Annotated in this window: 59 protein-coding genes, 1 other RNA gene, 1 riboswitch and 2 other annotated features (1 of these 63 running past the window's edge); of the genes, 47 read left to right on the top strand and 13 right to left on the bottom strand. The window is 42.6% G+C overall.

Annotation, left to right across the window (positions count from 1 at the left end):
- Window positions 1–233: 233 nt before the first annotated feature.
- Genes ACP69X_RS13240 through pheA form a run of 4 tightly spaced genes read left to right on the top strand, consistent with a single transcriptional unit; the run spans window position 234 to window position 3,531 of the window.
- Complete coding sequence (locus tag ACP69X_RS13240) at window positions 234–827, top strand: sporulation initiation phosphotransferase B (protein ID WP_024423157.1); 594 nt, start codon at window positions 234–236, stop codon at window positions 825–827.
- A 21-nt stretch (window positions 828–848) separates the two neighbouring features.
- The gene (gene obgE / locus ACP69X_RS13235) at window positions 849–2,135 is read left to right on the top strand and encodes a GTPase ObgE (protein ID WP_039180364.1); all 1,287 of its coding nucleotides are present in this window, start codon (window positions 849–851) and stop codon (window positions 2,133–2,135) included.
- Between the two features lie 55 nt (window positions 2,136–2,190).
- Entirely contained in the window at window positions 2,191–2,634 is a 444-nt protein-coding gene (locus tag ACP69X_RS13230) for an ACT domain-containing protein (RefSeq protein WP_008342790.1), read from the top strand.
- An 18-nt stretch (window positions 2,635–2,652) separates the two neighbouring features.
- Window positions 2,653–3,531, top strand: coding sequence for a prephenate dehydratase (gene pheA / locus ACP69X_RS13225; RefSeq protein ID WP_024423155.1), 879 nt, complete (start codon window positions 2,653–2,655; stop codon window positions 3,529–3,531).
- Between the two features lie 24 nt (window positions 3,532–3,555).
- Here pheA and ACP69X_RS13220 read toward each other — a convergent pair whose 3' ends face one another.
- Window positions 3,556–4,098 carry a transcription repressor NadR gene (locus tag ACP69X_RS13220; protein WP_039180361.1) on the bottom strand — a complete coding sequence of 181 codons (543 nt, stop codon included), beginning with the start codon at window positions 4,096–4,098 and terminating at the stop codon, window positions 3,556–3,558.
- A gap of 3 nt (window positions 4,099–4,101) precedes the next feature.
- Window positions 4,102–5,244, bottom strand: coding sequence for an IscS subfamily cysteine desulfurase (locus ACP69X_RS13215; RefSeq protein ID WP_426052737.1), 1,143 nt, complete (start codon window positions 5,242–5,244; stop codon window positions 4,102–4,104).
- A 94-nt stretch (window positions 5,245–5,338) separates the two neighbouring features.
- Between ACP69X_RS13215 and nadB the strand changes: the two genes are divergently transcribed.
- The 5 genes from nadB to ACP69X_RS13190 all read left to right on the top strand — a co-directional run bounded on the left by nadB (window position 5,339) and on the right by ACP69X_RS13190 (window position 10,977).
- The gene (gene nadB, locus ACP69X_RS13210; protein WP_269103222.1) at window positions 5,339–6,913 is read left to right on the top strand and encodes an L-aspartate oxidase; all 1,575 of its coding nucleotides are present in this window, start codon (window positions 5,339–5,341) and stop codon (window positions 6,911–6,913) included.
- A complete protein-coding gene (nadC, locus tag ACP69X_RS13205) occupies window positions 6,895–7,758 on the top strand; it encodes a carboxylating nicotinate-nucleotide diphosphorylase (protein ID WP_041086443.1) in 864 nt (287 codons plus the stop codon). The genes nadB and nadC overlap by 19 nt, the downstream gene beginning before the upstream one ends.
- Window positions 7,745–8,854, top strand: a complete 1,110-nt coding sequence (nadA, locus tag ACP69X_RS13200) for a quinolinate synthase NadA (RefSeq protein WP_426052736.1) — start codon at window positions 7,745–7,747, stop codon at window positions 8,852–8,854. Before nadC ends, nadA begins: the two co-directional genes overlap by 14 nt.
- 130 nt (window positions 8,855–8,984) lie before the next feature.
- Complete coding sequence (gene safA / locus ACP69X_RS13195; RefSeq protein ID WP_073979794.1) at window positions 8,985–10,229, top strand: SafA/ExsA family spore coat assembly protein; 1,245 nt, start codon at window positions 8,985–8,987, stop codon at window positions 10,227–10,229.
- Between the two features lie 133 nt (window positions 10,230–10,362).
- Window positions 10,363–10,977 carry a YhcN/YlaJ family sporulation lipoprotein gene (locus tag ACP69X_RS13190; RefSeq protein ID WP_075611711.1) on the top strand — a complete coding sequence of 205 codons (615 nt, stop codon included), beginning with the start codon at window positions 10,363–10,365 and terminating at the stop codon, window positions 10,975–10,977.
- Between the two features lie 45 nt (window positions 10,978–11,022).
- On the opposite strand, the gene ACP69X_RS13185 is transcribed toward ACP69X_RS13190, so the two are convergent.
- Window positions 11,023–11,655, bottom strand: a complete 633-nt coding sequence (locus ACP69X_RS13185) for a LysE family transporter (protein WP_024423148.1) — start codon at window positions 11,653–11,655, stop codon at window positions 11,023–11,025.
- A 235-nt stretch (window positions 11,656–11,890) separates the two neighbouring features.
- Window positions 11,891–11,999, top strand: a riboswitch (TPP riboswitch).
- Window positions 12,000–12,125: 126 nt separating this feature from the next.
- Here ACP69X_RS13185 and thiC point away from each other — a divergent pair.
- Entirely contained in the window at window positions 12,126–13,886 is a 1,761-nt protein-coding gene (gene thiC / locus ACP69X_RS13180) for a phosphomethylpyrimidine synthase ThiC (RefSeq protein ID WP_041086435.1), read from the top strand.
- Between the two features lie 35 nt (window positions 13,887–13,921).
- On the opposite strand, the gene ACP69X_RS13175 is transcribed toward thiC, so the two are convergent.
- A complete protein-coding gene (locus tag ACP69X_RS13175; protein ID WP_167364625.1) occupies window positions 13,922–14,068 on the bottom strand; it encodes a hypothetical protein in 147 nt (48 codons plus the stop codon).
- A gap of 191 nt (window positions 14,069–14,259) precedes the next feature.
- Between ACP69X_RS13175 and ACP69X_RS13170 the strand changes: the two genes are divergently transcribed.
- Window positions 14,260–14,442, top strand: coding sequence for a hypothetical protein (locus tag ACP69X_RS13170; RefSeq protein ID WP_008342761.1), 183 nt, complete (start codon window positions 14,260–14,262; stop codon window positions 14,440–14,442).
- A gap of 34 nt (window positions 14,443–14,476) precedes the next feature.
- Here ACP69X_RS13170 and ACP69X_RS13165 read toward each other — a convergent pair whose 3' ends face one another.
- Entirely contained in the window at window positions 14,477–15,121 is a 645-nt protein-coding gene (locus ACP69X_RS13165; RefSeq protein ID WP_041086432.1) for a serine/threonine protein kinase, read from the bottom strand.
- A 238-nt stretch (window positions 15,122–15,359) separates the two neighbouring features.
- Between ACP69X_RS13165 and ACP69X_RS13160 the strand changes: the two genes are divergently transcribed.
- From ACP69X_RS13160 to yajC, 7 genes are all read left to right on the top strand, one after another.
- On the top strand, window positions 15,360–15,860 hold the full coding sequence (locus ACP69X_RS13160; RefSeq protein ID WP_073979823.1) for an intercompartmental signaling factor BofC: 501 nt from the start codon (window positions 15,360–15,362) through the stop codon (window positions 15,858–15,860).
- A 148-nt stretch (window positions 15,861–16,008) separates the two neighbouring features.
- The gene (ruvA, locus tag ACP69X_RS13155; RefSeq protein ID WP_024423144.1) at window positions 16,009–16,614 is read left to right on the top strand and encodes a Holliday junction branch migration protein RuvA; all 606 of its coding nucleotides are present in this window, start codon (window positions 16,009–16,011) and stop codon (window positions 16,612–16,614) included.
- Between the two features lie 11 nt (window positions 16,615–16,625).
- Window positions 16,626–17,630, top strand: a complete 1,005-nt coding sequence (ruvB, locus tag ACP69X_RS13150; protein WP_041086430.1) for a Holliday junction branch migration DNA helicase RuvB — start codon at window positions 16,626–16,628, stop codon at window positions 17,628–17,630.
- Complete coding sequence (locus ACP69X_RS13145) at window positions 17,623–17,823, top strand: DUF2905 domain-containing protein (protein WP_012010741.1); 201 nt, start codon at window positions 17,623–17,625, stop codon at window positions 17,821–17,823. The genes ruvB and ACP69X_RS13145 overlap by 8 nt, the downstream gene beginning before the upstream one ends.
- Before the next feature lie 34 nt (window positions 17,824–17,857).
- Window positions 17,858–18,886 carry a tRNA preQ1(34) S-adenosylmethionine ribosyltransferase-isomerase QueA gene (gene queA, locus ACP69X_RS13140; protein ID WP_041086427.1) on the top strand — a complete coding sequence of 343 codons (1,029 nt, stop codon included), beginning with the start codon at window positions 17,858–17,860 and terminating at the stop codon, window positions 18,884–18,886.
- Window positions 18,887–18,917: 31 nt separating this feature from the next.
- Window positions 18,918–20,063 (top strand): tRNA guanosine(34) transglycosylase Tgt, encoded by a 1,146-nt coding sequence (tgt, locus tag ACP69X_RS13135; RefSeq protein ID WP_034321314.1) that lies wholly within the window; start codon window positions 18,918–18,920, stop codon window positions 20,061–20,063.
- Window positions 20,064–20,110: 47 nt separating this feature from the next.
- Window positions 20,111–20,377 (top strand): preprotein translocase subunit YajC, encoded by a 267-nt coding sequence (gene yajC / locus ACP69X_RS13130; protein WP_008360993.1) that lies wholly within the window; start codon window positions 20,111–20,113, stop codon window positions 20,375–20,377.
- A 49-nt stretch (window positions 20,378–20,426) separates the two neighbouring features.
- On the opposite strand, the gene ACP69X_RS13125 is transcribed toward yajC, so the two are convergent.
- Complete coding sequence (locus ACP69X_RS13125; RefSeq protein ID WP_039180321.1) at window positions 20,427–20,804, bottom strand: TIGR04086 family membrane protein; 378 nt, start codon at window positions 20,802–20,804, stop codon at window positions 20,427–20,429.
- Window positions 20,805–20,955: 151 nt separating this feature from the next.
- Between ACP69X_RS13125 and ACP69X_RS13120 the strand changes: the two genes are divergently transcribed.
- The gene (locus tag ACP69X_RS13120) at window positions 20,956–21,618 is read left to right on the top strand and encodes a DUF421 domain-containing protein (protein ID WP_041086423.1); all 663 of its coding nucleotides are present in this window, start codon (window positions 20,956–20,958) and stop codon (window positions 21,616–21,618) included.
- A 1-nt stretch (window position 21,619) separates the two neighbouring features.
- Here ACP69X_RS13120 and spoVB read toward each other — a convergent pair whose 3' ends face one another.
- Window positions 21,620–23,170, bottom strand: a complete 1,551-nt coding sequence (gene spoVB, locus ACP69X_RS13115) for a stage V sporulation protein B (RefSeq protein WP_047203350.1) — start codon at window positions 23,168–23,170, stop codon at window positions 21,620–21,622.
- A gap of 116 nt (window positions 23,171–23,286) precedes the next feature.
- Here spoVB and ACP69X_RS13110 point away from each other — a divergent pair, with 116 nt between their 5' ends.
- From ACP69X_RS13110 to dtd, 8 genes are all read left to right on the top strand, one after another.
- The gene (locus ACP69X_RS13110) at window positions 23,287–23,583 is read left to right on the top strand and encodes a post-transcriptional regulator (protein ID WP_003216788.1); all 297 of its coding nucleotides are present in this window, start codon (window positions 23,287–23,289) and stop codon (window positions 23,581–23,583) included.
- Window positions 23,584–23,624: 41 nt separating this feature from the next.
- Window positions 23,625–25,853, top strand: a complete 2,229-nt coding sequence (gene secDF, locus ACP69X_RS13105) for a protein translocase subunit SecDF (protein WP_041086419.1) — start codon at window positions 23,625–23,627, stop codon at window positions 25,851–25,853.
- A 186-nt stretch (window positions 25,854–26,039) separates the two neighbouring features.
- Window positions 26,040–26,528, top strand: coding sequence for a cation:proton antiporter regulatory subunit (locus tag ACP69X_RS13100; protein ID WP_073979791.1), 489 nt, complete (start codon window positions 26,040–26,042; stop codon window positions 26,526–26,528).
- Window positions 26,529–26,629: 101 nt separating this feature from the next.
- Entirely contained in the window at window positions 26,630–26,980 is a 351-nt protein-coding gene (locus ACP69X_RS13095; protein ID WP_041086415.1) for a LapA family protein, read from the top strand.
- An 81-nt stretch (window positions 26,981–27,061) separates the two neighbouring features.
- A complete protein-coding gene (gene recJ / locus ACP69X_RS13090; protein WP_075611709.1) occupies window positions 27,062–29,386 on the top strand; it encodes a single-stranded-DNA-specific exonuclease RecJ in 2,325 nt (774 codons plus the stop codon).
- A 23-nt stretch (window positions 29,387–29,409) separates the two neighbouring features.
- Window positions 29,410–29,922, top strand: coding sequence for an adenine phosphoribosyltransferase (locus ACP69X_RS13085; RefSeq protein WP_426052735.1), 513 nt, complete (start codon window positions 29,410–29,412; stop codon window positions 29,920–29,922).
- A gap of 142 nt (window positions 29,923–30,064) precedes the next feature.
- A complete protein-coding gene (locus tag ACP69X_RS13080; RefSeq protein WP_024427858.1) occupies window positions 30,065–32,275 on the top strand; it encodes a RelA/SpoT family protein in 2,211 nt (736 codons plus the stop codon).
- Between the two features lie 18 nt (window positions 32,276–32,293).
- Window positions 32,294–32,737, top strand: coding sequence for a D-aminoacyl-tRNA deacylase (dtd, locus tag ACP69X_RS13075; RefSeq protein ID WP_024427859.1), 444 nt, complete (start codon window positions 32,294–32,296; stop codon window positions 32,735–32,737).
- A gap of 97 nt (window positions 32,738–32,834) precedes the next feature.
- On the opposite strand, the gene ACP69X_RS13070 is transcribed toward dtd, so the two are convergent.
- Window positions 32,835–34,391, bottom strand: coding sequence for an SH3 domain-containing protein (locus ACP69X_RS13070; RefSeq protein WP_426052763.1), 1,557 nt, complete (start codon window positions 34,389–34,391; stop codon window positions 32,835–32,837).
- A gap of 161 nt (window positions 34,392–34,552) precedes the next feature.
- On the opposite strand from ACP69X_RS13070, the gene ACP69X_RS13065 reads away from it, so the two are divergent.
- From ACP69X_RS13065 to ACP69X_RS13045, 5 genes are all read left to right on the top strand, one after another.
- Entirely contained in the window at window positions 34,553–34,723 is a 171-nt protein-coding gene (locus ACP69X_RS13065; RefSeq protein ID WP_003216250.1) for a YrzK family protein, read from the top strand.
- Between the two features lie 58 nt (window positions 34,724–34,781).
- Window positions 34,782–35,020: a binding site (T-box leader), on the top strand.
- Between the two features lie 73 nt (window positions 35,021–35,093).
- Window positions 35,094–36,368: a histidine--tRNA ligase gene (gene hisS, locus ACP69X_RS13060; RefSeq protein ID WP_426052734.1), complete on the top strand. Its 1,275-nt coding sequence runs from the start codon at window positions 35,094–35,096 to the stop codon at window positions 36,366–36,368.
- An 18-nt stretch (window positions 36,369–36,386) separates the two neighbouring features.
- On the top strand, window positions 36,387–38,165 hold the full coding sequence (gene aspS, locus ACP69X_RS13055; RefSeq protein ID WP_305960343.1) for an aspartate--tRNA ligase: 1,779 nt from the start codon (window positions 36,387–36,389) through the stop codon (window positions 38,163–38,165).
- Window positions 38,166–38,242: 77 nt separating this feature from the next.
- Window positions 38,243–38,423: non-coding RNA, 6S RNA (gene ssrS, locus ACP69X_RS13050), on the top strand.
- A 92-nt stretch (window positions 38,424–38,515) separates the two neighbouring features.
- A complete protein-coding gene (locus ACP69X_RS13045) occupies window positions 38,516–39,280 on the top strand; it encodes a tRNA threonylcarbamoyladenosine dehydratase (protein ID WP_024423127.1) in 765 nt (254 codons plus the stop codon).
- Between the two features lie 33 nt (window positions 39,281–39,313).
- Here the strand turns inward: ACP69X_RS13045 and ACP69X_RS13040 are convergent, their stop codons facing one another.
- Window positions 39,314–40,579 (bottom strand): replication-associated recombination protein A, encoded by a 1,266-nt coding sequence (locus ACP69X_RS13040; RefSeq protein WP_426052733.1) that lies wholly within the window; start codon window positions 40,577–40,579, stop codon window positions 39,314–39,316.
- Between the two features lie 208 nt (window positions 40,580–40,787).
- Here ACP69X_RS13040 and cymR point away from each other — a divergent pair, with 208 nt between their 5' ends.
- The 8 genes from cymR to ACP69X_RS13000 all read left to right on the top strand — a co-directional run bounded on the left by cymR (window position 40,788) and on the right by ACP69X_RS13000 (window position 47,648).
- Window positions 40,788–41,207, top strand: a complete 420-nt coding sequence (gene cymR, locus ACP69X_RS13035) for a cysteine metabolism transcriptional regulator CymR (protein ID WP_426052732.1) — start codon at window positions 40,788–40,790, stop codon at window positions 41,205–41,207.
- An 18-nt stretch (window positions 41,208–41,225) separates the two neighbouring features.
- Entirely contained in the window at window positions 41,226–42,368 is a 1,143-nt protein-coding gene (locus ACP69X_RS13030; RefSeq protein ID WP_426052731.1) for a cysteine desulfurase family protein, read from the top strand.
- Between the two features lie 94 nt (window positions 42,369–42,462).
- Window positions 42,463–43,581, top strand: coding sequence for a tRNA 2-thiouridine(34) synthase MnmA (mnmA, locus tag ACP69X_RS13025; RefSeq protein ID WP_039180282.1), 1,119 nt, complete (start codon window positions 42,463–42,465; stop codon window positions 43,579–43,581).
- 59 nt (window positions 43,582–43,640) lie between these two features.
- Window positions 43,641–44,294: a tetratricopeptide repeat protein gene (locus ACP69X_RS13020; protein WP_025092425.1), complete on the top strand. Its 654-nt coding sequence runs from the start codon at window positions 43,641–43,643 to the stop codon at window positions 44,292–44,294.
- 19 nt (window positions 44,295–44,313) lie between these two features.
- On the top strand, window positions 44,314–46,698 hold the full coding sequence (recD2, locus tag ACP69X_RS13015) for an SF1B family DNA helicase RecD2 (RefSeq protein WP_426052730.1): 2,385 nt from the start codon (window positions 44,314–44,316) through the stop codon (window positions 46,696–46,698).
- A 74-nt stretch (window positions 46,699–46,772) separates the two neighbouring features.
- Window positions 46,773–47,291, top strand: a complete 519-nt coding sequence (locus ACP69X_RS13010) for a PRC-barrel domain-containing protein (RefSeq protein ID WP_426052729.1) — start codon at window positions 46,773–46,775, stop codon at window positions 47,289–47,291.
- Between the two features lie 13 nt (window positions 47,292–47,304).
- A complete protein-coding gene (locus ACP69X_RS13005; RefSeq protein ID WP_003216308.1) occupies window positions 47,305–47,496 on the top strand; it encodes a hypothetical protein in 192 nt (63 codons plus the stop codon).
- Between the two features lie 20 nt (window positions 47,497–47,516).
- Window positions 47,517–47,648: a YrzQ family protein gene (locus ACP69X_RS13000; RefSeq protein WP_003216198.1), complete on the top strand. Its 132-nt coding sequence runs from the start codon at window positions 47,517–47,519 to the stop codon at window positions 47,646–47,648.
- Between the two features lie 81 nt (window positions 47,649–47,729).
- Here the strand turns inward: ACP69X_RS13000 and ACP69X_RS12995 are convergent, their stop codons facing one another.
- From ACP69X_RS12995 to ACP69X_RS12980, 4 genes are all read right to left on the bottom strand, one after another.
- Entirely contained in the window at window positions 47,730–48,380 is a 651-nt protein-coding gene (locus ACP69X_RS12995) for an amino acid ABC transporter permease (RefSeq protein ID WP_073979786.1), read from the bottom strand.
- Window positions 48,381–48,398: 18 nt separating this feature from the next.
- Window positions 48,399–49,052 (bottom strand): amino acid ABC transporter permease, encoded by a 654-nt coding sequence (locus ACP69X_RS12990; protein WP_039180271.1) that lies wholly within the window; start codon window positions 49,050–49,052, stop codon window positions 48,399–48,401.
- 79 nt (window positions 49,053–49,131) lie between these two features.
- Complete coding sequence (locus tag ACP69X_RS12985) at window positions 49,132–49,941, bottom strand: transporter substrate-binding domain-containing protein (RefSeq protein WP_404461552.1); 810 nt, start codon at window positions 49,939–49,941, stop codon at window positions 49,132–49,134.
- 13 nt (window positions 49,942–49,954) lie between these two features.
- On the bottom strand, window positions 49,955–50,683 hold the full coding sequence (locus ACP69X_RS12980) for an amino acid ABC transporter ATP-binding protein (protein WP_041086396.1): 729 nt from the start codon (window positions 50,681–50,683) through the stop codon (window positions 49,955–49,957).
- 230 nt (window positions 50,684–50,913) lie between these two features.
- Between ACP69X_RS12980 and ACP69X_RS12975 the strand changes: the two genes are divergently transcribed.
- The 7 genes from ACP69X_RS12975 to ACP69X_RS12945 all read left to right on the top strand — a co-directional run.
- On the top strand, window positions 50,914–51,978 hold the full coding sequence (locus ACP69X_RS12975) for an AI-2E family transporter (RefSeq protein ID WP_426052728.1): 1,065 nt from the start codon (window positions 50,914–50,916) through the stop codon (window positions 51,976–51,978).
- A gap of 44 nt (window positions 51,979–52,022) precedes the next feature.
- Window positions 52,023–52,230: a binding site (T-box leader), on the top strand.
- An 80-nt stretch (window positions 52,231–52,310) separates the two neighbouring features.
- Entirely contained in the window at window positions 52,311–54,947 is a 2,637-nt protein-coding gene (gene alaS, locus ACP69X_RS12970) for an alanine--tRNA ligase (protein WP_426052727.1), read from the top strand.
- A gap of 89 nt (window positions 54,948–55,036) precedes the next feature.
- Window positions 55,037–55,303, top strand: a complete 267-nt coding sequence (locus ACP69X_RS12965) for an IreB family regulatory phosphoprotein (RefSeq protein ID WP_008358522.1) — start codon at window positions 55,037–55,039, stop codon at window positions 55,301–55,303.
- A 3-nt stretch (window positions 55,304–55,306) separates the two neighbouring features.
- A complete protein-coding gene (gene ruvX, locus ACP69X_RS12960; protein ID WP_041086389.1) occupies window positions 55,307–55,723 on the top strand; it encodes a Holliday junction resolvase RuvX in 417 nt (138 codons plus the stop codon).
- Window positions 55,724–55,738: 15 nt separating this feature from the next.
- Window positions 55,739–56,020 carry a DUF1292 domain-containing protein gene (locus ACP69X_RS12955; protein ID WP_024423112.1) on the top strand — a complete coding sequence of 94 codons (282 nt, stop codon included), beginning with the start codon at window positions 55,739–55,741 and terminating at the stop codon, window positions 56,018–56,020.
- A 154-nt stretch (window positions 56,021–56,174) separates the two neighbouring features.
- The gene (locus ACP69X_RS12950) at window positions 56,175–56,741 is read left to right on the top strand and encodes a biotin transporter BioY (protein WP_041086387.1); all 567 of its coding nucleotides are present in this window, start codon (window positions 56,175–56,177) and stop codon (window positions 56,739–56,741) included.
- Window positions 56,741–57,671 carry the 5' portion of an acyl-CoA synthetase gene (locus tag ACP69X_RS12945; protein WP_426052762.1) on the top strand. 533 nt of this gene lie beyond the right edge of the window, so the window shows 931 of its 1,464 coding nt (coding positions 1–931); the start codon lies at window positions 56,741–56,743; its stop codon lies beyond the right edge, outside the window. Before ACP69X_RS12950 ends, ACP69X_RS12945 begins: the two co-directional genes overlap by 1 nt.

Here is a 57,671-nt window from a genome sequence, read left to right as displayed (position 1 = left end):
TGGAGTTTTTTTCACTTTTTACAAGCAGTACCGAAGATGATAAAAGAAGATGCACTCCATAAATATCAAAGAACGTTTGCTGACTTTGCCTCATTTTCTCCTATACGATCAGAAAAAACAACCTTTCCTCACATAACTAGTGTTTTTCTATGCTGTCTTCTCTGTTATAATTCAGGGAGACATATTGATGATAAGACTCCTAAAAGAGAGACCAAACGATTGGGAGTGCGATAATGGAAGAGATACCAAGTAAAGAAAATGAAAAATTAACTCACGTTGCATTAACAAATGAATTGATCTATCTGCTCAGTCGTTCAAGACACGACTGGATGAATAAATTACAGCTGATCAAAGGCAACTTGACATTAGAAAAATATGACCGCGTGTTTGAAATTATAGAAGAAATGGTCATTGAAGCACAGCATGAATCCAAACTCTCAAATTTAAAAATTCCCCAATTGGCCTATTACTTTCTAACATTTAATTGGGAGTCGCATTTTATCACCTTAGAATATGAAGTGCTTGGTGAAACCCGAGACTTATCAGCATATGAATCGCAGCTGCTAACGGTATCACAGGAGTTGTTTTCGATATTCGATCAATCAGTTTGCCAAAAAACTGAAAATCATTTAACGGTCACGTTCCAAACAGATCATGAAGAAAATGATGTGATCTTATATTTTGATTTCAAAGGAAAATTAACAAGTTTGGATGCGTTAAATGCGTTTCATGACGCAAACTATCCATGTATGAGTATAACGCAATTTCATGTGACGCCTCATGAGTCCATGATTGAGCTTTGTTTGAGGCAAGAACGAGATATGTGATGCAGAGAAACGGAGGAAGTTATGTTTGTAGATCAGGTTAAAGTGTATGTTAAAGGCGGTGACGGCGGAAACGGTATGGTGGCGTTCCGTCGTGAAAAATATGTACCAAAGGGCGGCCCAGCAGGCGGCGACGGCGGAAATGGTGCAGATGTTGTATTTGAAGTAGACGAAGGACTTAGAACGTTAATGGACTTTCGTTATAAGCGCCATTTCAAGGCTGACCGCGGCGAGCATGGAATGAGTAAAAACCAGCATGGCCGAAATGCGGAAGAAATGATTGTCAAAGTTCCGCCGGGTACGGTTGTGACAGATGCAGAGACGGAACAAGTACTAGCTGACTTGACAGAGCATGGGCAGCGGGCTGTGATTGCCAAAGGCGGACGTGGCGGACGTGGAAATTCACGCTTCGCAACACCAGCAAACCCTGCGCCACAGCTTTCTGAAAACGGTGAGCCAGGTAAAGAACGTGACGTCATCTTAGAATTAAAAGTACTTGCAGATGTTGGACTTGTTGGTTTCCCAAGTGTCGGGAAGTCAACGCTGCTTTCAATTGTCTCTTCTGCGAAACCAAAAATTGCGGATTATCATTTTACAACGCTTGTGCCGAACCTCGGAGTTGTTGAAACAGACGATAACCGAAGCTTTGTTATGGCGGATCTGCCAGGACTGATTGAAGGGGCGCACGAAGGCGTTGGCTTAGGTCATCAATTTTTACGTCATATTGAGCGTACACGTGTCATTGTCCATGTCATTGATATGTCTGGACTTGAAGGGCGTGACCCATACGAAGACTATGTGACGATTAATGAAGAGCTTGAGCAGTACAATATGAGATTGACAGAGCGTCCGCAAATCATTGTTGCGAACAAAATGGACATGCCAGATGCAGCTGACAATCTAGCGGCATTTAAAGAAAAATTAACGGATGACTATAAAGTGTTCCCGATTAGTGCGATCACAAGAGAAGGGCTTCGTGAGCTCTTATTTGAAATCGCCAATCAGCTTGAAACAACACCGGAATTCCCGCTCTATAATGAAGAGGAGCTGTCGGATAACCGCGTGATGTACAGATTTGATGAGGGCGATGCACCATTTGAGATCTCTAGAGATCCTGATGGCACATTTGTCTTAACGGGTAAAGCACTTGAGCGTCTCTTTAAGATGACAGACTTCTCAAGAGATGAATCCGTTAAACGATTCTCTAGACAGCTGCGCGGTATGGGTGTCGATGATGCCTTGCGTGAGCGCGGTGCAAAAGATGGCGACATCATTCGTCTGCTTGAATTTGAATTCGAATTTATCGATTGATCAAAAGGAGGGTCCAGTCCATGGGCTCTCCCGTTTTTAAAAGGGGAGAAAACAGGTGAAAGAAGAAACGTTCTATTTAGTAAGAGAGGATGTACTTCCAGATGCGATGCGAAAAACGCTTGAAGTCAAAAAGCTTCTCGATCGCAAAAAAGCGGATTCAGTTGCCGATGCTGTTCAAAAAGCGGATTTAAGCCGCAGTGCTTTTTATAAATACCGAGATGCTGTTTTTCCGTTTTATACAATGGTGAAAGAGCAAATCATCACATTGTTTTTCCACCTTGAAGATCGGTCTGGGGCTCTGTCAAGGCTGCTTCAAATTGTTGCTGACTCTGGCTGTAATGTGCTATCCATTCACCAAACGATTCCGCTGCAAGGAAGAGCGAATGTCACCCTATCGATTAGTACGGCAGGTATGGCAGATGATATTAACACCGTCATGAATCAATTAAGAAAGCTTGAATTTGTCGAAAAAGTTGAAATTCTAGGTTCTGGGGCGTAAAAGGAGAGATCATAGCAGATGAAGCAATTAACTGTAGGTTATTTTGGACCAGAGGCAACATTTACTCATTTGGCCGTATGCTCTTGTTTTCCAAAAGATGCAGTGCAGCGTGCCTATGCAACGATTCCGCAATGTATGGATGCTGTGTCAAAGGGCGAAGTCGATTTGGCGGTCGTTCCACTTGAAAATGCACTCGAAGGATCTGTGAACTTAACGATTGATTATTTAATTCATGAAGAAGCGTTGTCCATTGTGGGGGAGATGACAGCACCGATACGGCAGCATTTGCTTGTCCACCCATCAAGAGCGGAGAGCTGGGAGACGTTAGATGTCATTCAATCACATCCTCACGCGATTGCCCAGTGTCATCAATTTCTGAAAAAACAGTACCCTCATATTCCTCACCGGCCAGTGGAATCAACAGGCTATGCAGCAAAATACATCAGTGAGCATCCAGATGAAGCTGTCGGGGCTATTGCCAATGAAATTGCCGCAAAAACGTATGGTTTGACGATTGCGAAAAAAGACATTCATGATTATCCGCACAACCATACACGCTTTGTGATTTTACATAAAGATCCTAACGCATCGTTCCCAATGAATTCTGGTTTCTCATCAAAGCCAAAAACGACCATTGTGGTCAGTCTGCCAAAAGATGACCAATCTGGCGCATTGCACCGCGTGCTGTCTGCTTTTTCTTGGCGGAATCTTAACTTGTCAAAAATTGAATCTCGTCCGACAAAAACAGGCCTTGGACATTATTTATTTATTATTGACATTGAAAAAGAAATGGATGATGTCCTAGTCCCAGGTGCGATTCAAGAATTAGAAGCGATTGGCTGTGAGGTCAAGCTGCTTGGCAGCTATCAAACATATGAATTAACGAATGAAAAATAGTGTCCCAACCAGGACACTATTTTTTTAGTCTTTTATTAAAAACCCAGCATCATCCAGCGCTTGAATGGCTTGGTCAAGCTGCTTTTGGCTGTAAGAAGAGAGAGTATGCAAATGCACGCCGTCTGTTAGTTCTGACAAGTAGGACGCGCCGGTGTTAGAAATATGATGGACAAAATCAGCGACTTGTTTCCGTGTGCTGACGCGAATGGAGGCCGTTAGTTCACCATAAACAGGGTGCTCAATGATCACATCTTTCACCGTCACTCCAAAGTCTACAATCAAGGTCAGTTCCTCTTCTGTGCGAGCAGGATCATGCTTGCAGGCGATGATTTGTTCAATTTCTCTTTCTGGCGCATGCTGCGCTGCCATATACACATAGCCTTGGCTTGTGGCAATAATGGGTTCATTTTTTGCTTTTAATAATGAAATATCTTGTACAATGACTTGTCGAGAGACAGCCGCTTTTTTAGCTAAAAAGCTTCCAGTAAGCGGTGTGTCTGTTTCTTTCAGCCACTCTAAAATGGCGGTTCTTCTTTCTTCGCCAATGAGTTTCCTCTCTTGCTCCACGTCCTAAGCTCCCTTCTTCTCCTTTTGCAAATGCTCAAATGTATGCAAAAGCTGATCGATGTCATCTTTTGATGACTGCCATCCAAATGATAGTCGAATAAATTGAAGGGCATCACGATCTGATACACGCAATGCCTTCACAGCAGGGGAAGGATGGTGATAACCAGAAGCACATGCGCTTCCAGTTGATAGACAAATCCCATGCCGGTTACATGCTAACATTACATATTGTCCTTCAAACCCTTCAAAAAAACAACCAATAATATGAGGCAGCATGCGGCGATTGTCATTATCCTGAAGTGTACGAACAGGCAGCTGTCTTATTTTTAACTGCTGAAGAAAATAATCACGCAGCTGCTTATCTAATTTATGCTGTTCATCCAGCCTAAGCATTGCTTGTTCACTTGCAGCAGCAAAAGCACCGATACACGGTACATTCACTGTCCCTGGACGTAAGCCATTTTCCTGAACTGCTCCTGTATATAAAGGTTTCCAAGGAACATGAGCGCCCATATAAACGGCACCAGCACCTTTAGGAGCATACACTTTATGACTTGAGATGGACACGGCATCGACTCCAAGTTCTTTGATGGACACACGTATCTTTCCAAATGTTTGCGCAGCATCTGTATGAAAAAGAATGTTCCTTTCTTTTAAAAGAGGTGCTAACTCAGCGAGCGGCTGGATAATCCCTGTTTCTGAATTAGCATGCTGAATAGATACGAGTCCTGTTTCAGGCAATAATGCTTTTTTGAGAATGTCCTCTGTTATGATTCCATCCTGATTCGGTTCAATGATGGTGACTTTTACGCCAAGACGCTCTAAGCTGCTAACTGCATGATGAACAGAAGGGTGCTCGACTGATGTTGTGATGACATGCTGTTTATGTGCTGGTAGTCCATTGATGATCGATTGAATCGCAAGGAGATTGGATTCAGTTCCACCGCTTGTAAAGTAGATCCCATCTGGTTCACCCTCGATCATGGCAGCGAGTGATTGTCTGCTGTAAGTCAATATGTCATTTGCTTTTCCCCCAGCATCATGAAGACTGCTTGCATTTCCGTAGAAATTTTTACTCAGCTGCTCAAAAACATGCAGTGCTTCTTCTGAAACAGGTGTAGAAGCTGCGTAATCTAAATAAACCAACCTATCCATCTCCCGTGTGAAAATTTTTTCTTGTATTTATTTTAGTGTTGTGTAATGATATGTGTCAAGACAGGTGTAAATGACAGGAGGGGCAATGGTGTCATCAATCAAAAAAGTTATTGTGGTGGGATCAGGCATTGCAGCGCTTTCCTTTGCAAGAAATATCTCGAAAAACTGCCAGGTCATCATGATGACAAAAAAACAATTTTCATCTAGTAATTCCATGCTGGCACAAGGTGGAATTGCTGCTGCCTTTTCAGCACATGATTCAGCTGAGCAGCATGTGCAAGATACACTAGATGCTGGCTGTGACCACAATGATGAAAGAACCGTACAAGAAATCGTGAGACTTGGAAAACATCTTGTGCAGCAGCTCGTAGCAGATGGCTGTCCATTTGATCAAGATGAAGCGGGAGAGCCGCAATTAGGCAAAGAGGGGGCACACACCACTCATCGCATCTTGCATGCAGGAGGAGATCAAACAGGGAAAACCCTTGTACAGTATCTGATAAGTCAGCTCGGCTCACATATTCATTTATATGAATATCATCATGTCATTGATCTATTGGTTCATGAAGGGACATGCAAGGGTGTTGTATGGAAAGACGAGACAGGACACGTACAAACAATGACCGCAGATGCCGTTGTTTTATCAACAGGCGGCTGCGGCTCCCTATATGAGACAAACACAAATGATCCTTCTGTCACAGGAGACGGACTGATGATGGCCTATCGAGCAGGTGCGCAATTAGTGGATCTAGAATTTGTTCAATTCCATCCAACTCTTTTGACAATCGATGGAAAAGCAGTTGGTCTCATTTCAGAGGCAGTACGGGGAGAGGGAGCTTATTTAGAAGATGAAACAGGCAGGCGGATCATGAAAGGTATTCACCCACAAGCTGATTTAGCACCTAGAGATGTGGTCGCTAGAGCTATTTTTCATGAGCAGCAATTAGGCCATCAATTGTATCTTAACATCCATGATATTCCGCATTTTTCAGCCCGTTTTCCAGCGATAGATGCGATGTGTCAGCGTGCAGGTGTCAATATGGCGAGCGGCAGGCTGCCAATTTCCCCGGGTATGCACTTTTTAATGGGCGGTATCAGCGTCAATGAATATGGAGAAACGACTGTTCCAGCGCTATTTGCCATTGGAGAAGCGGCCTGTACTGGCTTACACGGTGCGAATCGATTGGCGAGTAATTCTCTTCTGGAAGGTCTCGTATTAGGCAGCAAAGCGGCACAAAGAATTGAACAGCTGCCTAAACAGAAAGAAACAAGTCCACCTTTTTCTATTCAAGAAATATGGATGGTTCCAATGATTTCAAAGGATCAGCTGAGACAATGGATGACTACATTTGCAGCCATTGTGAGAGATGAAAAGGGCTTGCAGGCTTTGCTTCATACGTTACAGCATGTCACTTTTCAGCAAATTAATGTGAAGGATATCACAAATGAACAGATCGAATTAAGCAATCAATGGGCATTAGCGGTTTGCCTTGCTAAATCTGCATTACTCCGTACAGAAAGCAGAGGCGGCCATTATCGAATGGATTATCCAGAGCGAAGCGATGCGTTGTGGCAGGGCAGGCAGATTGTTCATGAAAAAGGTCATATTCATATCATGAAAAATGAAAGGATCGGTGCCAAATGGAACGTTTACAGTTAAAACAAATGCTCACTCATTTTTTTACAGAGGATATTGGCTTTGGAGATGTATCAGCTGATGCCATCTTTGGAGACAAGAAAGGAACAGCTCTTATCATTGCGAAACAATCTGGTGTATTGGCAGGATCACAACTGATTGATATAGGGTACCGCCTGTTGAATGAACAGATTCAAACTGAGCTGTTTTTTCAAGAAGGTGATTGGATTCATTCAGGCGCTGTACTGGCGAAAATAAAGGGCCCAGTCAACGACTTATTAAAAGGAGAACGGGTCATTTTAAATCTATTGCAGCGAATGACAGGTATCGCCACCTTAACACATGAGGCGGTGCAGCGATTAGGTGACCCGTCTATTACGATTTGTGATACGAGAAAAACGACACCCGGCTTGCGTATGTTAGAGAAATACGCAGTGAAGACAGGCGGTGGAAAGAATCATCGCTTTGGCTTATCAGATGGGGTGATGATTAAAGATAATCATATTGCCGCATGCGGCTCTATTCGTGAAGCAGTAGAGAAAGCAAGAGCATATGCTGGTCATATGGTGAAAATTGAAGTGGAAATTGAATCAGAAACGCAGCTAATGGAAGCCATTGATGCAAAAGCGGATGTCATCATGTTTGATAACTGCTCTCCGGACGAAGTAAAACGTTTTAAACAAATGACGCCAGAGTCCATTCTGACAGAGGCTTCAGGAGGCATCACGCTAGAGACATTGCCAAGCTACAGGGGGACAGGAGTCGACCTGATTTCACTTGGTTTTCTAACGCATTCTGCTCCAGCATTTGATTTTAGTATGAATATGGAATTCAGTCATAAAGGGGGAACAACTCATGTCCATGCTTAATGTATTAGCCAATCAACATGCAGCCATGATGCCGGATGAATATAAACACCGCTCTGATGATGAAATGAAGCAGCGAGTGTTAGAAATTAAGCGGGCTTTTGGATCAAAGCTTTTTATACCGGGCCATCATTATCAAAAGGATGAGGTCATCGAATTTGCAGATGCAACAGGAGATTCATTGCAGCTGGCACAAATAGCGGCCGACAATCACGAGGCTGAATACATTGTGTTCTGCGGTGTTCACTTTATGGCAGAAACGGCAGATATGCTGTCAAACAAGAATCAAAGCGTCGTATTGCCAGATATGAGAGCAGGCTGTTCCATGGCAGATATGGCAAACATGAAACAAACAGACAGAGCATGGGAGCAGCTCACTGATCTGTTTGGAGATACAATACTTCCGCTTACGTATGTCAATTCAACAGCAGATATTAAAGCATTTGTCGGCAAGCATGGCGGGGCGACTGTTACTTCATCAAATGCTAAAAAAGTACTCGAGTGGGCGATGACGCAAAAAGAGCGGATTCTGTTTCTCCCTGATCAGCACCTAGGGCGTAATACGGCTTTTGATTTAGGTATTCCGCTAGAAGAAATGGCTGTCTGGGATCAGATAGAAGAAAAGCTTATCACCGATCAGCCGCTTTCCCGGATCAAGATGATTTTATGGAAAGGCCATTGCTCCGTACATGAGAAGTTTACCGTTCGGAATATAGAAGAAATGAGAAAAAAGGATCGTGACATTCAAATTCTTGTCCATCCTGAATGCACGCATGAGGTCGTAAGGGCTTCTGACCTAGCAGGTTCAACGAAATTTATTATTGATACGATCAAACAGGCGCCAGCAGGCAGCAAGTGGGCGATTGGAACAGAGATGAATTTAGTCAAACGGATCATAGCGCAGCACCCAGATAAACAAATTGAATCCCTTAACCCAGATATGTGTCCATGCTTGACGATGAACCGGATTGATCTGCCTCATTTGCTATGGTCACTGGAAAGCATTGAAAAGGGTCAGCCGGTCGGGTTGATACATGTCAATGAAGACATCACGAAAGACGCTTTGCTTGCACTCGAGAAAATGCTCGCCATTAAATAATGATCAGCCCCTCCTATCAGAAAACAAGTTTTTATCATATCGGCTTGTAAATAGGCATAAATTTATGTTGAAACATATTGTACTTCTGACATAACTGTTACGTTCACGTTTTGCATAGGAGGGGAAAACGTTGAAAATTCATATTGTGCAAAAAGGAGACTCCCTTTGGAAAATTTCAAAGAAATACGGAGTCGACTTTCAAGAATTGAAAAAACTAAATTCTCAGCTCAGTAATCCTGATTTGATCATGCCGGGTATGAAGATTAAAATTCCATCTAGTGGTGTCCCTGTGAAAACAGATCATCACAAAGCAAAAGAAATGCCAAAAACGAAAGAACATCCGTATGTGAAAGAAAAGCCAAAAGATGTCGTGCAAGTGCAAGATACAAAGCCGAAGGAAAAGCCAAATGAACCGGTACCTTATGTACCGCCAGTGCCAAAGATCGAGCAGCCAGTTTTTCCGCAAGTCGATGTGAACTATTATCAGACCAATCTCTACCAGCCATTCACGCCTCCTCCCAAAAAAGATCATTATGAGAAAAAAGATCACGTTCATGACAAAAAAGATCACAAAGATCATTTTCATCATGAGAATAAAGACCATAAAGATAACAAGGGTCATTTCCATCATGAAAATAAGGAACATAAAGATCACAAGGACCATTTTCATCATGAAAATAAAGGTCATCTAAAAGATGAAGTGGCAAAGGGATATGACCCGTTTATTCATATTCCGCATCAAAAAGAGGAGGGAAAAGACATGGAGCATGGCAATTACCCAAACCTTCCTAACTTCCCGCAAATGCCAAATGTGGGAGGGGCAGCGGTAGGAGGTGTGGCTGAAAATAACGAGCATCATCACCAGCACCATCATCATGAACCATATGATCCTTATTTTGGTTATGGTCATTACATGCCGGCGATGTATCCATATCCGCAGCAAATGGTGCCGGCATCGCCAATTTTACCGGGATCAGGCCTATGTTATCCTATCCAGCCATATTATCACCATCATATGATGCCATATCCATACCCGGCTCATCCATATTATCCTGCGTATCAAGCGCCTGCTTACTACGGGGAAAATCATGAGCACCATGCAAACGACGGACATCACTGGCATCACCATATGCATTCAAACGCCAATGCAAATGCCAACGTAAATCAAGGCTTTTATCCAAACGTCTCAAATGCAGCATACGGCAAGGAAGACTGCGGATGTGATGATGGCATGAAGCATCATCAGCCTTGGCCAGGACATTATCCGAATCCTGTTCCTTATGGCCAAATGGGAGCTTATCCAGCTCAGCCTTATATGCAGCCATATCCAGGTCAATCCGTATTTGCAAGGCCGGAGGAGGAAGAAGAAGATTAATGACAGAAGGAACGATCTCAATCGTTCCTTTTTTTGTTTATAACTGACAGTTTGATTTTTTTCCTAACTGTACATGCTAAAACAGAGCCTGTTTCGCGCTCATGAGATTGAATTTGTACAGGGGGTTTTTCGTTTGCAAAAATGGCAAAAAACAATCGCATTAGTGCTTCTTCCTATTGGTTTAACGGCATGTGGTGCAAATAATAACGCAGGTGTCGATACACGTCATAATCAATCAGGCCAGCCGGTTGGTTATCATTCGAATCAACGAGCGGACGACAACAACCAGGATCATCAAGGACCAGTTTCTGAACTCATGGAGGGAATGAACGGGAGAAATACAACGAATGTTGATTACCGTACACGTCCTCAAGCTGATGATCGAATGCCTCTTGCAGGTGGAGATGGACGCTACAGTCATGGAGATATGAACTATCATAACCAAATGTCGTTCTCAGGCTACGATAAACAAGAGAATATCCAGCGTTCAAGAAAAATTGCCAACCGCGTCAATAAAATGAATCACGTGGCAGACTCTCAAGTCATGGTGACGGATGAGAATGTGTATATTGCCATTAAATCAGATGGTCGCCTGACATCAGAAGGCGTATCACAAGTAGAAGAAGCAGCGACTCGTTATGCGGATGGAAGAGCAGTCCAAGTCATGAAAGATGAAGGTGCATTCACACGCTTTAGAGATATGAGAAGAACGCAATTTGAAACAGGACAAACAGGCATGACCCGATAGTTTGACACAAAAAGGCTAAAGTTCATCACGAACTTTAGCCTTTTCTTAAAAATAAACCTTGATGCCTATATAAAATTCGTAAAAGAAATAACAGCCAAACCCTAATAATAAAATACCAGCAATAATGGATGTCCACTTGATCATCGTCCGATTCATCACTTTTCTTGTTAAGGATACAAGGGTGAGTAGACCAATGTCATGAAGGAGAATCCCTGCCAAAATACCGCCGGCAGCCAGCATAAATTCAGATGAATCTGTTTTTGTATAAGCATCCGCAAGTACAGCCCCAAAAACAGAAACCCAGAACACAAGATTTCCAGGAGATACTGCCACAAGCAAGCCGTTTCGATACGTTTTCGCGAATGATTTATTGACCTTTTCTCCTGCTAGATGGATATCTTGATCCGCATTTTTAATGGAATCGTATGCGAGAATCATTAAAAATACAGCTCCGATCAGCCAGAGCGGAATTTGAACAAACGGCAAAGATAAAAACTGAGCAAATCCAGCATATAAAGCCAAGATGAGTAATAAGTCTATGGTCATACCGCCTGCTCCGACAGTTAAACCATGAAAAAATCCGTTTTTCAGTCCCTGTTTTGTCATTTCAACCGTGATTGCTCCAACAGGCAGAGCAATTGAGAATCCTACGACGATAAATGTGAGAAATGTTTGCAATCGACTAGAACTTCCTTTGAATAAATTGTATAAAAATTCTCCGTTTAGATTAATTATACATAATAGGAGGAAAGGATCAATGATTATTTCAGATTTGATTGAAATGAGAGAGACAGATGATGTATAGAAGACTGTATATCAACATGATCCATAACGCTTGTAGGGGAAAGGAACTATTTTCCTGAATCTTCTTTTCTTCATGATGTCTCTATGCTACACTGATGTGGAAATCAATAAAAGTGACTAGGGGTGCCCGTAAATGGGCTGAGAGAGAAGCATAAGCTTCTTAACCCTTTGGACCTGATCTGGCTCGTACCAGCGTGGGGAAGTTAAAGATGATGCATGTATCATATCAATGATATGCATGTTTATTTCTGACGACGAAACCAGGTTCTTTAAATAGAGCCTGGTTTTTTGCTGGTGCTGATTCCATCCTGTCCGGTGACAAGAAGAAAAGGAGAGAACAGCAAATGAAAGAAAAGAAAAGTGTCCCATCCAACCAATCATTGTTATCCAGCTTTGACGGCAGCCATAAGGTATATGAGAAAGGATCAAGACCCGATATCTTAGTGCCAAAAAGAGAGATCACGCTCTCACATACTGTGACAGAGGCAGGCGACATAAAAAATGAACCAGTCCGTGTATACGATACGAGTGGACCGTACACTGATGAGAACGTTCATATTGACGTCACAAAGGGGTTAAAGCGTCTTAGGGCAGCATGGATTGAAGAAAGAGGAGATACAGAAAGCTATGAAGGGCGTCATGTAAGACCGGAGGATAATGGATACCGTTCAAGGGAGAAGGAGTCCATCCATTCTGTCCAAACTGATTTTCATCATAAGCCGCTCCGAGCGAAACAAGGTGCATGTGTGACGCAAATGCATTATGCCAAAAAAGGCATCATTACGCCTGAAATGGAGTTTATCGCAATAAGAGAAGAGCTAAGCCCTGAGTTCGTTAGAGAGGAAGTGGCGAGCGGAAGAGCCGTCATTCCTTCGAATATTAACCATCCAGAAAGTGAACCAATGATTATCGGAAGGAATTTTCATGTCAAAATTAATGCGAATATTGGCAATTCGGCTGTCACGTCATCCATTGATGAAGAGGTTGAAAAAATGACATGGGCGATCAGATGGGGAGCAGATACAATGATGGATCTGTCTACTGGAAAGGATATTCATACAACGAGAGAATGGATCATTCGGAATTGCCCAGTCCCTGTGGGAACCGTTCCTATCTATCAGGCCCTTGAAAAAGTGAATGGAGTCGCAGAAGATTTGACGTGGGATGTGTACAGGGACACATTAATTGAACAAGCGGAGCAAGGTGTAGACTATTTCACGATTCATGCTGGCGTACTGTTAAGATATATTCCGCTCACGGTCGATCGGGTGACTGGAATTGTTTCAAGAGGCGGTGCAATTATGGCAAGATGGTGTCTTGCTCATCATCAAGAGAATTTCCTCTACACTCACTTCGAAGACATTTGTGAAATTATGAAAAAATATGATATCGCCTTTTCACTTGGAGATGGACTTAGACCAGGATCGATTGCTGATGCCAATGATGAGGCGCAGTTTGCAGAGCTGGAAACGTTAGGTGAGTTAACAGAGATTGCTTGGAAACACGATGTGCAGGTGATGATTGAAGGGCCCGGACATGTCCCAATGGATAAAATCAAAGAGAATGTGGACAAGCAAATGGACATTTGCAAGGAAGCACCATTTTATACGTTAGGGCCTCTTACAACAGATATCGCGCCGGGGTATGATCACATTACATCCGCGATCGGTGCGGCCATGATCGGCTGGTACGGAACAGCAATGCTGTGCTATGTAACGCCGAAAGAGCATTTAGGTCTGCCGAACAAAGAAGATGTGAGAGAAGGTGTGATCGCCTATAAAATTGCGGCACATGCCGCTGATCTAGCAAAAGGACATCCTGCGGCTCAAAAGCGCGATGATGCTTTATCGAAAGCGAGGTTTGAATTTAGATGGCGGGACCAATTCAACCTGTCACTTGATCCAGAAAGAGCCTTGGCGTTCCATGATGAAACATTGCCTGCCGAAGGCGCTAAAACCGCTCACTTTTGCTCGATGTGCGGACCGAAGTTTTGCAGTATGAAAATTTCTCATGATATCCGCAATCAATCTGAAGAAGTGAAAAGAGAGATGGAAAAGAAGGCGAAGGAGTTTGTCAGCCAAGGAAGTCAAATTTATCAGCCATAAAAAAAGAACCTCGCACGATGCTGTGCGGGGTTTTATCAAACCGCTGAAAAGGCTTTTCTCAAAAGGTGAAAAAATGCCTTTGCTGCATATGCCATCATGTCCACACTCGGAATGAGAGCATCTGTTAAATGAAAAAAGACTGTTTTTCTTTCTGGAGATGTTCGTTTCTTTTTCTGCTTCATCAAGGGCAGCCTCCTTTTTCACTAATATACTTCTTTGCAGATATGAGAGATAGATATGTTGTGTGAATTTAAACAAAATTTAAACTTCTTGGGTTTGAATGGAAAGAAGGAGGGGAAACGAGTTGAATAGAGAATGAATGAAAAGAGCTGATCTATTTGACCAGCGAACAAGAAGAGTGGAAGGTGATCTTATGATGAAAGTATTTAAGGTAACATTTCATATGAACAATGGGGAAGTGCTTGATTTCGAGCTCAAACGTCCAGCTACCTATGATGTGTATAAAAAAATTGAAGAAGCCAATCATTGGTTTAAGCTGAATAATGAAATCATTAACCTATTAAACGTCAATAGTATCCATGTAGAAACAGAATAACAGCAAAAAGCCGCTCAAAAGAGAGCGGCTTTCGTTATGCAGAAAAATCATTTCGATTATTAAGCTGCCCGCGGGACAGCCAGTTCTTTTTATACAAATAAGCAATCACTTCAAGCCACAGACGCGGTGCTTTTTTAGGGAAAAAAGGTTTTTGGTAATAAGCATAAGCGGCTTTTAAATCATCCCATTGATGACATGCTTTCGTTTGCGTGAATCTGGCAACGTCAATGACTCTGATCCGTCCTTCTTTTGTTAAGATCAGATTGCGCAGATGGATATCAGAAGGATTCAATCCTTTCTCGCGCGCTTCCTCCAGCGCATCATCGACTTGATTGATCATTTGTTTTTTAATAGGAATTCCTTTTGTAAGGCATTCATAGAATGTGTATCCTTTAATATATTCCATTAAAATATACTGATCCCCAGACTCATAAATCTCAGGGTAGTAAGACGAACCAGAAAGTTTTTCGTAAATGGCAGCCTCTTTGCGGGCAATATGCTGATAAGAAGGGAAAAAGACTTTTAGTGCCATTTTCTTGCCGTCTTTTTTGTATAAGAAGACATAGGCACTTCTTCCTTTGCCGCACAGTTCAAGCTCTGCTGGTTTATAGGCAAGCTTATGAAAATGTTTCTCTTCATGATACTGAATCGATTCGGCTAATCTTTTGACATCTGACATTGACTTCACCTTCTTTGGTTTCAGTTTATGCGGCTGAAAAACGAATGATGAAAAAACGTGTCACTCGATAAAGCAATGGATTGTATAAAACATAACATTTACGAATGAAGGATACAACGAAAGACTCTTACCATACATTTGAATCATCGATTTGGTTAATGTTTAGAAAAATGGGTCAAACTACATATGTCATGCATCGATCTCATGTTCTAAAGAGGTGTAAATAGTGAAAGTGAAGATGAAATGTTTCGTTACAGGACTTATCATGACAAGTGTGCTTTTTTTCGCTGCGGATATGGAAGGGAAAGAACACTTGCAAAAGCAGTCAAACTCTATCACCGTCCAGCTTGAAAAAGTCTATCTAGACGGCGATGTGAGTATTGAAAGACACCGGGCATCATTAGAAGACAAAGACACATTCTGGGCGCAGTATAAAGGCTGGACGCTGGTAGAACAAAAAGAGGATTTTGCCCTTTTTAGAAAGCAAATTGATGATATCTCTCCATTAAGTAAAGCAAATGGATATATCGGATTATCAGAGGACGGTGTGATTTCTACGTTTCATGGAAGGCCTGACGGCTGGGCGGAGCCTATTCATCTCTTTTTTCAAATTGATACGTCCCGTTTAGAAAGTCATGTGGAAAAGCAGCTTGAGCAAGGCATTCCTTTTCGAACAAAGGATGAATTTGAGCATGTGCTTGAAGTCATGAAGCCTTACCGAAATGAAATATCGTTTTAAAGCGTGTAACAGCTTGCTGGTGTGAAGACCGCAAGCTGTTTTTCGTGGTTTCATGATAAAAATATACTGAGCGAACGTATGTTAACTTTTATTGCGGTTTTCTCTTCGATTTATGTTACAATGAAGAACAGTCAAAGAGGTGAAAACGGTGATAGAGTTTGTAAAAGGGACCATTGATTATGTGTGCCCGCAATATGTTGTCATTGAAAACGGCGGAGTGGGATATCAAGTCTATACCCCAAACCCGTTTATCTATCGAGTAAACAAACAAGAAACGATTTATACGTATCATTACATAAAGGAAGACGCATTTTCGTTATACGGTTTTCAAACACGAGAAGAAAAAGCGCTGTTCACAAAACTGTTAAATGTCACAGGAATAGGGCCAAAGGGCGCACTCGCCATTCTTGCTTCCGGTGATCCAGGCGCTGTCATTTCAGCGATAGAACGTGAAGATGAAGCGTTCCTGATTAAATTCCCTGGTGTGGGCAAAAAAACAGCACGTCAAATCATTTTGGATCTAAAAGGAAAACTTGCAGATGTGGTACCAGAAATGATTGGCAACTTATTTAATCACGAGGACCACATTCAGGTTGAAACGCAGCAAACTGCATTAGATGAAGCGCTTGAAGCCTTGAGTGTCCTTGGATACGGTGATCGTGAAATTAAAAAGGTTCTTCCATTATTAAAAGAAGAAAAGAATCTCACAACCGATCAATATGTGAAAAAAGCTTTACAAAAAATGTTGAAATAGGGTGATGTCTCATGGATGAACGGCTCGTCTCAACTGAAGCAGACAACCATGAATCAGCCATTGAGCAAAGTCTGCGGCCACAGACACTTAGCCAATATATCGGTCAGCAAAAAGTAAAGGATAATCTCAGCGTATTTATTGAAGCTGCCCGCATGAGGCAGGAAACGCTTGATCACGTCCTTTTATATGGACCTCCTGGACTTGGGAAAACAACACTTGCGTCGATCATTGCCAATGAAATGAATGTTCAGCTGCGTACAACGTCAGGACCAGCCATTGAGCGTCCTGGTGATTTGGCGGCCATCTTAACATCTCTTGAGCCAGGCGATGTATTGTTTATTGATGAAATTCACCGCTTGCAGCGCTCAATAGAGGAAGTGCTGTACCCAGCAATGGAGGATTTTTGTTTAGATATTGTCATTGGTAAAGGAGATACAGCACGCTCTGTACGGCTTGATTTACCGCCATTTACGCTTGTAGGTGCAACGACCCGTGTCGGGCTGTTAACAGCGCCGCTTCGTGATAGGTTTGGGGTACATGCAAGATTGGAATACTATGAGCAAAGAGATTTGGCTCACATTGTGGCAAGAACAGCCGAGCTGTTTGAGATTGGGATCGATATTCGCTCTGCCGAAGAGATTGCGAGACGTTCCCGGGGAACACCGAGGGTTGCCAATCGTTTGCTCAGAAGAGTAAGAGATTTTGCGCAAGTGCTTGGGAATCATGCTATTACGCAGGACATTGCAAAAGATGCCCTTGAGCGTCTTCAAGTCGACAGGCTTGGCCTCGATCATATAGACCATAAGCTGCTTTTAAGTATGATTGAAAAATTTAGAGGCGGTCCTGTTGGGCTTGATACGATCTCAGCGACAATTGGAGAAGAATCACATACGATTGAAGATGTGTACGAACCGTACTTGCTGCAAATTGGTTTCCTGCAAAGAACACCAAGAGGGCGGGTCGTCACAAGAGAAGCGTATGAACATTTTCAAATGGAGGTTCCGATTCGTGACTGAATTCCCTAAAATATTAATGATTTTAGGTGGTGTCCTTTTTGCCGCAGGATTAGTGTTTCAATTGGTTGGTAAGCTTCCAGGTGATATTTTTGTGAAAAAAGGAAATGTAACGTTCTTTTTTCCTGTCATTACATGCATTGTCATTAGCATCGTACTAACCATATTACTGAATATCTTTGGACGGATGAAATAACGTTAACTAGTTAACTACAGAATAGGTGAAGGAAATGAAGCTAGAACTATTTGATTTTGATTTACCAGAAAGATTGATTGCCCAAGTGCCGCTTGAAAAAAGAGATGCATCAAGACTGATGGTCTTAAACAAACAAACGGGTGCGATTACACATGATACATTCTCACAAATCATCGATTATTTTCAAAAAGGTGATTGTCTCGTTCTAAACAATACTCGCGTTTTGCCTGCACGATTGTTTGGGATGAAAGAGGATACAGGTGCCAAAGTTGAGCTGCTTCTCTTGAAACAAGAAGAAGGAGACAACTGGGAAACACTTGTAAAACCAGCGAAACGGGTGAAAAAAGGGACGGTTATCACTTTTGGTGATGGACGGCTCAAAGCGGTATGTACAGAGGAAATGGAACATGGCGGAAGAAAAGTCGAGTTTCAATATACAGGCATTTTTTATGAAGTGCTTGAATCCCTTGGTGAAATGCCGCTACCTCCATATATTAAAGAGCAGCTTGACGACCGTGAACGCTATCAAACCGTTTATTCAAAAGAGGTTGGCTCCGCTGCTGCCCCAACTGCCGGTCTCCATTTTACAACCGAGCTGCTGGATGCGCTGAAAGCGAAAGGTGTACACATTGCTTTCATTACGCTGCACGTGGGGCTTGGCACGTTTCGTCCGGTAAGTGCAGAACGTATTGAAGAACACGAAATGCACGCAGAGTTTTATGAAATGAATGAAGAAACAGCTGATGAGCTTAATCACGTTCGCAAAGAAGGCGGACGGATTATTTCAGTCGGCACAACGTCAACAAGAACGCTTGAAACCATTGCAAGTGCACACGATGGTGAGTTCAAAGCCTCAAGCGGCTGGACGTCGATCTTTATTTACCCTGGCTACACATTCAAGGCAATTGATGGCATGATCACAAATTTCCATCTGCCAAAATCCTCGTTAATTATGCTTGTCAGCGCATTAGCTGGACGAGAGCACGTACTAAAAGCGTACAATGAGGCTGTGAAAGAGGAATACCGATTCTTCAGCTTTGGCGATGCCATGCTGATTCAATAACATCATACAACAAAGACAGGAGGGCTCATTTTTGTCGCAATTACCGATACGTTATGAGTTCATTAAATCATGCAAACAAACAGGTGCTCGTCTTGGCCGCGTTCATACACCGCACGGCTCCTTTGAAACACCTGTATTTATGCCAGTAGGTACACTGGCTACGGTCAAAACAATGGCGCCTGAAGAATTAAAGGCAATGGATGCAGGCATCATCTTAAGTAATACGTACCACCTATGGCTTCGTCCAGGTCACGATATTGTAAAAGAAGCAGGCGGTCTGCACAAATTTATGAACTGGGATCGAGCCATTCTAACAGATTCAGGCGGATTCCAAGTTTTCTCATTGAGTGAATTTAGAAAAATTGAAGAAGAAGGCGTTCACTTCCGTAATCATTTAAACGGAGACAAGCTGTTCCTATCTCCTGAAAAAGCCATGGAGATCCAAAATGCACTCGGCTCTGATATTATGATGGCATTTGATGAATGCCCGCCGTATCCTGCAGAGTACGATTACATGAAACGTTCTGTGGAGCGGACAAGCAGATGGGCAGAGCGCTGTCTAACAGCGCACCAGCGTCCAGAGGATCAGGGGCTGTTTGGGATTGTCCAAGGGGGAGAATACGAAGAGCTTCGAAAACAAAGTGCAAAAGACCTTGTTTCACTTGATTTCCCAGGCTACGCCATCGGAGGCTTATCTGTAGGGGAACCAAAAGATGTGATGAATCGTGTACTTGAGTTCACTACACCATTTTTACCGGCAGACAAACCAAGGTACTTAATGGGTGTCGGCTCACCAGATTCCTTAATTGACGGCGCCATTCGCGGTGTAGATATGTTTGACTGCGTACTGCCGACGCGAATTGCAAGAAACGGCACCTTAATGACAAGTGAAGGCCGTCTTGTTGTGAAAAATGCAAAATATGAGCGTGACTTTAGACCAATCGATGAGAACTGTGACTGCTATACATGTAAAAACTATACACGCGCCTATATTAGACATCTCATCCGAACAAATGAAACGTTCGGAATTCGATTAACAACTTATCATAATCTTCATTTTCTGTTAAAATTAATGGAGCAAGTGAGAGAAGCTATCCGTGAGGATCGTTTAGGTGATTTTAAAGAAGAGTTTTTTGAGCGTTATGGCTTTAACAAACCGAATGCGAAAAACTTTTAACGCATAAACGAAAGGCTTTACAATGCTTTAGAAAGGGGTGAAATAGAATGGATGGTGGTATGGGTTCAATCATTATGATTGTTGTCATGTTTGCTGTGCTTTACTTCTTGTTAATCCGTCCACAGCAAAAGCAACAGAAAGCTGTGCGTCAGATGCAGCAATCTTTATCAAAAGGCGATAAAATCGTCACAATCGGTGGTTTACACGGTGAAATCGACTCAATTGATGAATCAAAAGTGGTCATCAAAACAAGCGAAAACAACCGTTTAACTTTCGATCGCCGTGCTATTAGAGAATTAGCTGACAAAGGCTAATCCTCCAATACATAGCCATAAAAAAAGAGCGATATGATCCGCTCTTTTTTTATTTGCCTCGAAGATTGACGCCAATCATTCCCCCCAGCATACAAATGCCTAAAAATGCCCCATGATAGATGAACTGCTCTGGTGAAAACGTTTTTCCAAACCCCAAATATTGAAATAAAAATACAGTGAGAGAAAAAATGATAGATGTGATCGCACCAATTAGCCAGCCGCGCTCCTTTGCTTTCCCTCCAGAAATGATGCCTCCTAATAACAGGGCAACAAAGGACAAAATCATAATCATCCATTTAAATGATGATTCCTGCATACTTGTGAATGTAAGCATGAGCGACACAAGTAAACTTGTGACAACCATCACGACAAAAATGGCAATTAATCCCGATAAAATGCCTTTTCCAATATGTTTTGTTTCTTGCATGTGATTTGTCTCCTCTCCAATTGACCGAAGCTTGTCTTTTACTAAAATGTATTCACAGTGGAGAAAAAATAGACATGTTTCAGACGTTTCTTTTCTACATAAATAAAGTGTTTTGACACAAGCTATGTTGGAGAAGGAGGGTTTACATCACATGCAGGAAATCTTGATCATTTCCATGAGAACCATCATTTTATATTTTCTTATTTGGTTTATCTTTCGCTTAATGGGCAAAAGGGAAATTGGCGAATTGAGTATTTTAGATCTAGTCATTTTTATGATGATTGCAGAAATTGCGGTTCTCGCCATAGAAGAAGTAGAGGATCACATGTTACATACGGTATGGCCAATCCTGCTGTTAACCTTCATTCAAATCACACTTGCCTACCTCTCATTGAAATTCCAAGGTGTCCGGCGTTTTCTTGACGGCAAACCGGCTTTGCTCATCATCAATGGGAAAATAGACGAGGGTGCAATGAGAAAACAGCGATACAATTTTGATGACCTGCTCATTCAATTAAGAGAAAATAACATCGACAGCATTCAGGATGTCTCTTACGCCATTTTAGAGCCGTCTGGAAAGCTCGCCGTTGTCGAAAAAGAAAACAAGCGCAAACATGCAGCGCTTGAGCTTCCACTTATTGCGGACGGTGTAGTGCAGCATGATCACCTTAAGCAAATCAATCAAAATGAACAGTGGCTGAAAGATGAGCTTGTTAAAAGAGGTTATCATGATATCGATCAAATCTCTTACTGCAGCTTTAATCAAAAAACATTTTATATAGATTTGAAAGATGAAGTGATCAAAGAGAGATGAGCTAAAACAGCTTCCCAATGAACGGGATGCGGCGCAGCTCTTCTCGTTTCACTAGTCCTAGGCAGATTAATAGAATGACATACAGCATGCACGTAACAAAGATGAGTGTTACAAGTTCAATAGGAGCAGAAAAGAGTCCGTTTACTTGAGACTTCAGCCAAAGGCTGACAGCCCCTGTACCGATAATCACAAGGACACATAGACCATATTCCTTTAATGGTAAATGAATAGGCAGCACCTTTCCAACAGTTGCCGCATGGAGCAGTGTGACAAGGATGATGCCGATTAAGATCGCAAGTGCTGCGCCCATAATGCCAAAGCCTGGCTGTGAAGCAAGGACAAAAATCATCCCTGTTTTCACAATTGCACCTATCAGGCTGTTGGTCATCGCCGCACCAGCTAAATTGAGTGCTTGAAGCACGGCTTGAAGGGGCCCCTGGAAGTAATATAGAAGGAAAAATGGCGCCATGAATTTCACATATATGGCCGCATGCGACGAACCATACATAAAGAGCGTTAAATCTTCTGCGTAAACGAAAAGAATAATACATGATATGCCTCCGCTGAGTAAACAAAGGCGCATCGCCTGTTTCAGCCGGTATTCGACCGTTTTACGCTTATTCTGCTCCATTCCTTCACTGATCGCTGGAACTAATGCAGTCGAGAGTGAATACGTAATAAAACTAGGCAGTGTCAAAAGGGTCAGGGCAAGACCGGTCAACTCCCCGTACTGCCTTGTCGCCTCAACAGCCGCATATCCAGCAATAGCAAGACTTTGCGCGACAACAATCGGCTCTAAAAACCACGAAATATTCCCGATAAAACGGCTGCCTGTTGTTGGCAGAGCAATGCTCATCAGCTGCTTAAATGTGTCCTTCCCGTCATGAATCGCCTTAAAAAATCGTTTTCGAATCCGAATGGTCTTTTTATAGCGGAAGGCGATCAGTAAGTAAGCAAGTGAAATCATCTCTCCAATCACAGATGACACCATCGCACCTGCTGCCGCAAATTCAATCCCGTAAGGAAGGAAAGCCGTTGTACATACCGCGACTAATGAAATTCTTGCGACCTGTTCCAGAACTTGAGACATCGCTAGCGGACTCATTTGTTGTCTGCCTTGGAAATAGCCTCTTAACACACTGGAAATGGCGATGACTGGTACGACGGGTGTAATGGCAAGCAGTGGATAGACCGTTCTAGGGTCTGTCAGCATATTTTCTGCCATGATGGGCGCAAACCATAAGAAGAGCGGCGTGAAAATCAGGCTGAGTGTTCCTGTTATCGCAAGGGACATGACCAGAATACGTTTTGTTTTCTGTTTGTCACCCCGGGCTTCTGCTTCTGCGACAAGCTTACTAATGGCGACAGGCAGTCCGAATTGCGTGAGCGTCACGGCTAGAAAAAAGGTAGGTGCAGCCATCATATAAAGCCCGACCCCTTCTTCGCCAATGAACCTTGCAATGACAATTCGATTGACAAAACCCAATATTCTCGTGATAAAACCTGCTAAAATTAAAATAATGGTCCCCTTTAAAAACGTTTGCTTCGTCAAATCACAGATCACCTGCCTTCTCAAACGACATAGAATCATATACAATAAGATATGCGTGTATATCGTCCAAGCATGACAAGTCTCTCGATAAAAAACTGAAAAGGGGGAGCTACGCAATGACACAACACCCAGCTGCTATTTACAAAGACCATTTAAAGCCTTTTCTGTTCAGTAAGCTTGAAGAATTCATCGTTTTGGGCTATAAAGATGTAGATTTAGAGGAATTATGGTCATACTTAGAGAATAAGAAGTGGAAGAAAAAACAAGAGTATCCGATTCATGAAATGGTTGCAGATATCTTATCTGTGAAAATAGGCGAATTTATGAACTATGCAACCGTTCAGTCGTTTAAAACGTCTGCTTTTTTGGACAGTGAAGATGGCAAGAATATGCTTGATGAACTGTTGAAATAAGCCATCTTAATGGATTCAGGTGTTTAAGGAGGAAATACATAATGAAAAAAGGGCGCATTCTTGCGTTTTTCTTAGTGGTTCTGTTAATCGGAACTGGCGTGGGCTTACTGACAAAGCCTGTTGCGAAAGATATGACGCTAGGGCTGGATTTACAGGGTGGATTTGAAGTCCTGTATGATGTACATCCAGTGAAAAAAGAGGACAAGATCACAAATAGTGTTCTCGTTAGTACAGTGGAGGCTCTTAACCGAAGAGCAAACGTGCTTGGTGTAAGTGAGCCGAACATCTCGATTGAAGGCAACAACCGTATCCGCGTGCAGCTTGCAGGGGTAAAAGATCAAAACAGAGCTAGGGAGATTCTTTCCACTGAAGCACAGCTATCCTTCAGAGATACGAATGATAAAGAACTCCTTAACGGGGCTGACCTAGTCGAAAACAGTGCAAAACAAACATTCAGTCAAACGAATGAGCCAATTGTGACGGTTAAACTAAAGGATGCGAAAAAATTTGGTGACGTCACAAGAAAAGTAGCAGCGATGGCACCAAATAATCAGCTTGTCATTTGGCTTGATTACCACAAAGGTGATTCCTTCAAAAAAGAAGTTTCAAAATCAAACCACAAGTATGTTTCTGCGCCTAATGTGAATCAAGAGATTAACAGCAGTGACGTACAAATTGAAGGGAAATTTACTGTCCAAGAGGCAAAAGACCTTGCAAGTATTTTAAATGCTGGGGCATTGCCAGTGAAATTAACTGAAAAGTACTCCACTTCAGTGAGTGCGCAATTCGGTGAACAGGCATTAAATGAAACTGTCTTTGCAGGGATTGTGGGAATTGCCCTCATTTTCTTATTCATGCTTTTTTATTACCGAATACCTGGTCTTATTGCTGTCATTACGTTATCAACGTATATCTATATTACCTTACAGGTGTTTGACTGGATGGGTGCTGTTCTGACACTTCCTGGAATTGCAGCGCTGATTCTTGGAGTAGGGATGGCGGTTGATGCCAACATCATCACATATGAACGAATCAAAGAGGAGCTTAAGCTCGGTAAATCTGTCCGTTCTGCTTTCAGGTCAGGGAACCGCCGATCATTTGCGACCATCTTTGATGCAAACTTAACTAGTATTATTGCAGGGGGCGTCCTTTTCTTCTTCGGGACAAGTTCTGTAAAAGGGTTTGCGACTATGCTGATCCTTTCCATTTTAACAAGCTTTATTACGGCTGTATTCCTATCAAGATTCCTTCTTGGTCTGCTTGTGGAAAGCCGCGCGCTCGATCGAAAGAAAGGCTGGTTTGGTGTCCGTCAAAAAGACATCATCGATATTCATGAAACAACAGAAAATACTGAACCAAAAACACCGTTTGATAAATGGGATTTTGTCAGCAAGCGAAAAGGTTTCATGATTTTCTCAGTAGCCATTACCATTGCGGGGATTATCGTCCTTTCGATTTTCAAACTCAATGCGGGTATTGACTTTGCAAGTGGTACAAGAGTAGACATTCAAAGTGACCATAAGCTGTCAACTGCTCAAATCGAGCAAGACTTTCAAAAATTAGATCTTGATACAGATAGTGTTGTGTTATCTGGTCAAAAAGAAAATCAAGCAGCGGCACGATTTGTTGGTGTGCCAAATAAAGAAAAAATTGCAGAAGTGAAAGATTACTTTAAAGATAAGTATGGAGCAGAACCGAATGTCAGTACGGTGTCTCCTACGGTTGGAAAAGAACTTGCACGTAATGCTTTATATGCCATCATCATTGCATCGATTGGGATCATTATTTATGTTTCCATCCGGTTTGAATATAAAATGGCCATTGCAGCGATTGCTTCCCTTTTATATGATGCATTCTTCATTGTGGCATTCTTTAGTATCACACGATTAGAGGTAGATGTGACCTTCATTGCGGCGATCCTCACGGTGATCGGGTATTCGATCAATGACACGATCGTAACGTTCGATAGGGTTCGTGAGCAAATGAAGAAACGTAAACCAAAAACGGTAGAAGATCTATCTTACATCGTTAACTTGAGTTTACAGCAAACCTTTACAAGATCTATCAATACGGTACTCACTGTCGTAATTGTTGTGATCGCACTGCTTATCTTCGGATCAGCGTCGATTACAAACTTCTCCACCGCCTTACTTGTCGGCTTATTAACAGGGGTGTACTCATCCCTTTATATCGCGGCACAAATTTGGCTGATGTGGAAAGGCCGTGAGTTGAAAAAAACAGCTAAGATAGATACAGATCAAGATATTTAATTAGAAAGACTGCCGAGAAGGCAGTCTTTTTCTATCTGATTTTCCCGAAAATAAGACGCTTTGAAAAAACATTTCGGGTTTCATTGATCTTAAAATGGTCTTTTGCTATAATGACATACGTTTAGATCAGTATAGAAAGCGGGTGTCTGTTTAGGGCATTTTGCTTTATTCATTGGAGGGGCTGTGATGAAGGTTCGGGAAACTGAACTGCCAGGTATCGGTCATAAAGCCGAAATGATCACAAGAAATAATGAGAAGCTTGCCATCATTACACATGATGACGGCAGAAGAGAAATGTATCATTTTCAGGAGGACGACCACGAGGAAACGATTTCTCGCATTCTGCTAAACGATGAAGAAGCAAGACAAATTGCGGCTATTTTAGGCGGCATGGTCTATAAGCCGAAAGCACTTGAAACCGTAGAGGTAGCCATTGATGAACTAGTGATTGAATGGTTTAAAATTGAAAAGAATGCACCAGCTGTTCAGAGAAGCATCGGTGACCTCAATGTTCGCCAAAACTATCAAGTAACAGTCATCGCCATTGTGAGAAAATCACATGAGAAGATTTTAAATCCAGGACCAGATACCATCATCGAAGAAGGGGATACCCTTGTCATTTCTGGAGAAAGAAAAGAATTAAAGAACCTGATTAAAGAAAAACTTAGCAGCTGATGATGCCCCTGCTGATAGGTTTTCTTCCGCTGTTTTCTTTCAGTGTTTAAAAAAGGCAGTGAAAAGGGAAGAATAAAAGAAAAAGCTTGGGGGATTTGTAGATGAACAAACAACAATGGACCATCATACTCGCATTTATTTTCGTATTAATTGTCTCAGTATTTGCCGTGATTAATGTACGACCTGTCGAGGTAGACTACTTATTTGGAACGGCTGAATGGCCGCTGATCCTTGTCATTATCGGTTCTGTTTTAATGGGCGGACTGATTGTGGCATTTGCAGGGATCTTCCAAATTGTGAAACTGAAACGTGAACTAAAGGCATTAAAAGCTGAGCGTGCAGCCGCTGCACCTGCTGCTTCCACGAAAAAGGCAGACAAAGATATTCAAAAAAAATCGCATGTTACGCCTTTAAAAGAACAGCCAGCATCATTTGACCGGAAGGAAAAATAATCTTCCAGCACAATTTCATAAAATAAAAATTGAAACCCCTCAGGCCACTCTAGTATAATAGTGTGGTTGAGGGGTGAATTTATGTTATTATCCAAAATGCGCTGGGAATATGAACATCCAAGCGAAGAAAAAGTGAAATCACTCTCTGAAAATCTGAATATTTCAGCGCTGACTGCATCGCTTCTCGTAAAAAGAGGACTTGAAGAAGTAGAAGAGGCGAGGTCTTTTTTATTTGATCAAAAAGCCGAATTTCATGATCCATTCCTATTAAAAGGAATGAAAGAAGCAGTAGAGCGCATCAACAAAGCGATCGAAGAGCAGGAATCGATTGTGATCTTCGGAGACTATGATGCAGATGGTGTGACAAGTACGTCTGTGCTTTTACATACATTAAAAGAGCGGTCTGCAATAGTAGACTTTTATATTCCAGATCGGTTTAAAGAAGGCTATGGGCCTAATGAACAGGCTTTTCGATATATCAAGGAGCAAGGAGCATCGCTTGTCATCACGGTTGATACAGGCATTGCTGCTGTAAATGAAGCACGTATTGCAAAAGAAATAGGGCTAGACCTGATCATTACAGATCACCATGAACCAAGTGAGGAGTTGCCTGAGGCACTTGCCATTGTCCATCCTAAGCAGCCAGGCTGTGAGTATCCCTTTAAAGAACTTGCTGGTGTAGGTGTAGCGTTTAAAGTGGCGCATGCACTTCTTGGGGAGCTGCCAGTTCAGCTGTTAGATCTTGCAGCAATCGGGACAATCGCGGATCTTGTACCGCTTCATGATGAGAATAGATGGCTCGCCAAAAAAGGGCTTATGCAGCTTCGTCAGTCGAATAGACCGGGGCTGAAAGCGTTATTGAAAGAAGCGGGAGCCACTTTAGAAGAAGCGAACGAGGAAACGGTCGGCTTTCAAATTGCGCCAAGGCTGAATGCTGTAGGACGAATTGAACAGGCAGATCCAGCTGTTCACCTTCTTATGACTGAGGATAAGGATGAAGCAGAAGAGCTGGCTCGTTTTGTACAGGAACTGAATAAAGAACGACAAAAGATTGTCAGTACGATTACAGAGGAAGCCATTCAAATGGTGGAAGAGGCAGGCGATGACCAGTCTGCAATCGTTGTAGCGAAAGCTGGCTGGAATCCGGGCGTTGTCGGAATTGTTGCCTCTAAATTGACGGATACTTTTTCTCGTCCGGCGATTGTGCTTGGAATAGATGAAGAGACGCAAATGGCAAAAGGATCAGCCCGGAGTATTCCTGGCTTCGATCTATTTTTCCATTTAAGCAAATGCCGCGATATCCTGCCGCATTTCGGCGGGCATCCGATGGCAGCAGGGATGACACTTCGAGCGGATGATGTCGCTTTACTAAGGGAAAGATTAAATCAATATGCAAATGAAACATTGACGGAAGAAGATTTTATTCCAATTCAGCGGGTCGATGCTGTGTGCAAGGTAGACGAATTGACGGTTCAAGCGATTGAAGAAGCGGGGATGCTGTCACCATTTGGTATGTCAAACCCAAAACCGTTCATTATGATTGAAGATGCGAAGCTTGAAGATATCCGAACAATTGGGGCAAATCACAACCATATTAAAATGTCTCTGAAGGACGAAGACAAGCTGCTTGACTGTGTCGGTTTTCACCAAGGGAAATTAAAAGATGAAATTGTTCCAGGAAGCCGCATTTCCGTGATTGGAGAAATGTCCGTCAATGAATGGAATAACCGGAAGAAGCCCCAGCTGATGCTAAAAGATGCACGTGTTGATGAATGGCAGTTGTTTGATCTGCGCGGGAAAAAGGATTGGGACAAGAAAGTTTCGACACTTGATTCAGAAAAATCTTTGGTTGTCTGTTTTGATGAAGCAACAAAACAGGATGTCGCTATCCCCATTCAACATGTTCATGCAGAAAATGTATCAACGTTTGATGTACACGGAAAGTATGTGGTCTTTGTGGATGTTCCCGCAGATGAGCAATTGCTGAAGCAGCTTTTAGAAAATCAAAAGCCTGCCAGAATTTATACGGTTTTTCAAAGAAAAGAAGATCATTTTATGTCTTCTTTCCCAAGCCGTGACCAATTCAAATGGTTTTATGGGTTCTTGTTTAAACGGGGAAGTTTTCCTATTAAAGAACAAGGAATGGAGCTTGCCAAACATAGAGGCTGGACAAAAGATACAATCATTTTTATGACAAAGGTGTTTTTTGAACTCGGTTTTGTTAAAATAGAGAATGGTGTGCTGTCAATAGTACTTGATGCCCCTAAAAAAGATTTAACGGCATCAGCGTCCTATACAGCAAAACAACGATTGATGGAACTCGATCAAACACTAACATATTCCTCAGCTAAAGAGCTGAAGGAATGGCTGAATAGCATGATGAGCGAAGTCTCACCTGTGCTTTGACGTACGAGGAGGAAAAGGAAAAGATGGATTTAAAACAATATGTGACAGTTGTACCTGACTACCCAAAGAAAGGTGTACAATTTAAAGATATTACAACGTTAATGGATAAAGGCGAAGTGTACCGTTATGCAACGGATCAGATCGTTGAATACGCGAAGGAAAGAGACATTGATCTTATTGTTGGACCTGAAGCGCGTGGATTCATTATTGGCTGCCCTGTAGCATACGCACTTGGTGTAGGTTTTGCACCGGTTCGTAAAGAAGGAAAGCTTCCTCGTGAAGTCATTAAAGTCGATTACGGCTTGGAATACGGTAAAGATGTATTAACGATTCATAAAGATGCGATTCGTCCTGGTCAGCGTGTCCTAATTACAGATGACTTACTGGCAACTGGTGGAACAATTGAAGCGTCCATCAAGCTTGTAGAGGAATTAGGCGGCGTTGTGGCAGGAATTGCATTTTTGATTGAGCTGACGTATCTGGATGGCAGAAAGAAGCTTGACGGCTACGACATCATGACGTTAATGCAATACTAATGGAGTTTTTCGTAAAAAGCACTCAGTAAGAAGGGTGCTTTTTTCCTATCAAAAATCTTTTAGCGGACTTCTTCTCTTTACATCTATCGAATTTTTCTTGATAATAAACTACAATACAGTTTTCATTTAAAAAGGTGATTCCATGGCGAACGAACAAGTTTTAACGGCGCAGCAGGTCATTGACAAGGCAAGAGAATACCTGTCCGCTGAACATATTCAATTTATAGAGCGAGCATATGAATATGCTGAAAATGCACACAAGGAGCAATACCGGAAATCTGGTGAGCCCTATATTATCCATCCAATTCAAGTGGCGGGCATTCTTGTTGACCTTGAAATGGATCCATCAACCATTGCAGGCGGTTTCCTGCACGATGTAGTTGAGGATACAGATGTGACATTACAGGATTTAAAAGAGCATTTTAATGAAGAAGTGGCAATGCTTGTTGATGGCGTCACAAAGCTCGGGAAGATTAAATATAAATCACAAGAAGAACAGCAGGCCGAAAACCATCGAAAAATGTTTGTTGCAATGGCGCAGGATATCCGCGTGATCTTGATTAAGCTGGCAGACCGTCTTCATAATATGAGAACGCTCAAACATCTTCCTCAGGAAAAGCAGCGGAGAATTTCAAATGAAACACTTGAAATCTTTGCACCGCTTGCGCACAGATTAGGGATTTCAAAGATTAAGTGGGAGCTTGAAGATACAGCACTCCGTTATTTAAATCCGCAGCAATATTACCGGATTGTGAATCTGATGAAGCGTAAACGAGCGGAACGTGAGGAATACTTGGACGAGGTTGTCAATGAAGTGAAAGACCGCGTGTCTGAGGTGAACATCAAGGCTGAATTTTCCGGAAGACCAAAACATATTTATAGCATTTATCGCAAAATGGTCTTGCAAAATAAGCAGTTTAATGAAATTTATGATCTGCTTGCCGTTCGTATTTTGGTCGACAGCATTAAAGACTGTTATGCGGTGCTCGGGATTATCCATACATGCTGGAAACCGATGCCAGGCAGATTTAAGGATTATATTGCGATGCCAAAGCCGAACATGTACCAATCTCTTCATACAACGGTGATTGGGCCAAAAGGTGATCCGCTTGAAGTTCAGATCCGTACAGTTGAAATGCATGAAATTGCAGAATATGGGATTGCGGCACACTGGGCATATAAAGAAGGCAAAGAGTCAGCAGAATCAACGGAAGAAGCGGTCTTCCAGAAGAAGCTTTCTTGGTTTAGAGAAATTCTTGAATTCCAAAACGAATCGACAGATGCAGAAGAATTTATGGAATCGTTAAAAATCGATCTCTTCTCTGATATGGTGTTTGTGTTTACACCAAAAGGAGACGTCATTGAATTGCCGTCTGGCTCAGTTCCGATTGATTTCTCTTACCGGATTCACTCGGAAATTGGGAATAAAACGATCGGTGCCAAGGTCAATGGCAAAATGGTCACACTCGATCACAAACTAAAAACAGGTGACATTATTGAAATTCTGACATCAAAGCACAGCTACGGGCCAAGTCAGGATTGGGTCAAGCTTGCCCAAACCTCCCAAGCGAAGCACAAGATCAGACAGTTTTTCAAAAAACAGCGCCGTGAAGAAAATGTCGAAAAAGGCCGAGAGCTCGTGGAAAAAGAAATCAAAAACCTTGAGTTCGATGTCAAAGACATTCTGACTGCTGAAAACCTGCAAAAAGTGGCTGACAAATTTAATTTTTCAAACGAAGAGGACATGTATGCAGCTGTTGGATATAACGGCATTACTGCACTACAGGTCGCCAATCGTTTGACGGAAAAAGAAAGAAAACAAAGAGATCAAGAAGAGCAAGAGAAAACCGTTCAAGAAGTGACGGTGGAACCAAAGACGTATCACGGGAAAAAACGGGAAGCTGGCGTAAGGGTCAAAGGAATTGATAACCTGCTTGTCCGCTTATCTAAGTGCTGTAACCCTGTTCCTGGCGATAGCATTGTCGGTTTTATTACGAAGGGCCGAGGCGTATCTGTTCACCGTGAGGACTGTCCGAACGTGAAGACAGGAGAAGCGCAGGAGCGGTTAATTCCGGTCGAGTGGGAGCATGAGCAGCCTGCTCAAAACCGTAAAGAATACAATGTGGAAATTGAAATATTAGGATATGATAGACGCGGCTTACTCAATGAGGTGCTTCAAGCAGTTAACGAAACCAAAACGAACATCTCCTCTGTTTCTGGGAAGTCTGATCGTAACAAAGTGGCGACGATCCATATGGCGATCTTTATTCAAAATATTAATCATTTGCACAAAGTAGTCGAACGCATTAAACAAATCAAAGACATTTACTCTGTTCGCCGATTCATGAATTAGAAAGGAAGTATATCGTCTATGAGGCTTGTTGTGCAGCGTGTGACAAATGCATCTGTGAAGGTAGAAGAAGAGATCACAGGTGCCATTAACGAAGGTTATATGGTGCTCGTTGGTGTCACACACGAAGATACAGAAGAAGATGTGCTTTACTTAGCTGAAAAGCTTGCACATTTACGTATTTTTGAAGATGAAAATGGGAAAATGAATCGTTCATTATTGGACATAAAAGGAAGCGTTCTGTCTGTATCTCAATTTACCCTTTATGGTGATACGAGAAAGGGCAGACGGCCGAATTTTATGAAAGCCGCCAAGCCGGATGCAGCCAATTCGCTTTATGAATGTTTCAATAAAACCCTTAGGGAAAAAGGCATTCATGTAGAAACTGGCCGTTTTGGTGCGATGATGGACGTGTCATTGACCAATTCAGGACCAGTCACGATCTTGATGGACAGCAAAGAATAGATTCTCTTTAGACTGTAGATGAACTCATGCGGGAGTTTGTTTAGAGTCTTTTTCTTTTGTGGTCAAACAAAAAAGAGGCGCAGAGGCCTCTTTCTTTTTAACGGAAATATTGTTTTAATCCTTCAGTCATTCCTTCTGTGACTCGTTCTTGGTAAGAGGCGCTATAAATGATCGCTTCCTCCTGAGGGTTGCTTAAGTACCCGAGTTCATATAAAAGGGAAGGGCGTTTATTTTCTCTTAAAACAAAGTAATCTCCGAATTTGACACCCTTATCAGGGATTTGAGAGCGTTTTGCGACTTCGGAATGAACGCTTGTCGCTAACTGCTGATCTTTTGCTGCTTGATAATAATACGCTGTACTTCCTCTAACACTTTGGTCCATAAAACTATCATAATGAAGACTAATAAATGCATCTGCATTTCGGTAATGAGATGTCGCCACCCTCGATTGAAGGCTGATAAAGGTATCGTCACTTCTAGTTAAATACACATTTGCACCAGAAGCTCTTAATTTGCCTGCCAGTAAATTGGCGGTTTTGATGGTGATGTTCTTTTCAAAAGCACCGTCTGCGCCAATTGTGCCGCTGTCTTTTCCGCCATGACCAGGGTCAAGAACAATCGTTTTTCCTTTTAAAGAACCAGTTCCAGACGATGAATCCTGCTGAGGTCTTGGCGCTTCGCTGCTATTTTTCTTCGTTTGAACGACCCAGCTCGCCACATAGCCAGTCCCGCCGTTCGATAGTGTCACCTCGTACCAGTCACCTTGCGTCCGAACAATGTGATAGGCAGCTCCTTTTGTTGCTCTTTCTGCAATCCCAGCAGAGGTAGAAGCGCTTTTTCGAATGTTGGTGCCGTCATAGACAATGTACGCTTTTTGCTCAGAAGCCGAAGAGGATGAACTCTTTTCAGGTGCAGAGCCTGCTCCTTTGCCTGTGACAATGTAATAGCTTGCAACCCAGCCTTTTACGCCTTTCCCCTCAATTTCATACCAGCCGTTCTGCTCTCGCAAAATGGTGATCTGTGTGTTGCGGGCAAGTGAAGCGATGACTTGTGCATTTGGTGCCGCGGATTGCCTCACATTCAAGCTCGATACGCCAACTGTGCCTGTCTGGTTAGAGCGAGAAGACCCACCGGAGCTTGATTGAGAAGTTTTCTGCCCCCCTGAAACATAATCAGAGTGAACCCAGCCTTCTGCTTGTTTATAAGAAATTTTCGTCCATTCGCCGCTTGTCTCGAGCTTTTTAGCGGAAGCGCCTTGCGGGAAAGTACCAATCACTTGATAGGAAGTCCCAGGGCCTGTCCGGATGCGAAGGTCGGAAGCTGTCGATGTAATGGTACTGCCTCCAGCCGTGCTTTGACCTTGCGCCTTTGGTTTCGCTGTTTTTTGAGCGCCGGATGATGTGGTGATCAGCCATGAGACGACCCAGCCTTTTTGTCCGTTTGATAATTGGATCTGCACCCATTCTCCTTGTTCAGTGAGAATAGGATAACTTTCGCCGCGTTTTACAACAGCTGCGATTCCATAGCTTAAACCAGGGCCCGTTCTCACATTGATTTCATCTGTTGCGACCACAGCTTGATCTGTTTGTGCTGTAGCATGTGTCATAGGCAAAGAACTCGCGATGAGAACAAAACAAGTAAGCAGCATCATCATTTGATTGTGTTTTTTCAGATTCAAAACGGTGTTTTCCCCTCCCTTGTAAAACCGATGAATGTTAATTCGTTATGTAGTGGATGAATTCCTTGCAGTTTTCCTAATAAAAATGAATCAATCTGTTTATACTAAATAAAAATGTGATAAAAGGATGTACAAACATGAGATTAAGCAGAAAATTAGGACGAGTGCAATATAATGGACATCGTGATATCGACCGCTGGCAGCATGACGAAATGGATCAGCCGGGCTTCCTTGAAGAAACCGCATCTGAATACGGATGTACGTCAAAAGAAGAGCTGGAAAAGAAAAAGAGGCACGGCAAGGGTTGACAGAGTGGCAGCACCGACCTTATTATAATATAAATCAACACACTTGAAAATTTAAAATGTGGAACTGATGATAGAGAATAGTAGGGTAAATTGCGTGAGCAGAGAGGAATCGCCTTAGGCTGAAAGCGAATCCGCATGGCATTTATCACGAAAGAACACTCTGTAGGTTTCCTGCTGAACGCTCGAAAAATGAGTCAATAGGCGGAGAACGTGAATCTGCGTTAAGGATTTGAGCGGGAACATGCTTGATCATGTTCCAACTAGGGTGGCACCACGGGTATAACTCTCGTCCCTACTATACACATAGTAGAGGCGGGGGTTTTTTATATGTCCACATAAAAAATGAATGATGGTCGTAGGAGGACGAAAAATGAGTTTTAATATTCCAAGAGGCACACAGGATATTTTACCTGGAGAGTCAGAACGCTGGCAGTATGTTGAACAAATTGCGAGAGATACATGTGCAGCCTTTCAATACAAAGAAATCCGCACACCGATTTTTGAGCATACAGAGCTGTTTGCACGGGGAGTAGGCGAATCAACTGATATCGTTCAAAAAGAGATGTACACATTTGAAGATAAAAAAGGACGCAGCATCACACTCCGTCCAGAGGGAACAGCTTCAACCGTCCGTTCTTATGTTGAAAATAAATTGTTTGCACAGCCGGCTCAGCCAACTAAGCTGTATTACATCGGACCAATGTTCCGCTATGAACGTCCGCAAACAGGAAGATATCGTCAATTTTATCAATTTGGGATCGAAGCGATTGGTTCCAAGGATCCTGCCATTGATGCAGAGGTCATTTCACTTGCGATGAGTGTATATGAGAAAGCAGGTCTTTCTAACTTAAAGCTCGTCATTAACAGCCTTGGTGACAAAGAGAGCCGTGCAGACTACCGCACAGCACTGGTCAAGCACTTTGAGCCAAGAATTGAGGAATTCTGTCACGACTGTCAAACTCGTTTACATCAAAATCCGCTGCGCATTCTTGATTGTAAAAAGGATCGTGATCATGAACTGATGACAACAGCTCCATCCATTCAAGATTACTTAAATGAAGAATCACGGACGTATTTTGAAAAGGTCAAACAATACTTATCAGATATAGGCATTGAGTATGTCGTCGATCCAAATTTAGTGCGCGGTCTTGATTACTACAATCACACAGCATTTGAGATCATGAGTAATGCAGAAGGCTTTGGTGCGATTACAACATTAGCCGGCGGCGGCCGTTATGATGGACTCGTTGAAGGAATTGGCGGTCCTGAATCACCAGGGATCGGATTTGCGATGAGTATTGAGCGTTTCCTATCAGCGATCGATGCTGAAGGAATTGAGCTTCCTCTGCAAGATGGTATTGATCTATACATTGCTGCTCTTGGAGATCAAGCGAAGGATTATTCTGTTTCATTATTAAACAGTCTGAGAAAAGAAGGTATCTCAAGTGAAATGGACTATACAGGGAAGAAACTAAAAGGACAATTTAAAGCGGCTGATCGTTTAAAAGCCAAATTTATTGCAGTTCTTGGTGAAGATGAACTTGCGCAGCAAATTGTGAATGTGAAAGATACAACGACGGGTGAACAAATTGAAGTGAAGCTTGATGAGCTGATTCAAATGTTGAAGGCCCACCAGAAAGCGTAAAGAAGGAGTGGAATGTTTGTGTTTGGTAGAACTTTTTATTGTGGAGAAGTAACAGAAGACCAAATCGGTCAGTCAGTTGTATTAAAAGGATGGGTTCAAAAAAGGCGTGACCTAGGCGGTTTAATCTTTATTGATTTGCGTGACCGTTCAGGGATTGTACAAGTTGTTTTCAATCCAGACTTATCAAAAGAGGCGCTTGAGACAGCAGAATCAATTCGTAACGAATATGTCCTTGATATTAAAGGAACGGTTGTCGCAAGAGAAGAAGCAACGATCAACCCAAATTTAAAAACGGGCAAAATTGAAATTCAAGTCGAAACGGTCACCGTTTTAAATGAAGCGAAGACTCCTCCATTTGTGATTTCAGATCAAGCAGACGAGGTATCAGAAGATGTTCGTTTAAAATATCGTTACCTGGATCTTCGCCGCCCTGCAATGTTTGAAACAATGAAAATGCGACATGAAGTCACAAAAGCATTCCGCCATTTCTTAGACGACAACGGCTTTCTAGACATTGAAACACCAATTTTAACGAAAAGTACGCCAGAAGGTGCGCGTGACTATCTTGTTCCAAGCCGTGTACACGAGGGAGAATTTTATGCACTGCCTCAATCTCCGCAATTATTTAAACAATTGCTGATGGTTTCTGGGATGGACCGTTATTATCAAATTGCCCGCTGCTTTAGAGATGAAGACCTGCGTGCTGACCGTCAGCCGGAATTCACACAAGTCGATATTGAAATGTCCTTTATGAGTCAAGAGGACATTATGACGCTTGCTGAAGAGATGATGGCGAAGGTAATGAAAGATGTCAAAGGTGTAGACCTTACATTGCCATTACCTCGTATGACATACGATGAAGCGATGAATTCCTATGGATCTGATAAACCAGATACACGTTTTGAGATGAAGCTGGTTAACATTTCAGATACGGTAAAAGACTCCGATTTCAAAGTGTTTAGTGGAGCTGTGAAAAATGGTGGAGCTGTGAAAGCCATCAATGTAAAAGGGGCTGCAGCGAACTACTCAAGAAAAGACATTGATGCACTTGGTGCATTTGCAGCGAACTACGGAGCAAAAGGTCTAGCTTGGCTAAAAGCAGAAGGGATTGAATTAAAAGGTCCTATCGCTAAATTCTTTGATGATGCAAAGCAAGCTGAATTAAAAGAACAGCTGCAAGTTGAAGAAGGCGACCTCTTACTCTTTGTCGCAGATAAGACGTCTGTTGTTCATGATGCACTTGGTGCACTTCGCTTAAAACTTGGTAAAGAGCTTGAATTAATCGATGAGTCTGTATTCAATTTCTTATGGGTTGTCGATTGGCCGCTGCTTGAAAAGGATGAAGAAGAAGGCCGCTTCTATGCTGCCCATCATCCATTCACCATGCCAGTTCGCGATGATCTTGAATTAATTGAAACAAGCCCAGAAGACATGAAGGCACAGGCTTACGATCTTGTGCTGAATGGCTACGAGCTTGGCGGAGGTTCTATTCGTATTTTTGAAAAGGACATTCAAGAAAAAATGTTTGGCTTACTTGGTTTTTCAAAAGATGAAGCTTACGAACAATTCGGCTTCCTTCTGGATGCGTTTGAGCATGGTGTTCCTCCGCATGGCGGAATCGCGCTTGGGCTTGACCGTTTAGTGATGCTGCTTGCAGGCCGCTCTAACTTAAGAGATACGATTGCATTCCCGAAAACGGCAAGTGCGAGCTGCGTTCTCACAGATGCCCCTGGCCATGTGAGCGAGGCGCAGCTTGATGAGCTGAGTTTAGCGATTAAAACAAAAGTAAAACAGTAAAATAGGCGCATGTTTATAGGTATGTAAACGCTTGAAAAAGAAATATGCCTATGATATGCTTTCATCAATCAATAAATAAAGTCCTGATACGTACGGTGGTTACCTAGTTTTGACCGAACATTTTTTTATACGGGAGCTTGCCTTTCCTTTCTGCATAAATGCCTCATTAGAGGACTTATAAAGTCAGGAAGAAAGCACCCACCTGCATGGTGCGGGGTTCAAAACGAAGGAAATGCTGGCGGCGTCATCGGGACTTTTTTGTGTTTTTTTCTTTTAGAGAAGGATGACGGAGAAGTCTGAATATGATATGATTCTTTCGATTCATTTTAAATAAAGGTGGAGTGAGGCACTTGTTACATCAGTTTTCAAGAAACGAGCTTGCCATTGGCAAGGAAGGCTTAAATATACTAAAAAACAGTACAGTTGCAGTGCTTGGTGTGGGCGGCGTTGGTTCATTCGCAGTAGAGGCACTCGCTCGTTCAGGCGTTGGCCGTATTGTTCTTGTTGATAAAGATGATATTGATATTACAAATGTGAACCGTCAGCTTCCAGCATTGCTATCAACAGTTGGCCAGCCAAAGGTTGACTTAATGCAGGCGAGAATCGCTGATATTAATCCAGAATGTGAAGTTGTTGCGCTTAAGATGTTTTATACAGAGGAAACATACGAGCAATTTTTTGAGTATCCGCTTGATTATGTCATTGATGCCTCAGATACCATTCACTATAAAATTCATTTGATGAAAGAGTGTCTGAAACGCGGTGTGAACATCATTTCAAGTATGGGAGCTGCGAACAAAACAGATCCGACACGCTTTAAAATTGATGATATTTCAAAAACACATACTGATCCTATTGCAAAAGTCGTGAGAACACGTCTGCGTAAGGAAGGGATTCGTAAAGGAATTGAAGTCATTTTCTCTGACGAAAGTCCGATTGTCATTCGCGAAGATGTCAGAAAAGAAGTTGGAAATGATGAAGCGAAGATTCGCAAGGCGCAAATGCCGCCATCATCCAATGCGTTCGTTCCGTCTGTTGCCGGACTGATCATGGGTGGTCATGTCATTATGAAGCTTTTAAAGGATATTCCGATTACACGTGTGAAGGATAAATAAACAGCCCGCCTGCTAATATGCAGGGGGCTTTTTTTATTTTTGGCGTTTTAAATTTTCATAGACCTGTTTCAATGCACCTTCAAATTTTCCGGTTTGCTTCGGTACATAGTATTGCTTGTTTTTCAGCGGATCAGGTAAATATTGCTGCTTCACCCAGCCGTTCTCGTAATCATGTGGGTATAAGTAATCGACACCTCTTCCGAGTGCTGTGGCGCCTTTGTAGTGTGCATCCTTTAAATGAGTTGGAACCTCACCAATTTTCCCTGTGCGAATGTCACCAAGTGCCGCATCAATCGCCTTATATGCCGAATTGGACTTAGGAGAAAGACACAGTTCAATCACTGCGTTCGCCAGCGGAATTCGTGCTTCTGGGAAACCGACTCTTTCTGCTGTTTGTACTGCGCTTAACACGCGGGGGCCTGCCTGCGGACTGGCTAAGCCAATGTCCTCGTAAGCCATCACGAGTAATCTTCTTGAAATGCTTTCAAGGTCTCCTGCTTCGATCAATCTGGCAAGGTAATGCAGCGCCGCATCTGTATCAGATCCTCTAATGGATTTTTGAAAAGCCGAGAGGACATCATAATGAGCATCACCATTCTTGTCATGTGAGAAGCTCTTTTTTTGTAAGCATTCTTCTGCTGCGGCAAGAGTGATTGTGATATGCCCTGTCTCATCAGCTTTTGTCGATAAGACAGCGAGTTCTAGTGCATTTAAAGCAGAACGCACGTCTCCTCCGCATCCATTGGCAAAATGATTCATCGCTTCATCGTCCACGGTCACCTCATAACCGCCAAGCCCGCGATGCTCATCCTGTAAGACTCTTGTTAACGCAGCTTTAATTTGCTCTGTTTCAAGCGGCTTCAGCTCGAATATTTGTGTCCGGCTTCGGATGGCAGGATTGATCGCATGATAGGGATTAGCTGTCGTTGCGCCAATTAAAATGATCATGCCATTTTCTAAATAAGGAAGGAGAAAATCCTGCTTCCCTTTATCAAGCCGGTGGACTTCGTCTAAAATAAGGATCACCTGTCCGCTCATTTTCGCTTCAGCGGCGACAGCTTCCATATCCTTTTTGTTATGAATGACCGCATTCAATGTACGAAAAGCAATGCTAGTACTGCCAGCAATTGCGGTCGCAATCGATGTTTTGCCAATGCCCGGCGGTCCGTATAAAATCATCGAGGATAAATGTTTTGCCTCGACCATTCGTCTAATAATTTGACCTTCTCCAACAAGATGCTCCTGCCCAATAATGTCTTCAATATGACTTGGGCGCATCCGGTACGCTAAAGGTTTCATAATTATCTCTCCTAAAGCAATGTCTTGTTTGTATAGAGTACCGAAATTTCTTCAAATAGAAAAGGGATGCGTCCTTCTATTATGCTCAGTACCCGTAAATGAAAGTTGGCTGAAAGTATGATATAATTGCTTTTGGTCTATATATCAGCGTATATGAAATCAGAAAAATAATTGATGACATAGAATAGAAAACGCAGAGGTGTTTAACTTGAAAATATCAACTAAAGGCAGATATGGTCTGACGATCATGATCGAATTAGCCAAAAAACATGGCGAAGGCCCTACATCATTAAAATCAATCGCTCAAAACAATGATTTGTCTGAGCATTATTTAGAGCAGCTTGTATCACCACTCCGGAATGCCCGTCTTGTAAAAAGTATCCGCGGTGCGTATGGCGGCTATGTTCTTGCACATGAACCAAACGAGATCACAGCAGGTGATATTATTCGTGTATTAGAAGGACCAATTAGTCCTGTTGAAGTCATCGAAAACGAAGAACCAGCAAAGCGTGAACTATGGATTCGTATTCGTGATGCAGTAAAAGACGTACTAGACAATACAACTCTTGAAGACTTGGCAAGCTACACAGATGACGCGGATCAAGACTCGTATATGTTCTATATTTAGATTAGAGGTGTACCGGAAATGGAACGAATCTATTTAGATCATGCAGCCACAACGCCGATGGATCAGCGTATTGTGGACAAGATGATGCCGTATTTTACAGAGATATTTGGCAATCCCTCTAGTATTCATTCATATGGGCGCGAGGCAAGAAAGTGGCTCGATGAAGCAAGAGAAGTCATTGCAGGAGAATTACACTGTAAACCGCAGGAGATCATCCTCACAAGCGGTGGAACCGAAGCGGACAACCTGGCAATTACAGGTGTTGCCATGGCAAGGCAGCATGAAGGAAAACATATCATCACAGTGAAAACAGAGCATCATGCGGTGCTGCATACATGTGAACGCCTAGAGAAGCTGGGATTTGAAGTGACATATTTAGATGTGGACGAAACTGGATTGATTCATCTTGACCAATTAAAACAAGCATTGAGAGATGACACAATTCTTGTGACCGTCATGTACGGCAATAATGAAACAGGTGTGATTCAGCCAATCAAAGCCATTGGCGAACTTCTACGTGATCACACTGCTCATTTTCATACAGACGCAGTGCAGGCGTTTGGCACAGTGCCCATTGATGCAGCAGATCTCCATATTGATCTTTTATCTGCTTCTGGCCATAAGCTGAACGGTCCGATGGGAACAGGCTTTTTATATGTAAGCGAAGGCGTGAAACTTTCTCCGCAAATATTCGGAGGGGAACAAGAAAGAAAGCGCCGTGCTGGCACTGAAAATGTGGCAGGAATTGTTGGGCTTGCAGAATCTGTTCAATTAACGAAGCAAAATAGAAGAGAAAAAGCGATGCATTATGGTAAGCTCAAAGAAACTATGCTGCAAGTATTCGAAGAGGAATCTCTCAATTTCTCTATCAATGGACATCCGAAAGAGACATTGCCGCACATTTTAAATGTTCATTTCCCGGGCGTCTCCATTGAATCGCTGCTTGTGAATTTAGATATGGAAGGAATTGCTGTTTCAAGCGGATCGGCATGTACGGCTGGATCTGTCCTTCCTTCGCACGTGTTAAGCGCCATGTATGGCGAAGAAGCAAAAGAGCTGACATCCTCAGTCAGAATAAGCTTCGGTCTTGGGAATGAAGAGGATCATGTGAAGCAGGCGGCACGTAAGATAGCAGCTGTTGTCAAACGCCTAGCCAAATAAATGCTTCCTTTTGTTCGTGTGTGAAAAATGAAACAGCGAAGCACCTGAAGAACGAAACGCGTATGTTGTTTCATTGAAATTGGAGTTGATGAAGATGACAAAAAGACCAGAAGATACAAGAGTTGTGGTCGGTATGTCCGGAGGAGTCGATTCATCAGTTGCCGCTCTTATGCTAAAGGAGCAAGGCTATGATGTCATCGGCATATTTATGAAGAACTGGGATGACACTGATGAAAATGGTGTTTGCACAGCAACGGAAGACTATGAGGATGTCATCCGCGTATGTAACCAAATTGGAATCCCATATTATGCAGTGAATTTCGAGAAGCAATATTGGGACAAAGTGTTTCAATATTTCCTTGATGAATATAAAGCGGGCAGAACGCCAAACCCAGATGTCATGTGTAACAAAGAAATTAAGTTCAAGGCATTCCTTGAGCATGCATTGTCACTTGGTGCGGATTATTTGGCAACAGGACACTATGCCCGTGTTGATAGAACTGGTGATGAAGTCAAAATGCTGCGAGGTCTTGATGCAAACAAAGACCAAACGTATTTCTTAAATCAGCTGACACAGGAACAACTTGATAAAGTCATGTTCCCAATCGGTGATTTAGAGAAAAAAAGGGTTCGTGAATTGGCAAAAGAAGCAGAGCTCGCAACAGCAACGAAAAAAGATTCAACAGGTATCTGCTTTATCGGAGAAAGAAACTTTAAAACGTTCCTCAGTCAATATTTGCCTGCACAGCCTGGTGTGATGCAGACAATGGACGGAGAAGTAAAAGGGGAGCACGATGGACTGATGTATTACACGATCGGTCAGCGCCAAGGACTTGGCATTGGCGGCAGTGGTGATCCTTGGTTTGTTGTTGGGAAAGACTTGGAGAAAAACATCTTGTTTGTTGAACAAGGCTTCCACAATCCACTTTTATACTCTGAAAGCATTTCAGCCGTTAATATCAGCTGGACTCGTCCTCATATTGTCGGAGAAAACGGTGAATTAACGTGCACAGCAAAATTCAGATACCGTCAAGAAGATCACCATGTGAAGGTCAAAATGACAGGTGAGCAAGAAGCGATGGTTATCTTTGATGAACCTGTTCGTGCTGTTACCCCTGGACAAGCGGTTGTTTTTTATGATGGCGACGAATGTCTTGGCGGCGGTACAATTGACGATGTCTTCAAAGATGGTCAAAAGCTGTCGTATGTGTAGCATGTTTCAAAACCTCAACGTCGCTGTTGAGGTTTTTTAATGAAAGGATGAGAGAGCGAATGAATCATAACGAAATCGGCATAGAAGCCTTGAATCAAGGGAATATCGAAAAAGCTGCTGAAGCTTTTACAAAAGCGATCGAAGAAAGCCCGAAGGATCCGGTTCCATATATTAACTTTGCGAACTTACTTTCAAGTATCAATGAATTTGAACGTGCTTTAAACTTTTTTCAAAAAGCAATTGAACTTGATCATACCGCAGCTGCAGCCTATTACGGGGCAGGAAATGTGTATACACTAAAAGAAGACTTTATGAAAGCGAAAGATTATTTTGAACAAGCACTAAAAGCGGGCATGGAAAATAGTGATTTGTTTTATATGCTTGGGCAGACGCTCATCAAATTAGAGCAGCCAAAGCTTGCGATGCCGTATCTTCAGCGTGCCGTTGAACTAAACGAAGAAGATAATGAAGCAAGATTCCAATTTGGCATGTGCTTAGCCAATGAACACATGCTGGAAGAAGCGGTGACAACTTTTACTGAAGTCATCACGCGTGATCCGCAGCATGCAGACGCCTTTTATAATTTAGGGGTTGCGTATGCGTACTTAGAGAAAAAAGACGAAGCGCTTGAGATGCTGGGGAAAGCCATTGACGTGCAGCCTGACCATATGCTCGCACTACATGCGCAAAAGCTGATCCAAGAGGCAGAATAGATGGAAGGAGGGAAGACCTGTGCAGGAACATCCAGATCAAATGAAGCTTGAGGACGAACCGTTTTTAAAGGGGACCATTCAAGCCGTTATTTTCCATAATGAAAGTAATTTATACTCGGTGTTAAAGGTGAAAGTCATTGAAACATCGGAAAACTTAGAGGAAAAAACAGCATCTGTCACAGGCTACTTCCCAGCACTTCATGAGGAGGAAACCTACACCTTTTATGGCAAAGTCACAAGCCATCCGAAATTTGGTGAACAGTTTCAGGCCACTCATTTTCAAAAGGAAGTACCGACAACGAAGCAAGGCATCATACATTATCTCTCAAGTGATTTATTTGAGGGGATAGGAAAAAAGACGGCGGAAGAAATCGTGGGAAAGCTTGGCAATCGGACGCTTCATAAAATTATGCGTGACCCAGCTGTTTTGTACGATGTACCGCGCTTATCAAAAAAGAAGGCGGATAAGCTGGCCGCAGCGCTTCAGGAGCATCAAGGACTGGAACAAATCATGATCAGCCTGAATCAATATGGCTTTGGTCCGCAGCTCAGTATGAAGATTTACCAAGTGTACGAGAGTGAAACGCTGCAAAAGATCGAGGAAAATCCTTATCAGCTTGTTAAGGATGTTGAGGGAATCGGATTTATTAAGGCGGATGAGCTCGGCGCTAGAACAGGTATTTCAGGAAATGATCCAGAGCGGATTCGCGCAGCCTTGCTATATACAGTGGAGACAGCCAGTCTTCAGGACGGTCATACGTACATACAAACGAAAGATTTGATCGTCGAAACCCGCAAGCTGCTCAACCAAACAGGCAATGATTACAAAGTGACGGAAATGGATGTTGCCGATCAGATCATTGCACTTGGCGAAGGAAAAGAAATGATCATTGAAGATGACCGCTGCTATCATCCATCCTTATTTTATGCGGAGCAAAGTGTCGCCAAACGCATTCAAAAAATCGTCTCCCAAACGGAATATGCAGATCAATTTCCTGAATCAGAATTCCTCCTTGCACTTGGTGAGCTGGAGGAGCGATTAGGCGTCCAGTATGCACCGACACAAAAGGAAGCGATTCAAAAGGCACTCATGTCCCCGATGCTGCTTTTAACAGGCGGACCTGGTACAGGGAAGACGACGGTCATTAAAGGAATTGTCGAGCTTTACAGTGATCTTCACGGTGTATCTCTTGATCCGAGTGATTATAAAAAGGATGAATCCTTCCCATTTGTACTTGCGGCACCAACTGGCCGGGCGGCTAAACGGATGACAGAATCAACAGGGCTTCCAGCTGTCACCATTCACAGGCTATTAGGCTGGAACGGGTCGGAGGGCTTCTCGCATGATGAAGAACAGCCGGTTGAAGGAAAGCTTGTCATCATTGATGAATCAAGTATGCTGGATATTTGGCTGGCGAATCATTTGTTTAAAGCCATTCCTGATCATATCCAAGTGATTATGGTAGGGGATGAACATCAGCTGCCATCTGTCGGACCAGGCCAAGTTTTACGGGATTTGCTTGCCTCAAAAGCTGTGCCGGCTGTTACCCTGACAGATATTTACCGGCAGGCAGACGGCTCAACCATTGTTGAACTTGCCCATGATATGAAAAATGGTGTGCTGCCAAAGGATATTACTGCACGTTCAAAGGATCGGTCCTTCATTCAATGTTCAGCTGATCAAATGAAAGAAGTCATTGAGAAAGTCGTCAGCAATGCTGCTCAAAAAGGGTTTTCAGCAAAGGACATTCAAGTACTCGCACCGATGTATAAAGGAAAAGCAGGCATCAATGAGCTCAACAAAATGCTGCAGCACATTTTGAATCCTAAAAAACCAAAGGGCAGGGAAATCCCGTTTGGTGATGTGGTGTACCGGACAGGTGATAAGGTGCTTCAGCTTGTGAATCAGCCGGAGAACAACATTTTTAACGGCGATATCGGTGAAATTGTCTCGATTTTTTATGCAAAAGAAAATACAGAAAAAGAAGACATGGCTGTGATCTCCTTTGATGGAAATGAAATCACCTTTACAAAAAAAGATTTTCATCAATTTACCCATGCTTATTGCTGCTCTATTCACAAATCACAAGGCAGTGAATTCCCGATTGTTGTGCTGCCAGTCGTCAGGAGCTATTACCGAATGCTTCGGCGGAATCTACTGTACACAGCCATTACACGCAGTAAAAAGTTTTTAATACTGTGCGGCGAGGAATCAGCGCTGGAGTGGGGCGTGAAAAACAATGAGGATTCCCTCAGACAAACGTCCTTAACGATGCGGCTAGTGCAAACCGAACAAATCATGGATGCAGAACTTGAAGCGCTCCAAAAAGAGCTTCCATTTAGCGTACATGACGCAAATATTGGCATGGAGGGAATCACTCCGTTTGATTTTATGCATGAGTAGAAGGCTTCCATACGGAAGCCTTTTTAGCGTGAAAAGAACTTCTTCCATTCCGTTCATGGAAGCCATTTCTTCGTATGAGTCATGAAGCAAACGCACACGCTAAGACTGTTCCGCAAAAGGTGGTTGAGCACATTTTGAGAACATGCCGAGAACTTGAAGGAATGACGATCTATTCAGATGAGCTGTCCCAATCGCTTGGTTCCATAAAAGATATTTGCTTTTTAGCCGGAGGCAGCTGCGGAGGATATGTGTTAGAGGGGAAAAAGAAAGACTGTGCACTCATTCCATTCTCTGCTTTTGATCAGCTGACAGACAAAGGTTTATATGTGAGCTGCCAGGAGGGAGTAGGCATGGATTCCTCTGCCCCATCCTTGTTATTTTCGAAGTTAAAAAAGAAAATGATGCAGTCGCCAGATGGTGAAAATTTAGGCATTTTGGAAGATGTATACTTTTGCTCAAATTCGGGCACAATCGTAGCATATGAACTCTCGGACGGCTTCTTTACAGAATTATCAGGGATTCGGAAACAGCTGCAGGCTGCCGGAACCTTGATGAACGTTCAAAAGGAAGCACTAGTTCTAAACCGAACGTAAAGAGGTGCTGATTATGCTCATTTGCCCAAATTGCAAATGTAAAGACATCGGAAAAATTGGGGTCAATCAATATTATTGCTGGGGCTGTTTTATTGAATTGACGCTGTCAAAAGGCAAAATATCGACACACCAAGTGGAGGAAGACGGGACACTAAGCAGCTTAGATGATCTGTTTAGTGACGATGAACGTTCAATTCAACTATAAGTGTTAAGGGGGAATTTCGAATGGGCAAAATGACTTCTTCACTATTAACGCTTGGTGCAGGTGCACTTGCATATCACTTTGCAAGCCGATATGATATGCCATCAAAGCGGGATATGAAAAAGCTAAGAAAACGTGTTATGAGAATGATGTAAACAAGAGGGCTAAAATGATCTTCATTTTAGCCCTTTGTTTTTTTCAGACCGGGGCACAGGGTTTGTCTATAAGCTGAGCTGTTACGCCTGCCTGTATTCTAATCGTCTTGCAAGAATGGATAAGCTGAAATTGACGACAAAATACATCATAGCCGCCAATAGGAAAATCGGCAGTAAATAGGATTGGCTTTGACCGTTTAATATTTGAGCGTGATGTAATAATTCTGGAAGCGCAATGACGACGGCAAGCGACGTATCTTTTAAAAGAGATATGAATTGACTGACAATTGGCGGCACCATTCTGCGCAGTGCCTGCGGCATAATAATTATTTTTAATGTTTGAATATAGGTTAAACCAGAAGACCTGGCTGCTTCAATCTGGCCCTTATCAATTGATTTAAGGCCGCTCCGAATAATTTCTGACAGCATCGCGGATTCAAACACAGTTAAAGCTGCAATGGCAGAGGCTGTGATGCTTAGCTTGATGCCGATTTCAGGTAATGCAAAATACGTGAAAAAGATGATCAGTAAAAGCGGCAGATTCCGAATAGTTTCTACAACAACCGCGAGCACTTTTGATAAAATCGGAATTTGAGCGAACCGTAATGTGCCGACGACTAATCCAATGATAAAGCTCAAAATGATGGAGATAAAAGCCACTTTTAAGGTGACAGCAAATCCTTCAAGTAAAAAGGCGAGATGATCAGGCTGGTAGGCACCTATAAAATCCATGATGATGTTTCCTCCTTTCTAGTGGCTTCTTGCTAATCTTCTTTCTAAATAACCAACACCTAGACTGAGCGGAATGGTTAATAGCAGATAGAACATGGCAACAAAGATGTAGACATCAAACGTCACAAATGTTCTAGATGCAATAAGGTCTCCCTGATACATGAGATCAAACCCTGCAATGACACCTAAAATCGAGGAGTTTTTGACAAGGTTAATAAATTGATTCCCAAGAGGGGGAATGACGATTTTAATCGCCTGCGGCAGAATGATATACCGCATCGTCCCGCCATATGACAGACCTGAAGCGCGGGCTGCTTCCATTTGTCCAAGCGGTACAGCTTGTATCCCTGCACGAATGGCTTCAGCAATAAAGGCAGACGTATAAATAGCAAGAGCGATCGTTCCAGCAGTAAAGCCATCTGCTACAATACCTAGCACCGGTAAACCGAAGAAGAAAACAAAGGTGATCAATAATAACGGAATATTCCGAATAAATTCTACATAAGCCGTTCCGAACCAGTTGAGCGGCCTAAATGGCGCAATTCTCATAATGGCAATGAGTGTACCGATCAAAAAGCTTCCAATCAGAGCAATGACACTTGCACCAATGGTATATTTAAAGCCTTCTAAATAAAGATGAAAATTTTCAGTGAGAATGGAAAACCGCAGCAATCAGTTCACTTCCTTCCTGATCAACAGGGGAGCCATGGATCGGCTCACCCTGAGGGCATTGATCTTAACGAATCAAATGTTATTCTTTGATCCATTTTTTAAGAATCTTGTCATACTCTCCATTGTCTTTTAACGTTTTTAAGGCGTTATTGATCGCATCTGTTAATTCTTGATCCCCTTTTTTCACAGCAATGCCATAAGGTTCATCTGTAAAGGTGCCGCCGACAACTTCGTAATTTGAATCCTCATCTGCCATACCAAATAAGATCGCATTATCAGTTGTCAGCACTTGCCCTTGATTTGATTTTAAAGCTGTAAAAGCCTCTTGATAGTTCTCGAATTCTAATACGGATGCTTCAGGTGCTTTCTCACGGATATTTTGAGAAGAAGTAGAGCCTTTCACGGCCAGCACCTTCGTTCCTTTTTTAAGATCATCAATGGATTGAATGTCGCTTCCTTTTTTCACAAGCAGTGATTGTCCTGCTTCAAAGTAAACATCTGAGAAATTGACTTCTTTTTTACGCTCTTCTGTAATTGTCATGGTCGCAACAATCGCATGGATATCTCCTTTTTGAAGCAAAGGAATTCTTGTTTTAGAGGTCACTTCCTTAAATTCTGCTTTCCCTTCATCGCCAAGTATTTCCTTTGTGATGGCTTTTGCAATATCAATATCAAATCCTTCAATCTCGCCGCTGCTCGGATTTTTTAGACCGAATAGACGTGTGTCATTTTTTACACCGAAAATAATTTTTTTATCTTTCTTAATGGCTTCTAATGAGCTTCCTTGTTTTGCATCAGTTGAGCCTTTTTCAGTGGATCCGCAAGCAGCCAAAGCGGCGATGCAGCAAGTCATAAAGAGCAGCAGGCCAAAGCGTTTCATTTTTTTCATTAAACCATTCCCCCTAGTGATTTAAAATACGGCTTAAAAATAATTGAGCACGTTTCTCTTGCGGTTTTTCATAAAATGCAGCTGGTGTTGATTCTTCAAGAATTCTGCCTTCATCAATAAAGACAATGCGGTCGGCCACCTCGCGGGCAAAGCCCATCTCATGTGTGACGACAACCATGGTCATGCCTTCTCGGGCCAGCTGCTTCATCACATCTAAAACCTCGCCGATCATCTCTGGATCAAGTGCAGATGTCGGTTCGTCAAAAAGCATCACCTCTGGCTTCATCGCAAGCCCTCTTGCAATGGCAACGCGCTGCTGCTGTCCGCCCGAGAGTCGTGAAGGATAGGTATCTGCTTTTTCAGGAATGCCGACTTTATTTAAATAAAATTCAGCTGTTTCCTTTGCTTCTTCCTTGCTCACTTTTTTGACCTTCATCGGTGCAAGCATAATGTTTTCAAGCACCGTCTTATGCGGATAGAGGTGAAAATGCTGAAAGACCATTCCGATATTTTGCCTGACAAGATTGATGTTGGTCTTCGGATGCTGAACAGACACTTGGTTGACGAGAACTTTTCCCGCATCAATGCTTTCAAGACGATTGATACACCTGAGCATCGTGCTTTTACCAGATCCTGAAGGACCGATGATCACAACAACCTCCCCTTTTTGAATATGTAGGTTAATGTCCTTAAGTACATGGAAGTGGCCATAATGCTTGTTGACTTCTTCGAATGTGATCATGAAGAACCTCCTCTTGTGTTTCATTGGCTAAAGCTAAAGTGGATTCTAGCATAACTTGTGTAAAAAGAAGTAAATAATGGAATATTTTCTGACGAGATTTTACAGCAAATAGTGACTTTGGATGGAGCTGTATGTTTCATGTGTATTCATTTTTAACAAAGTTAGGACAAATTTTATTTACGTGGATAATTGCAGAAGATGGTTAAACAATAAGAAAAGAGGTGAAAAAGGTGAAGAAACGTCCGATCCAATTTCTGATATATGCTGCAGGGGTCCTGCTTGTCCTTGCATCCTTGCTCATTTTACTGCAGCTCGACGAGTTATGGATGCCTATTTTTTTATTGTTGAAGGCGGTTCTCATTCCGCTTCTCATCGCCATTTTTATTTCTTATCTGCTTTATCCGATTGTGGAAAGACTGCATGCACGAGGGCTGCCGAGAACAGTCAGTCTCTTACTCATCTATGTCCTGTTTTTTGGCGGGATTGGGTTTGCGGTTTATAAAGGAGCGCCTGTAATGATCGCACAGTTAAATGAGCTGTCAGAACAAATTCCTGTCCTCGCCGAAACTTATAATGGCGCTTTATCACATATTCATCGTCATACTAGCCACTGGCCTGACGCACTTCACGAGCGCTTGGACCGCTTCATTGTTCAATCGGAGACATATGCAGCCAATAGTGCTGAGCGGATGATCCTTAGCTGTAAGGTTTTATTTGATTACGCATTAGTCGCAGCACTCATTCCTTTTCTTGTTTTTTATATGGTGAAGGACATGAACACGATGAAGCGGGCGGCATGGTATTTAACACCGCCATCATTTAGGAAGAGGGGGCATGCTTTTGTCAAAGCAGTGGATGAATCGCTTGGTGATTATATTCGAGGGCAGCTGCTTGTCTGTTCTTTAATTGGTGGTGCAGCAGCTATTGTGCTCTGGCTTTTTCATATCCCGTATCCGCTTGTCCTTGGCATGTTGATAGGAGCAACGAACGTGATACCGTATTTTGGACCGATTATTGGCGCAGTTCCTGCCATCTTTATTGCGTTTACCATCTCAGTGAAATCGGTCATCATTGTGCTGATCACAGTAGCGGTGCTGCAATTTTTAGAGAGCAATGTTCTCAGCCCGATCATTGTAGGGCGAAGTCTTCATATGCATCCTGTCGTCATTATGCTTGTCTTGCTTGCAGGAGGGGAGTTGTTTGGCTTAATTGGGATGATTTTAGCCGTACCAGCAGCTGCGATTATCAGGGTGATCATTGTGCAATATATCCTGATGAGACGAAGCGTTCATTGACAAGACGAGCCGAGTTGTCTATAATAATTTCGATTCATACATATTGAAATTCAATGACGGACCCGAGTACGTTAAAAAGCTGTTGCAGAGAGAGGCTTTATTTGCTGAGAAAAGCCTTATCAGACCTTTAACGGAAGCTAGTCCCGAGTGCAGATAAACACTGCCGCTCTCTTCCGGCGTTATCGGATGTGAAGGTGATAGACGAATTTGTCTATAATCAGGGTGGTACCGCGAGAACATCTCGTCCCTGTGTAAGTCGTTTTGTGCTTGCATAGGGCGGGATGTTTTTTCGTTTGTGTGGAGATTGATGAATGATAAGGGAGGATTTTTGAATGAAAACTTTAACTTCAGCTCAAGTACGTCAAATGTTTTTAGACTTTTTTAAAGAAAAAGGACATGCTGTAGAACCGAGTGCGTCTCTTGTACCGCATGACGATCCGACACTTTTATGGATCAACAGTGGTGTGGCAACATTAAAAAAATACTTTGATGGCCGCGTCGTACCTGAAAATCCGCGTATTTGCAACGCGCAAAAATCGATTCGTACAAATGATATTGAAAATGTAGGGAAGACAGCACGCCATCACACGTTCTTTGAAATGCTTGGCAACTTCTCTATTGGTGACTACTTTAAAGAAGAGGCCATTGAATGGGCGTGGGAATTCCTCACAAGTGACGAGTGGATTGGTTTTGATCCGAATTTATTATCTGTGACAGTCCACCCAGAGGACGAAGAAGCGTATATCCTTTGGAGAGATAAAATTGGTGTGCCTGAAGAACGTATTATCCGTCTTGAAGGCAACTTCTGGGATATTGGCGAGGGCCCAAGCGGACCGAATACAGAAATTTTCTATGACCGCGGTGAATCATACGGTCACGACATGAACGATCCAGAATTATATCCAGGTGGGGAAAACGAGCGTTATTTAGAAGTATGGAATCTCGTGTTCTCTGAATTCAACCATAATCCAGATGGGTCATACACACCACTGCCGAAGAAAAACATTGATACAGGGATGGGTCTTGAACGAATGGTATCTGTCATTCAAAATGTGCCGACGAACTTCGATACAGACCTATTCATGCCAATTATTCGCGCAGTCGAAACGATCTCTGGAGAAAGCTATGGCGAAACAAAGGAAAAGGATACAGCATTCAAAGTGATTGCTGACCACATCCGGACAGTTGCCTTTGCTGTAAGTGACGGAGCACTTCCTTCCAATGAAGGCCGCGGATATGTATTAAGACGTTTGCTGCGCCGCGCTGTGCGTTATGCAAAAACGATCCATATCCACCGTCCGTTTATGTATGATTTAGTGCCAGTTGTTGCTGAAATCATGAAGGATTTCTACCCAGATGTACAAGCAAAAGAAGAATTTATTGCGAAAGTCATCAAAAACGAAGAAGAACGTTTCCACGAAACACTGAACGAAGGGTTAGCCATTTTGTCAGAAGTGATCAAAAAAGAAAGAGACAAAGGCAGCTCACAAATTTCAGGTGAAGATGTATTTAAGCTGTATGACACGTATGGATTCCCTGTCGAGCTGACAGAAGAATACGCAGAAGATGAGAACATGACAGTTGATCGAGAAGGCTTCCAAGCGGAAATGGAGAAGCAGCGAGAACGGGCAAGAAATGCGAGACAAGATGTCGGCAGTATGCAGGTTCAAGGCGGCGCTCTAGGCGATATTAAAGTAGAAAGCACCTTCGTTGGCTATGAAAATCTAACAGCAGATGCCCGTATTATTGAATTGCTTCAAAATGGTGAAATTGTCTCGGAAGCACATGAAGGAGACACGGTGCAAATCTTGTTAGATGAAACACCTTTCTATGCGGAAAGCGGCGGACAAGTGGCGGATAAAGGAACACTAAAAAGTGCAGAAGCCATCATTGAGATCAAAGATGTGAAAAAAGCGCCAAACGGTCAGCATGTCCATGAAGGAGTCGTCGTAAGCGGTACGGCTCAAAAAGGTCTCGAGATCACTGCAGAAGTGAAATCAGCTCTTCGAAAAGGCATTGTCAAAAACCATACAGCGACACACCTTCTGCATCAGGCGCTAAAAGACGTATTAGGCAGCCACGTAAACCAAGCAGGTTCATTGGTAAATGAAAACAGACTTCGCTTTGATTTCTCTCACTTTGGACAAGTGACGAAAGAAGAATTGTCTCAAATTGAAAAAATCGTCAACGAAAAAATTTGGGAAGGCATCTCTGTTGCCATTGACCTGAAACCAATTGCCGAAGCAAAAGAAATGGGTGCAATGGCGCTGTTTGGCGAGAAGTATGGCGATATTGTCCGTGTTGTCCAAGTGGGCGATTACAGCATCGAGCTATGCGGTGGCTGTCACGTGCAAAACACTGCGGAAATCGGTTTGTTTAAAATTGCATCTGAGTCGGGTATTGGTGCTGGAACACGCCGTATTGAAGCTGTGACTGGTAAAGGTGCCTATGAAGAATTAAATGACCAGCTGGCGATTTTAGAGCAGGCTGCAAGTGAGCTGAAGTCAAATACGAAGGATGTCCCAAAACGAATCGCTTCATTACAGGCAGATTTAAAAGAGGTTCAAAGAGAAAACGAATCTCTTCTTGCGAAACTAAGCCAAGCAGAAGCAGGCTCTATTTTAGAGAAAGTGACAGAAGTTGGTGGAGTGAAAGTACTAACTGAAAAAGTAAATGCTAAAGATATGAACCATTTAAGAACAATGGTTGATGACTTGAAAGCTAAATTAGGATCAGCTGTCATCGTCCTGGGAGCCGTTCAAAACGGAAAAGTAAATATTTCAGCAGGAGTGACAAAAGACGTGATCGAAAAAGGTCTGCATGCAGGGAAGCTTGTGAAGCAGGCAGCTGAAATCTGCGGCGGAGGCGGAGGCGGACGTCCAGACATGGCACAAGCAGGCGGAAAACAACCAGAAAAGCTTGAAGAAGCATTGGCAACTGTCGAAGAATCTGTTAAATCCGTTTTATAATCAGGCAATGTAGTGTAGAATAATGGTATTAGATGAGCGGTTAGAAAAAAGCTTGCTAGTAGAATGTTGGAAGAGAGGTGCAAGAAGCAGTGAGTTCATTTGATAAGACAATGAAGTTTAACTTCTCTGATGATTCAGCTGAAACCAATGTGAATGAAGTGCTCATTACAGTTCATGACGCACTCCAAGAAAAAGGATACAACCCGATCAATCAAATTGTCGGATACTTGCTGTCAGGCGACCCTGCTTATATTCCAAGACATCAGGATGCACGCAACCTAATTCGTAAACTAGAACGAGACGAATTAATTGAGGAATTGGTTAAATCGTACTTAGAGACACATAAAGAGGCGTAAAACATGAGAATTTTGGGCTTAGATTTAGGCACGAAAACCCTTGGTGTTGCGATCAGTGATGAAATGGGATGGACAGCTCAAGGGATTGAAACAATTAAAATTGATGAAGCAGGCGGAAACTTTGGTCTCAGCCGCCTGTCTGAGATCGTTGCAGAATATGGAGCGGATAAAATTGTACTTGGCTTTCCAAAAAATATGAACGGCACGGTCGGTCCTAGAGGCGAAGCCAGCCAATCATTTGCGAAAGTGCTAGAAAACACGTACAATGTTCCTGTTGTGCTTTGGGACGAGCGTCTGTCAACAATGGCAGCGGAAAAAATGCTCATCTCTGCAGATGTGAGCAGACAAAAGCGTAAAAAAGTCATTGATAAAATGGCGGCTGTCATGATCCTGCAAGGATATTTAGACAGCTTAAATTAAAATGAGGTGAATCAAATGGAACACGGAGAAAAGCAAATTACAATCGTTGATGATAATGGAAATGAACAGCTTTGCGAAGTACTATTTACTTTTGAAAGCGACCATTTTAACAAATCTTATGTCCTTTACTACCCAATTTCTGAGCAAGACAATGAGGAAATTGAAATTCATGCATCAAGCTTCACACCGAATGAAGACGGTGAAGATGGCGAGCTAGAGCCGATTGAAACGGATGAAGAGTGGGATATGATTGAAGAAACGCTAAATACGTTCTTAGATCAAGAAGACGAAGAATAAGAACAAATAAAAGACCTGTGAACAGATCTTCTTGATCTTCTTCACAGGTCTTTTTTTACAATCATTATGTTAACTTAAATTTATTTTGTGTTGACATAATGAACTGTACCTTTTACTCTGTTTTTAACAATAATTTGAGTGAGGGGCATGAATATTGAGAATTCAAGATATGATGCAAATAGCGTTAATGACAGCAGTTATCGGGATGTTAGGCTTGATCCCGCCGATTTTACTGACATTTACACCTGTACCGATTACATTGCAAACCGCAGGTCTTTTGCTTGCTGGGGGGCTGTTAAAGCCAAAACAAGCATTGATCAGTTTATGTCTTTTTCTATTGATTGTGGCAGCAGGCGCACCTCTTTTATCAGGCGGGAGAGGCGGAATTGGGGTCTTTTTTGGGCCAAGCGGTGGTTTTCTACTTGCCTATCCGGCTGCTGCCTTCATGATCAGCCTATGGGTAAACCGGCTGAAAAAAATAACCGCACTGCGTCTTTTTGTGATCTATGCGGTTTGCAGTATTGTGATTTTGTATATGTGCGGCATTCCTTTTCAAGCCATGATGATGCATATTAAGGTCTCACAGGCCGCTTTTCTTAGTTTGATTTATCTTCCAGGTGATCTCATCAAAGCGGGAATGTGTGCTGTCTTTACGGTCAGAATCATTCAGGCCATGTCATATCGAAAAAGGGATTTGCCTAAAGGGAGGCGAGCAGTTTGATCAGAATAACGGAAAGCTATGCAGTACATGCAGAAATGAAACGAGATCAGATTGCCATCATAGATGAGCAAGAAAGCATTACATATGAAGATTGGTATGAACGTGTGCAGAGAGCGGCACAGTGGTTACAAGGAACGGCTCATCAGCAAAAAAGAATCGCTTTTTTATTATCAAATGGTGCTTCTTTTCTTCAAATATTTGCGGGCGCTGCTTGTGCAGGGTGGACAGCCGTTCCGCTTGATCCGAGATGGAGTCATGAAGAATGTGTAGAAAAACTCTTGTTAAGTGAGGCGGATCTCGCCATTATAGAGGATCGATTTATGAAAAGATTTGAACAGGGCAGCGTGGACATGCCGATTCTTTCTATATCTGAATGGAAGGAAAGAATCAGCCTTCTCACAGACAACAGTCCTTATAACAACTGCGATACCGAGAAGGATCCTGTCTTTTATATGGGATTTACGTCAGGTTCAACAGGCTCACCGAAAGCCTTTATTAGGCGTCAGCAATCATGGATCGAGAGCTTTCAAATGACCGCCGCTTCATTTGGAATCACTCATCAAGATCATGCTCTTATATTAGGTACGCTCTTATCCTCTCATTTTTTATATGGTGCCATCAGTACATTATACTTTGGCGGCACAGTGACGCTTTTAGAAAAATTTGTGCCAGGAAAAGCGAAGCAAGCCTTAGAGACAGGTGATATCACAGTGATGTATACTGTCCCAACAATGACAGAAACGTTACTGCAAATCGATGCTTTTAAAGGAGACAATCCGCTTCTTGTCATGTCATCGGGAGCAGATTGGAGCATCTCTTCAAAAGAACAGCTCGTCTCCAACTATCCATATATCACTTTTTTTGATTTTTATGGTACTTCAGAGTTAAGTTTTGTCTCTTATTTGTCTTCAAATGACTTTCTGCAAAAAC

Source organism: Bacillus sp. DC4300-2b2 (assembly GCF_049895685.1).
In the GTDB taxonomy this organism is placed as follows: Bacteria; Bacillota; Bacilli; order Bacillales; family Bacillaceae; genus Bacillus; species Bacillus safensis.
This window is presented reverse-complemented; position numbering and strand designations above follow the sequence as displayed.

What these genes read in the sequence shown, in the direction of transcription:
- ruvB (WP_041086430.1), top strand. Translation starts at nt 16,626, where the DNA reads ATGGATGAACGGCTCGTCTCAACTGAAGCAGACAACCATGAATCAGCC.
- ACP69X_RS13120 (WP_041086423.1), top strand. Translation starts at nt 20,956, where the DNA reads ATGCAGGAAATCTTGATCATTTCCATGAGAACCATCATTTTATATTTT.
- ACP69X_RS13170 (WP_008342761.1), top strand. Translation starts at nt 14,260, where the DNA reads ATGATGAAAGTATTTAAGGTAACATTTCATATGAACAATGGGGAAGTG.
- ACP69X_RS13000 (WP_003216198.1), top strand. Translation starts at nt 47,517, where the DNA reads ATGGGCAAAATGACTTCTTCACTATTAACGCTTGGTGCAGGTGCACTT.
- ACP69X_RS12955 (WP_024423112.1), top strand. Translation starts at nt 55,739, where the DNA reads ATGGAACACGGAGAAAAGCAAATTACAATCGTTGATGATAATGGAAAT.
- ACP69X_RS13175 (WP_167364625.1), bottom strand. Translation starts at nt 14,068, where the DNA reads ATGAAGCAGAAAAAGAAACGAACATCTCCAGAAAGAAAAACAGTCTTT.
- ACP69X_RS13080 (WP_024427858.1), top strand. Translation starts at nt 30,065, where the DNA reads ATGGCGAACGAACAAGTTTTAACGGCGCAGCAGGTCATTGACAAGGCA.
- recJ (WP_075611709.1), top strand. Translation starts at nt 27,062, where the DNA reads ATGTTATTATCCAAAATGCGCTGGGAATATGAACATCCAAGCGAAGAA.
- dtd (WP_024427859.1), top strand. Translation starts at nt 32,294, where the DNA reads ATGAGGCTTGTTGTGCAGCGTGTGACAAATGCATCTGTGAAGGTAGAA.
- pheA (WP_024423155.1), top strand. Translation starts at nt 2,653, where the DNA reads ATGAAGCAATTAACTGTAGGTTATTTTGGACCAGAGGCAACATTTACT.
- thiC (WP_041086435.1), top strand. Translation starts at nt 12,126, where the DNA reads ATGAAAGAAAAGAAAAGTGTCCCATCCAACCAATCATTGTTATCCAGC.
- obgE (WP_039180364.1), top strand. Translation starts at nt 849, where the DNA reads ATGTTTGTAGATCAGGTTAAAGTGTATGTTAAAGGCGGTGACGGCGGA.
- yajC (WP_008360993.1), top strand. Translation starts at nt 20,111, where the DNA reads ATGGATGGTGGTATGGGTTCAATCATTATGATTGTTGTCATGTTTGCT.
- ACP69X_RS13240 (WP_024423157.1), top strand. Translation starts at nt 234, where the DNA reads ATGGAAGAGATACCAAGTAAAGAAAATGAAAAATTAACTCACGTTGCA.
- ACP69X_RS13020 (WP_025092425.1), top strand. Translation starts at nt 43,641, where the DNA reads ATGAATCATAACGAAATCGGCATAGAAGCCTTGAATCAAGGGAATATC.
- queA (WP_041086427.1), top strand. Translation starts at nt 17,858, where the DNA reads ATGAAGCTAGAACTATTTGATTTTGATTTACCAGAAAGATTGATTGCC.
- ACP69X_RS13165 (WP_041086432.1), bottom strand. Translation starts at nt 15,121, where the DNA reads ATGTCAGATGTCAAAAGATTAGCCGAATCGATTCAGTATCATGAAGAG.
- ACP69X_RS12985 (WP_404461552.1), bottom strand. Translation starts at nt 49,941, where the DNA reads ATGAAAAAAATGAAACGCTTTGGCCTGCTGCTCTTTATGACTTGCTGC.
- ACP69X_RS13040 (WP_426052733.1), bottom strand. Translation starts at nt 40,579, where the DNA reads ATGAAACCTTTAGCGTACCGGATGCGCCCAAGTCATATTGAAGACATT.
- ACP69X_RS13110 (WP_003216788.1), top strand. Translation starts at nt 23,287, where the DNA reads ATGACACAACACCCAGCTGCTATTTACAAAGACCATTTAAAGCCTTTT.
- secDF (WP_041086419.1), top strand. Translation starts at nt 23,625, where the DNA reads ATGAAAAAAGGGCGCATTCTTGCGTTTTTCTTAGTGGTTCTGTTAATC.
- ACP69X_RS13095 (WP_041086415.1), top strand. Translation starts at nt 26,630, where the DNA reads ATGAACAAACAACAATGGACCATCATACTCGCATTTATTTTCGTATTA.
- ACP69X_RS13030 (WP_426052731.1), top strand. Translation starts at nt 41,226, where the DNA reads ATGGAACGAATCTATTTAGATCATGCAGCCACAACGCCGATGGATCAG.
- nadC (WP_041086443.1), top strand. Translation starts at nt 6,895, where the DNA reads ATGGAACGTTTACAGTTAAAACAAATGCTCACTCATTTTTTTACAGAG.
- ACP69X_RS12995 (WP_073979786.1), bottom strand. Translation starts at nt 48,380, where the DNA reads ATGGATTTTATAGGTGCCTACCAGCCTGATCATCTCGCCTTTTTACTT.
- ACP69X_RS13070 (WP_426052763.1), bottom strand. Translation starts at nt 34,391, where the DNA reads ATGATGATGCTGCTTACTTGTTTTGTTCTCATCGCGAGTTCTTTGCCT.
- ACP69X_RS13010 (WP_426052729.1), top strand. Translation starts at nt 46,773, where the DNA reads ATGAGTCATGAAGCAAACGCACACGCTAAGACTGTTCCGCAAAAGGTG.
- ACP69X_RS13160 (WP_073979823.1), top strand. Translation starts at nt 15,360, where the DNA reads ATGAAATGTTTCGTTACAGGACTTATCATGACAAGTGTGCTTTTTTTC.
- ACP69X_RS13065 (WP_003216250.1), top strand. Translation starts at nt 34,553, where the DNA reads ATGAGATTAAGCAGAAAATTAGGACGAGTGCAATATAATGGACATCGT.
- alaS (WP_426052727.1), top strand. Translation starts at nt 52,311, where the DNA reads ATGAAAACTTTAACTTCAGCTCAAGTACGTCAAATGTTTTTAGACTTT.
- ACP69X_RS13085 (WP_426052735.1), top strand. Translation starts at nt 29,410, where the DNA reads ATGGATTTAAAACAATATGTGACAGTTGTACCTGACTACCCAAAGAAA.
- nadB (WP_269103222.1), top strand. Translation starts at nt 5,339, where the DNA reads ATGGTGTCATCAATCAAAAAAGTTATTGTGGTGGGATCAGGCATTGCA.
- ruvX (WP_041086389.1), top strand. Translation starts at nt 55,307, where the DNA reads ATGAGAATTTTGGGCTTAGATTTAGGCACGAAAACCCTTGGTGTTGCG.
- mnmA (WP_039180282.1), top strand. Translation starts at nt 42,463, where the DNA reads ATGACAAAAAGACCAGAAGATACAAGAGTTGTGGTCGGTATGTCCGGA.
- ACP69X_RS12980 (WP_041086396.1), bottom strand. Translation starts at nt 50,683, where the DNA reads ATGATCACATTCGAAGAAGTCAACAAGCATTATGGCCACTTCCATGTA.
- ACP69X_RS13125 (WP_039180321.1), bottom strand. Translation starts at nt 20,804, where the DNA reads ATGCAAGAAACAAAACATATTGGAAAAGGCATTTTATCGGGATTAATT.
- nadA (WP_426052736.1), top strand. Translation starts at nt 7,745, where the DNA reads ATGTCCATGCTTAATGTATTAGCCAATCAACATGCAGCCATGATGCCG.
- ACP69X_RS13100 (WP_073979791.1), top strand. Translation starts at nt 26,040, where the DNA reads ATGAAGGTTCGGGAAACTGAACTGCCAGGTATCGGTCATAAAGCCGAA.
- ACP69X_RS13005 (WP_003216308.1), top strand. Translation starts at nt 47,305, where the DNA reads ATGCTCATTTGCCCAAATTGCAAATGTAAAGACATCGGAAAAATTGGG.
- hisS (WP_426052734.1), top strand. Translation starts at nt 35,094, where the DNA reads ATGAGTTTTAATATTCCAAGAGGCACACAGGATATTTTACCTGGAGAG.